Source organism: Polyangium sp. 15x6 (genome assembly GCF_029960785.1).
GTDB lineage: Bacteria > Myxococcota_A > Polyangia > Polyangiales > Polyangiaceae > Polyangium.
The window spans coordinates 1-48,785 of record NZ_JASBQE010000091.1 but is presented as its reverse complement, the minus strand read 5'-3'; the positions used below and the strand labels follow the sequence as shown (position 1 = coordinate 48,785).

General features: G+C 69.6%; 44 protein-coding genes. 10 read left to right on the top strand and 34 right to left on the bottom strand.

Annotated features, from left to right (window positions below):
- Positions 1 to 160: 160 nt before the first annotated feature.
- The 4 genes from QHF83_RS41380 to QHF83_RS41365 form a co-directional block, all read right to left on the bottom strand.
- A complete protein-coding gene (locus QHF83_RS41380; protein ID WP_282423614.1) occupies positions 161 to 817 on the bottom strand; it encodes a hypothetical protein in 657 nt (218 codons plus the stop codon).
- A gap of 11 nt (positions 818 to 828) precedes the next feature.
- Positions 829 to 1,218, bottom strand: a complete 390-nt coding sequence (locus tag QHF83_RS41375; protein ID WP_282423613.1) for a MerR family transcriptional regulator — start codon at positions 1,216 to 1,218, stop codon at positions 829 to 831.
- 5 nt (positions 1,219 to 1,223) lie between these two features.
- Positions 1,224 to 1,550, bottom strand: coding sequence for an integration host factor subunit alpha (locus tag QHF83_RS41370; protein ID WP_281313081.1), 327 nt, complete (start codon positions 1,548 to 1,550; stop codon positions 1,224 to 1,226).
- Positions 1,551 to 1,667: 117 nt separating this feature from the next.
- Positions 1,668 to 3,200 (bottom strand): cellulose synthase family protein, encoded by a 1,533-nt coding sequence (locus QHF83_RS41365; RefSeq protein WP_282423612.1) that lies wholly within the window; start codon positions 3,198 to 3,200, stop codon positions 1,668 to 1,670.
- A 245-nt stretch (positions 3,201 to 3,445) separates the two neighbouring features.
- On the opposite strand from QHF83_RS41365, the gene QHF83_RS41360 reads away from it, so the two are divergent.
- On the top strand, positions 3,446 to 4,528 hold the full coding sequence (locus tag QHF83_RS41360; RefSeq protein ID WP_282423611.1) for a hypothetical protein: 1,083 nt from the start codon (positions 3,446 to 3,448) through the stop codon (positions 4,526 to 4,528).
- Between the two features lie 12 nt (positions 4,529 to 4,540).
- Here QHF83_RS41360 and QHF83_RS41355 read toward each other — a convergent pair whose 3' ends face one another.
- The 14 genes from QHF83_RS41355 to QHF83_RS41290 all read right to left on the bottom strand — a co-directional run bounded on the left by QHF83_RS41355 (position 4,541) and on the right by QHF83_RS41290 (position 24,000).
- A complete protein-coding gene (locus tag QHF83_RS41355; RefSeq protein WP_282423610.1) occupies positions 4,541 to 7,810 on the bottom strand; it encodes a MopE-related protein in 3,270 nt (1,089 codons plus the stop codon).
- A gap of 213 nt (positions 7,811 to 8,023) precedes the next feature.
- Positions 8,024 to 8,389, bottom strand: a complete 366-nt coding sequence (locus QHF83_RS41350) for a response regulator (RefSeq protein ID WP_282423609.1) — start codon at positions 8,387 to 8,389, stop codon at positions 8,024 to 8,026.
- A gap of 152 nt (positions 8,390 to 8,541) precedes the next feature.
- Positions 8,542 to 9,300, bottom strand: coding sequence for an ABC transporter ATP-binding protein (locus QHF83_RS41345; protein WP_282423608.1), 759 nt, complete (start codon positions 9,298 to 9,300; stop codon positions 8,542 to 8,544).
- Positions 9,297 to 10,109: an ABC transporter ATP-binding protein gene (locus QHF83_RS41340; RefSeq protein WP_282423607.1), complete on the bottom strand. Its 813-nt coding sequence runs from the start codon at positions 10,107 to 10,109 to the stop codon at positions 9,297 to 9,299. The genes QHF83_RS41345 and QHF83_RS41340 overlap by 4 nt, the downstream gene beginning before the upstream one ends.
- Entirely contained in the window at positions 10,106 to 11,338 is a 1,233-nt protein-coding gene (locus QHF83_RS41335; protein WP_282423606.1) for a branched-chain amino acid ABC transporter permease, read from the bottom strand. The genes QHF83_RS41340 and QHF83_RS41335 overlap by 4 nt, the downstream gene beginning before the upstream one ends.
- A 58-nt stretch (positions 11,339 to 11,396) precedes the next feature.
- On the bottom strand, positions 11,397 to 12,059 hold the full coding sequence (locus tag QHF83_RS41330) for a ClpXP protease specificity-enhancing factor SspB (RefSeq protein ID WP_282423605.1): 663 nt from the start codon (positions 12,057 to 12,059) through the stop codon (positions 11,397 to 11,399).
- Between the two features lie 112 nt (positions 12,060 to 12,171).
- Positions 12,172 to 14,706: a glycosyltransferase gene (locus QHF83_RS41325; RefSeq protein ID WP_282423604.1), complete on the bottom strand. Its 2,535-nt coding sequence runs from the start codon at positions 14,704 to 14,706 to the stop codon at positions 12,172 to 12,174.
- Between the two features lie 75 nt (positions 14,707 to 14,781).
- Positions 14,782 to 15,735 carry a DMT family transporter gene (locus QHF83_RS41320; protein WP_282423603.1) on the bottom strand — a complete coding sequence of 318 codons (954 nt, stop codon included), beginning with the start codon at positions 15,733 to 15,735 and terminating at the stop codon, positions 14,782 to 14,784.
- Positions 15,732 to 16,733 carry an asparaginase gene (locus QHF83_RS41315; RefSeq protein ID WP_282423602.1) on the bottom strand — a complete coding sequence of 334 codons (1,002 nt, stop codon included), beginning with the start codon at positions 16,731 to 16,733 and terminating at the stop codon, positions 15,732 to 15,734. Before QHF83_RS41315 ends, QHF83_RS41320 begins: the two co-directional genes overlap by 4 nt.
- A gap of 33 nt (positions 16,734 to 16,766) precedes the next feature.
- The gene (locus QHF83_RS41310; RefSeq protein ID WP_282423601.1) at positions 16,767 to 17,975 is read right to left on the bottom strand and encodes an AgmX/PglI C-terminal domain-containing protein; all 1,209 of its coding nucleotides are present in this window, start codon (positions 17,973 to 17,975) and stop codon (positions 16,767 to 16,769) included.
- An 87-nt stretch (positions 17,976 to 18,062) separates the two neighbouring features.
- Complete coding sequence (locus QHF83_RS41305) at positions 18,063 to 18,227, bottom strand: hypothetical protein (protein ID WP_282423600.1); 165 nt, start codon at positions 18,225 to 18,227, stop codon at positions 18,063 to 18,065.
- Between the two features lie 213 nt (positions 18,228 to 18,440).
- Positions 18,441 to 20,066 (bottom strand): AgmX/PglI C-terminal domain-containing protein, encoded by a 1,626-nt coding sequence (locus QHF83_RS41300; RefSeq protein ID WP_282423599.1) that lies wholly within the window; start codon positions 20,064 to 20,066, stop codon positions 18,441 to 18,443.
- 238 nt (positions 20,067 to 20,304) lie between these two features.
- A complete protein-coding gene (locus QHF83_RS41295; RefSeq protein ID WP_282423598.1) occupies positions 20,305 to 22,044 on the bottom strand; it encodes a carbon starvation CstA family protein in 1,740 nt (579 codons plus the stop codon).
- Positions 22,045 to 22,083: 39 nt separating this feature from the next.
- A complete protein-coding gene (locus tag QHF83_RS41290) occupies positions 22,084 to 24,000 on the bottom strand; it encodes a hypothetical protein (RefSeq protein ID WP_282423597.1) in 1,917 nt (638 codons plus the stop codon).
- An 84-nt stretch (positions 24,001 to 24,084) separates the two neighbouring features.
- On the opposite strand from QHF83_RS41290, the gene QHF83_RS41285 reads away from it, so the two are divergent.
- Both QHF83_RS41285 and QHF83_RS41280 read left to right on the top strand, forming a co-directional pair.
- Positions 24,085 to 24,231 carry a hypothetical protein gene (locus QHF83_RS41285; RefSeq protein WP_282423596.1) on the top strand — a complete coding sequence of 49 codons (147 nt, stop codon included), beginning with the start codon at positions 24,085 to 24,087 and terminating at the stop codon, positions 24,229 to 24,231.
- 201 nt (positions 24,232 to 24,432) lie between these two features.
- Entirely contained in the window at positions 24,433 to 26,031 is a 1,599-nt protein-coding gene (locus QHF83_RS41280; protein ID WP_282423595.1) for a hypothetical protein, read from the top strand.
- On the opposite strand, the gene QHF83_RS41275 is transcribed toward QHF83_RS41280, so the two are convergent.
- Both QHF83_RS41275 and QHF83_RS41270 read right to left on the bottom strand, forming a co-directional pair.
- Entirely contained in the window at positions 26,026 to 27,234 is a 1,209-nt protein-coding gene (locus tag QHF83_RS41275; protein ID WP_282423594.1) for a 2-dehydropantoate 2-reductase, read from the bottom strand. The genes QHF83_RS41280 and QHF83_RS41275 overlap by 6 nt on opposite strands.
- A 63-nt stretch (positions 27,235 to 27,297) precedes the next feature.
- The gene (locus QHF83_RS41270; RefSeq protein ID WP_282423593.1) at positions 27,298 to 28,248 is read right to left on the bottom strand and encodes a diacylglycerol kinase family protein; all 951 of its coding nucleotides are present in this window, start codon (positions 28,246 to 28,248) and stop codon (positions 27,298 to 27,300) included.
- 145 nt (positions 28,249 to 28,393) lie between these two features.
- On the opposite strand from QHF83_RS41270, the gene lpxC reads away from it, so the two are divergent.
- Positions 28,394 to 29,227 carry a UDP-3-O-acyl-N-acetylglucosamine deacetylase gene (lpxC, locus tag QHF83_RS41265; RefSeq protein ID WP_282423592.1) on the top strand — a complete coding sequence of 278 codons (834 nt, stop codon included), beginning with the start codon at positions 28,394 to 28,396 and terminating at the stop codon, positions 29,225 to 29,227.
- Between the two features lie 81 nt (positions 29,228 to 29,308).
- Entirely contained in the window at positions 29,309 to 31,219 is a 1,911-nt protein-coding gene (ggt, locus tag QHF83_RS41260) for a gamma-glutamyltransferase (protein WP_282423591.1), read from the top strand.
- Between the two features lie 54 nt (positions 31,220 to 31,273).
- Here ggt and QHF83_RS41255 read toward each other — a convergent pair whose 3' ends face one another.
- From QHF83_RS41255 to QHF83_RS41230, 6 genes are all read right to left on the bottom strand, one after another.
- Entirely contained in the window at positions 31,274 to 31,930 is a 657-nt protein-coding gene (locus QHF83_RS41255) for a hypothetical protein (protein ID WP_282423590.1), read from the bottom strand.
- 20 nt (positions 31,931 to 31,950) lie between these two features.
- Positions 31,951 to 32,280 (bottom strand): hypothetical protein, encoded by a 330-nt coding sequence (locus tag QHF83_RS41250; protein WP_282423589.1) that lies wholly within the window; start codon positions 32,278 to 32,280, stop codon positions 31,951 to 31,953.
- Positions 32,281 to 32,357: 77 nt separating this feature from the next.
- Positions 32,358 to 33,167: a family 1 encapsulin nanocompartment shell protein gene (locus QHF83_RS41245; RefSeq protein ID WP_282423588.1), complete on the bottom strand. Its 810-nt coding sequence runs from the start codon at positions 33,165 to 33,167 to the stop codon at positions 32,358 to 32,360.
- A 3-nt stretch (positions 33,168 to 33,170) separates the two neighbouring features.
- Positions 33,171 to 33,575 (bottom strand): encapsulin-associated ferritin-like protein, encoded by a 405-nt coding sequence (locus tag QHF83_RS41240; RefSeq protein ID WP_282423587.1) that lies wholly within the window; start codon positions 33,573 to 33,575, stop codon positions 33,171 to 33,173.
- A gap of 77 nt (positions 33,576 to 33,652) precedes the next feature.
- Positions 33,653 to 34,000 (bottom strand): hypothetical protein, encoded by a 348-nt coding sequence (locus QHF83_RS41235; protein ID WP_282423586.1) that lies wholly within the window; start codon positions 33,998 to 34,000, stop codon positions 33,653 to 33,655.
- An 11-nt stretch (positions 34,001 to 34,011) separates the two neighbouring features.
- Complete coding sequence (locus tag QHF83_RS41230; protein WP_282423585.1) at positions 34,012 to 34,362, bottom strand: hypothetical protein; 351 nt, start codon at positions 34,360 to 34,362, stop codon at positions 34,012 to 34,014.
- 128 nt (positions 34,363 to 34,490) lie between these two features.
- Here QHF83_RS41230 and QHF83_RS41225 point away from each other — a divergent pair, with 128 nt between their 5' ends.
- The gene (locus tag QHF83_RS41225) at positions 34,491 to 35,360 is read left to right on the top strand and encodes a hypothetical protein (protein WP_282423584.1); all 870 of its coding nucleotides are present in this window, start codon (positions 34,491 to 34,493) and stop codon (positions 35,358 to 35,360) included.
- On the opposite strand, the gene QHF83_RS41220 is transcribed toward QHF83_RS41225, so the two are convergent.
- A complete protein-coding gene (locus tag QHF83_RS41220; RefSeq protein ID WP_282423583.1) occupies positions 35,293 to 37,647 on the bottom strand; it encodes a radical SAM protein in 2,355 nt (784 codons plus the stop codon). The two genes, QHF83_RS41225 and QHF83_RS41220, sit on opposite strands and share 68 nt — an antisense overlap.
- Before the next feature lie 30 nt (positions 37,648 to 37,677).
- Between QHF83_RS41220 and QHF83_RS41215 the strand changes: the two genes are divergently transcribed.
- On the top strand, positions 37,678 to 38,448 hold the full coding sequence (locus QHF83_RS41215) for a hypothetical protein (RefSeq protein ID WP_282423582.1): 771 nt from the start codon (positions 37,678 to 37,680) through the stop codon (positions 38,446 to 38,448).
- Between the two features lie 15 nt (positions 38,449 to 38,463).
- On the opposite strand, the gene QHF83_RS41210 is transcribed toward QHF83_RS41215, so the two are convergent.
- The 3 genes from QHF83_RS41210 to QHF83_RS41200 are packed head-to-tail and all read right to left on the bottom strand — an operon-like array spanning position 38,464 to position 41,428.
- A complete protein-coding gene (locus QHF83_RS41210) occupies positions 38,464 to 39,138 on the bottom strand; it encodes a DUF4272 domain-containing protein (RefSeq protein WP_282423581.1) in 675 nt (224 codons plus the stop codon).
- Positions 39,135 to 40,031 carry a peptide chain release factor N(5)-glutamine methyltransferase gene (gene prmC / locus QHF83_RS41205; RefSeq protein ID WP_282423580.1) on the bottom strand — a complete coding sequence of 299 codons (897 nt, stop codon included), beginning with the start codon at positions 40,029 to 40,031 and terminating at the stop codon, positions 39,135 to 39,137. The genes QHF83_RS41210 and prmC overlap by 4 nt, the downstream gene beginning before the upstream one ends.
- Positions 40,028 to 41,428, bottom strand: a complete 1,401-nt coding sequence (locus QHF83_RS41200) for a phosphomannomutase/phosphoglucomutase (RefSeq protein WP_282423579.1) — start codon at positions 41,426 to 41,428, stop codon at positions 40,028 to 40,030. The genes prmC and QHF83_RS41200 overlap by 4 nt, the downstream gene beginning before the upstream one ends.
- A gap of 134 nt (positions 41,429 to 41,562) precedes the next feature.
- Between QHF83_RS41200 and QHF83_RS41195 the strand changes: the two genes are divergently transcribed.
- A complete protein-coding gene (locus QHF83_RS41195) occupies positions 41,563 to 41,835 on the top strand; it encodes a hypothetical protein (RefSeq protein WP_282423578.1) in 273 nt (90 codons plus the stop codon).
- A gap of 12 nt (positions 41,836 to 41,847) precedes the next feature.
- Positions 41,848 to 42,414: a phage holin family protein gene (locus QHF83_RS41190; protein WP_282423577.1), complete on the top strand. Its 567-nt coding sequence runs from the start codon at positions 41,848 to 41,850 to the stop codon at positions 42,412 to 42,414.
- Here QHF83_RS41190 and QHF83_RS41185 read toward each other — a convergent pair.
- The 4 genes from QHF83_RS41185 to QHF83_RS41170 all read right to left on the bottom strand — a co-directional run bounded on the left by QHF83_RS41185 (position 42,411) and on the right by QHF83_RS41170 (position 46,689).
- Positions 42,411 to 43,109, bottom strand: coding sequence for a hypothetical protein (locus QHF83_RS41185; RefSeq protein WP_282423576.1), 699 nt, complete (start codon positions 43,107 to 43,109; stop codon positions 42,411 to 42,413). The genes QHF83_RS41190 and QHF83_RS41185 overlap by 4 nt on opposite strands.
- Before the next feature lie 13 nt (positions 43,110 to 43,122).
- Positions 43,123 to 43,431: a hypothetical protein gene (locus QHF83_RS41180; RefSeq protein WP_282423575.1), complete on the bottom strand. Its 309-nt coding sequence runs from the start codon at positions 43,429 to 43,431 to the stop codon at positions 43,123 to 43,125.
- A gap of 200 nt (positions 43,432 to 43,631) precedes the next feature.
- The gene (locus QHF83_RS41175) at positions 43,632 to 44,669 is read right to left on the bottom strand and encodes a hypothetical protein (protein ID WP_282423574.1); all 1,038 of its coding nucleotides are present in this window, start codon (positions 44,667 to 44,669) and stop codon (positions 43,632 to 43,634) included.
- Positions 44,670 to 44,673: 4 nt separating this feature from the next.
- On the bottom strand, positions 44,674 to 46,689 hold the full coding sequence (locus QHF83_RS41170; RefSeq protein ID WP_282423573.1) for an FG-GAP-like repeat-containing protein: 2,016 nt from the start codon (positions 46,687 to 46,689) through the stop codon (positions 44,674 to 44,676).
- Positions 46,690 to 47,254: 565 nt separating this feature from the next.
- Between QHF83_RS41170 and QHF83_RS41165 the strand changes: the two genes are divergently transcribed.
- On the top strand, positions 47,255 to 48,292 hold the full coding sequence (locus tag QHF83_RS41165; RefSeq protein ID WP_282423572.1) for an ATP-grasp domain-containing protein: 1,038 nt from the start codon (positions 47,255 to 47,257) through the stop codon (positions 48,290 to 48,292).
- The last annotated feature ends 493 nt before the right edge of the window (positions 48,293 to 48,785 follow it).

Below are 48,785 nucleotides of genomic sequence, written 5' to 3'. Positions count from 1 at the left end.
CGGCGGCTACGGTGGCGGTCGCAGCGGCGGTGGTGGTGGCGGCGGCGGCGGCGGCGGCGGCGGCGGTCGCGGCGGTGGCGGCGGCGGTCGTCCCGCGCCGGATCCCGGGCCCCCGCCGGATGATTTTGGCTACGACGGCGGCGACGACATCCCGTTCTGATCAAGGCGAAGGTCGCGGCCTTCGCGCGAGAAGCACCGCGACGAAGAGCACGCCGATCCCCAGGCCGAGCAAGGCCGCATCCCGCGGCCGCTCGGCAGCCATCAAGATCGTACGCACGAAGAGGCTCGGCGGCGGCGGCGGCACGAGCGACGCGAGCTCGGCGTTCGTCACGAGGTCGGCACAGCGCTCGCTCGCGCGTGGCTCCTCGCAGACGAACGTGCACAGCACCGCCTCGCTCGCGGCGCCCTCGAAGCCGAGCACGTGCCGGCCCCGGAGCACGACAGGCTTCTCGCCACGCGTGCCCTGCCCCGTGAGCGCCTGCTCGAAGCGGCCCTCGTGCCGCGTGATGCCCTCGGCATCCCATCGCTCGAGCGTGAGGCCGTCGGACACCGCGCCCCGCGCGATCGACGTCGCCATGCCGAGCACGATCTCCTCCACGCCCGGCGCGAAGCGGTCCGAGGGCGCCTCCACGCACGCGACGCGCAGCCTGAGGCCCGCCTCGTCCACGAAGCCACGCCGGAGGCCCACGCGCGCGCCTTTCAGGCTCGACACCACGATCTGTGGCAGCGCCTCGGCGCGCTCCTCCGTCGCGCCCACGGGCACGCCGAAGCGCACGATCGCTCCGCCGGAGAGCGCCTCCTCGCGCCGCTCGCTCATCGCGCGCCGCTCTAGCTCTTGCGCCCCGTGGCCTTGGGCTCGTCGAGCTCACGCATCATCGCGACGAGCTCGCTCCGGATGTCGAGCAGCGCCTCGCGCATCCTTCGCGCTTGCTCCACGCTCGGATCGTCCTCGCCGGGCGGCTCGATGCCGCCTTCGCGGAGCTTACGACGCGCGCCCGCGATCGTGAAGCGGTGCGCGTAGAGCAGGTCCTTCACCTTGAGCAGCGTCTCCACGTCGCGGCGCGAGTAGACACGCTGCCCTTTGGCGGACTTCTGCGGTCGGATGGAGCGGAACTCGCTCTCCCAGTAACGGAGCACGTGCGGCTCGACGCCGACGATCCCGGCGACCTCTCCGATGCGGTAGTAGAGCTTCGCAGGAAGCTCTCGACGCCCGGACAAGCCGCTCACTCCTCCGCGACGGCGGAAGCCGCGGCGCCGCTCGCCCCAGCGACGCGCGGGTTCAGCGCGTGCTTGAGGATCTGGCTCGCCTTGAAGGAGAGGACGCGGCGCTCGGTGATCACGATCGGATCGCCCGTCTGCGGATTTCGGCCCTGACGCTGGCGTTTGTCGCGCAGAACGAAATTGCCGAAGCCCGAGATCTTGATCTTCTCTCCGCGGCCGAGGGTCTCTTTCATCGTCTCGAAGACGAGATCCACGAGGTCCGCCGACTCCTTCTTCGAGAACCCCCCGAGCCGACCGTAGACGGCTTGTACGATTTCGGCCTTGGTCATAGACGAAGTCCCGCCCTTGCGACGCCGAGGATAAGAGCCCGGGCCAGGAATATCCAGGGGGGAGTGATGTGGAAAGGCGAGGAGGGGCGCCGCGGCGGCGCGTGAGGGGCGAGACGATCAGGCGGCGAGCTTGCCGACGGGCTGCTCGGCAGCCGTGGGCTCGCTGGGGCGCTCGCTCGGCGTGGCGAGGAGCATGGGCGCGGTCTCGCGGCGGCGCGCCGACTGCTCGTGCGCCACGAGCATCGCCACGTAGCCGTAGCCGATCGTGAAGAGCGCGGCGAACGGCGTGGCGAAGTAGTGGCCCGTCTGGATCGAGGCGACCGTCGAGCCGAACGAGAGCAGGCAGAGGCCCGTCTCGAGGAGCGGCAGGTCGGCGCGGGCGCGGTAGCGGCCCTTGTTCGTGCCGTGCTTCGGGGTCCGGACGAACTCACCGGCCATGTGGCGCATGCCCTCGAAGACCGCCTTCGAGAGGTGCGGCGCGAGGCCCGTGCCGAGGGCGATGAGCATCGGCAGCCGCGTGAGCACGTTCGCGCGGCTCCGGCCCTGGGCCGCCTCGGCGAACATGTAGAACGCCGCGAGCGAGCCCGTCGTGGCCACGCAGAGCGGCAGGTCCACGATGAGCATCGTGAGCGTGTCCGTGGCCGGCAGGAGCACGAGCGCGGGCAGGAGCAGCACGCTCAGGGTCACCATGAGCGGGTACGCGAAGTGCGGCGTGAGGTGGAAGAGCGCCTCGAGGCGCTGCGCGAAGCTGATGTTCGACGAGAGCACGCGCTTGAGGAGCTTGCGGGCCGTCTGCACAGTGCCCTTCGCCCAGCGGTACTGCTGCGCGCGGAGGGCCGAGACGTCCTCGGGCAGCTCCGACGGCGAGACCACGTCCTCGCGGTAGACGAACTTCCAGCCCGCGAGCTGCGCGCGGTAGGAGAGGTCGAGGTCCTCGGTGAGCGTGTCGTGCTGCCAGCCGCCGGCCTCGTGGATCGCGTTCTTGCGCCACATGCCGCCGGTGCCCGAGAAGTTGAAGAGCAGGCCGGCGCCGTACCGCGCGCGGTTCTCGACGAGGTGGTGGCCGTCGAGCATGAGCGCCTGCACCTTCGTGAGCACCGAGTGCTCGCGGTTCAGGTGGCCCCAGCGCGTCTGGACCATGCCGATCTTCGGGTCCGCGAAGTGACCGACGATGCTGCGCACGAACGAGGGCTGCGGGATGAAGTCCGCGTCGAAGATGGCGACGAGGTCGCCCTTCGCGACCTTGAGGCCCTCGTCGAGCGCGCCCGCCTTGTAGCCGACGCGGTTCGTCCGGTGCAGGTAGACGGCGTCGACGCCGCGCTCGCGCAGGCGGTCGACGTGCGCGCGGACGAGCGCTTGCGTCTCGTCGGTGGAGTCGTCGAGGACCTGGATCTCCAGCTTGTCCGCCGGGTAGTCCATGCGCGCGGTCGCCTCGAGCAGGCGAGCGGCCACGGTGGACTCGTTGAACAGCGGGAGCTGGATCGTCACGCGAGGCAGGTCTTCTTCGGCCACGTGGGGCATTTGCTTCGCGCGCTCGATCTCGCGGCGATGCCGCAAGCACAGGATCACGAGGTGCAGCCGGTGCAGACCGTACGCGCTGAGAGCGAGGAGGACGGCGAAGTACAGGACGACGAGCATCGTGTGGAGCATCGTGCGCGCCTCCCTCGGGCGCAAAAAAACTGCGGAACGACGAGGGAGTACCAGAGGCCGGCCGTCATAGTTGTCATGGACTTGTAAAACGTTGTCTCGGTTTGTCTCTGCTCGTCACGAGCTGCCGCGACTCCCCGGCCGCCCGTGACAAGTCCTGACGAACCTCGACACTTCGCGAAGCCTCGTGACGACCCGGAGACGGCCGCCGCCTCGCGCCGCCCATGCACGCGGGTTACCTTCCCATGGTGAACGACCGATCCGTGCAGACGACCCGCGCCGCGCTCGAGGACCTCAAAACGCGGCACATCGCCTTCCTGAAAGCGCGGCTCACCTCGCCCGCCGCGCGCGCCGAGTGGCAGAAGACCGTGGCCGACGTGCTCGACGAGCTCAGGTTCGCGCCGCTCGGTCGCCTCGTCGAGCCGAGCTCGCTCGCGCGGGCGCTCGATTCGGCGATCACGAAGCAGACCGTGGACGGCTCGCTCAGGCCCGCGATCGAGCGGCTCGCGCGCGAAGCGCACGCGCTGCTCGTGAAGGAGCGCGCGACCATCGGATCGTTCGTCCCGGAGCACGCGCAGAAGGACCTCGCCGCCCTCTTCGCGCGGCCCGACGTGCTGCCGCCGAAGCTCGTGCGCGAGATCGCCGAGAGCGAGGCCGCGCGCGAGGTGATGCGCGAGGTGATGCACGACGCGCTGAAGCAGTTCTCCGAGCGCGTGAACCCGTTCGTGGCGGAGTGGGGTTTGCCCTCGCTCATGAAGAAGCTCGGGCCGTTCGGCCTCGGCGGCGTGGGCAAGTCCATCGACGGGCTGCGCGTGGACTTCGAGAAGCGGCTCGATCCGGAGATCCGGAAGTTCTTGCTCGGCTTCTCGCAGAAGGCCGTGAAAAACGCGGCCGAGTCGATCCTCGCGCGGGCAGGGGAACCGCCGTTCGTGGCGCTGCGGCAGAGGCTCGCGGGGTTTCTCCTGGAGCAACGGTTCGCCGAGGTGCTGCTCGACGTCGGGGCGACGAAGCAAGGCACGCGGATCGGCGTCGACATCGCGGCGCACCTCGCGGCGAACGAGGAGCTCGCCGCGCGGCGGCGCGCGTTCGTGCTCGCGTGGGTGAAGGAGAACGAGGCGAAGCCGGTCTCCGAGGTCTTCGCGTCGCTCGGGCTGCCGGACAAACCTCCGCGCGAGATCGTCACCGCGCTCGCGGACGCGACGTTCCCCGCGCTCACGGCGACGATCGGCACGCCGGCCGCGCAAGCGTGGCTCGCGTCGATCGTGGCCGAGTTTTACGACGGGCTCGTGGCTTCGGATGAGCCCCCTCCCGCGGGCGCGGGAGAGGGCTAGAGAGGCGGGACTTCAGGCCGCGCGGCGGCGGCGCGTCGCGAAGAGGAGGCCCGCGACGAGCGTGAGCGTGAGGGGCAGCGCGCCGCCCTGCGCTGGCGCGGTGCGGCAGCCGCACCCCTCGGGAGTCGTCGGCTCGGGCTGGGTGTCCGGCGGCGGCTCGGCTTGGCACTGGCCCGCCGAGCCCGACGTCGACGTGCACACCTGACCGTCGGGGCAGCCGTTGCCGTCCACGCCGCGGCAGCCGGCGACGCAGCGCTGATCCTGGCAGATCTTGCCGCTCGACGCGTCGCCGCAGTCGGCGTCCGTCGTGCACTCGGGCTGCGTGAGGTCGTCGCCGGCGAAGAGCGGGTTCGTCTCGCCCGGGTCGATCACGCCGTTCAGGTTCGCGTCCTCGGCGCCGTCGAGCTTCGACCCGCCGTCCGTGTCCGCGACGAGCACGAACGTCTTCGTCGCGCCGTTGTCCGCGTCCGCAATGCACTTCTGCGCGGCCGGGTCCGTCCCCTCGCCGTCGCACGAGCGGCCCGCCTCCGTGCCGTCCGCGAGGCCGTCGTTGTCGGCGTCGGCGTCCTTCAGGTTGATGCCGCCGTCGCCGTCGGTGTCGTCGCTCGGGTTCGGCTCGGCGCCGTCGAGCAGGCCGTCGTCGTCCGAGTCCGCGTCGTTCACGCCCGTGCCGAGCGCCTTCTCCAGCGCGTCGCTCAGGCCGTCGCCGTCGGCGTCGATCACGTCCGCGTCGTCGGACCCGGCCCTCGGGTCGAGCTCGCCCGCGTTGACCACGCCGTTCAGGTTCCCGTCCTCGGCGCCGTCGCTCACGCCGCCGCCGTCGGTGTCGCGTGAGACGGGCGAGGTCTTCGTGCCGCCGAGATCGCCGTCGGCGCGGCAATGACCGGCCATGGCGTTCGTCGCCGGGTGCTGGCAGCCCTTGCCCGCCTCGGTGCCGTCGAAGAGCGCGTCGTTGTCGCTGTCGACGTCACGCACGTTGACGATCCCGTCGCCGTCCGTGTCGTCGCTCGGGTTCGACTCGTCGCCGTCGAGCAGGCCGTCGTCATCCGAGTCCGCGTCCTTCTCGTTCGTGCCGAGCGCCTTCTCCAGCTCGTCGCCGAGACCGTCGCCGTCGAAGTCCTTCGTCAGGTTCGCGTCGCCGGGGTTCTCGGGGTTGCCCTCGTTCATGTCGACGACGCCGTTCAGGTTCGGGTCCTCCGAGCCGTCGCTCTTGCCGTCGCCGTCGCTGTCGGGGTTCAGCGGATCGGTCCCCGTCTGACCCGAGTCGCCGTCGGCGCGGCAGTGACCGAACTGCTCCTCCGTCGCGGGGTCGTTGCAGTCCTTGCCGAGCTCGGTGCCGTCGAACAGGCCGTCGTCGTCGCTGTCGGGGTCGAGCGCGTTGATGAGCCCGTCGCCGTCGGAGTCCTCGTCCCAGAGCGGCTCCTCGCTGTCGATCACGCCGTCGTCATCGCTGTCTGCGTCGTCCGGGTTCGTGCCGACTTCCTCTTCGAGGCCGTCGTGCAGACCGTCGCCGTCCTGATCGCCGCAGCCGTTGTCGATCACGTCGTCGCAGTCGTTGTCCTTGCCGTCGCCGCAGACCTCGAACACCGGCGCGCCGGGCACCGCGGTGCAGGTCACGCCGCCCATGGCATCGCAGACCTTCACGCCGCTCGCCGTGCACTCGCCGAGGCCGTTCGTGCAGGCATCGCCGAGCCCGAAGTCCTCGTCGGCCACGCCGTCGCAGTCGTTGTCCGCGCCGTCGCACGCCTCCGTCATGGGGACGCTGGGGACGGCGTCGCACATCGTGCCGCCCGCCGCGTCGCAGATGAGCTTGCCGGCCGCCTCGCACACGCCGTTGCCCACGATGCACGCCGTGCCGAGGTTGAAGCCCTCGTCGGTCGTGCCGTCGCAATCGTCGTCGACCGCGTTGCAGGTCTCGGCGATGCTGCCGGGCGCGACGTCGGGGATGCACTCGAGCACGCCGGCGTTGCAGTTCGTCAGACCCGTGCCGCAGACCGGGGGAAGGTTCGTCGGGCAGACCGTGCCGGCCTCGGGGTTGTTGTCGTCGTTCGTGCCGTTGCAATCATCGTCGATGCCGTTGCAGATCTCGGGCATCGGATCCTTCGCCACGGCGGTGCATTCGACGTTCGGCCCGACGCACTGCTCGATGCCCGTACCCTGACAGGCGCCGATGCCGGTCGAGCAGGGTGTGCCGTACACGGCGCACTCGGGCACCGTGACGGTGAGCGTACAGTAGCCGCTGACGTTGAGCTGGTTCGTGTAGATGACCGCGAGGACGCGCGTGCCTTCCTCGCCGAGGCCCGGCGACCAGGTGAGGTTCGTCGTGAAGGGGCTCGGCTTGGTCGTGCCGGGGATCGGGTTCAGGACGCCGAACGAGCCGATCGACGTCATCTTGAGGAACGAGTTCGACGTGCCCGTGAAGCTCGTGTTGAACGTCTGCCCCATGTCGACGACGTAGTCGCCGGTGCCCGTGCACGTGGGGATCGGCGACTGCACGAGCTCGATGATGAAGTCGAGCGCGGCGCTGCTGATGTTGCCGTTGTTCGGATTCTGCGACTCCAGCATCACCTGGACCGCGTACCTCGATCCGGCCACGCCGCCGTTCGTGTCCCAGGTGAGCGTGCAGCCCGGGGGGGAGCTGCTCACCGCGAGCGTCGGGGCCGCCTGGGTCGACGCGATCTTGGGCGGATGGTGCGTCGTCGCATAGGTGGGGTTCGGGATCGCCTCGGGGATGGTCGAGAAGCGACAGGTGACCGGCGCCCCGTCGGGGTCGACGGCGGGGATCTGGATGGTCCGGATCCCGTTCACCTGCATCTGGATCATCGCGGGGACGACCGAGACAGGGTTGCCGGTGTTGCCGGGCGTGAGGTCGACCTTGGCCTCGACGCGGAAGTACTCGTCGTGCGCGTTGAGCAGCTCGGAGATGCGGCAGCAGTCGCTGAAGTACGCCGTGTACTGCCCGGGCGCGTTGTACGTGTGCGTCGCGGCGTAGCGATAGAAGTGGTACTCGTCGCCGGACGCGTCGTAGCCCGAGCCCACGAAGTTACCCTGCGTATTCGGGTTGAACCCGCCGTCACCGAAGTAGAGGGTCGTCGACCCGATGAACGACTCGACGTGCCACGCCATCGTGACCTCGAAGCGCACGGTGCGTGGGGCCGATACCGGATCGGGGACGCTCCACGTGACGTTGCCGTAGCGGAAATGGGTCGCCTCCGCGCGCCCTGCGAACACGAAGACGCAAAGCGCCGCAAGGACGGCGAGGAAGCCCTTGAATTTCGACATCGGTCCTCCGGGAAGGGCGCGAACGAGGCGAAGCCTCGGCGAGGGCGCGCCGGGGGGAAGGTGGGCGCGCCTCATCCCTTGGTCGGTCCTTCGACCAGGGGGGCGAATCGTCGCCTTTCCCGCTGCGCTGCGCAAGCGCGGCGCGCGGACACACCTACGTGTCCGTCGAGCCACGACGAACACGAGGGCCCTTCCGAGGATCGAGATGTCTGGTCAGGAAAAGTGCGCCGCAGCTTCGACGGCCGACTCGATGTGGCCCAAGCCGCGCGCGGGGCAGGCAGGAACGGCGGGGGCGAACGCCTCGACGTCGAGCAGAAGCTCCTGCCCCGCCTCCTCCGTCAGGAGCACGAGCGGCAGCCGGGGATACACCTTGCGCACCTCCTCGACCTCGGCGTGCGGATGATCCTTCGTCGCGAGCACGAGCACGTGCGGCCTGCGCGACGAGACCGCGCTCCGGGCCCCGTCCAGGGCAGAGCAGGTCGACACATCGTAATGATGCGCGGAGAGGAACGACGCGAGATCACCGGCGCTCCTGGGGTTCTCGTCGATGACCAGGACGCGTATCGATGCGTTATCCATGATGGTTCGCCCTTAGCAAAAGACGCGCCGATGGGCCCAAGAACCGGCGAACCCGCAGAACGTGGGTTCGGCGCGGCGCACGGGGCAGCGCGGTGCGATCGCGATTGCACATCACGTGCCGCGTCATTTCGCAGCGGGCGCGATCGGGAGCGCTAGCCGCCGAGGTACGCCGCGCGGACCTCTTCGTTCGCCGCGAGCGCCTTCGAGTCGCCGGTCATCGCGATCTCGCCGGTGCGGAGCACGTACGCACGCATGCTGTATTTCAGCGCCAGACGCGTGTTCTGCTCGACGAGCAGGATGGTCGTCCCGGCCTGCGCGACGCGGGCGATCGCCTCGAAGATGTCCGCGACGAGCCGCGGCGCGATGCCGAGCGAGGGCTCGTCGAGCAGGAGCATGGAAGGCCTGGCCATCAGCGCGCGGCCAATCGCGAGCATCTGCTGCTCACCACCGGAGAGCGTGCCGCCCTCCTGCTTCATGCGCTCGCCGAGGCGCGGGAAGAGGCGCACCACGTCCTCGAGCGTCTCGTCCATCGTCGACCGGTTCCTGTGGTTCCAGGCGCCGATCTCCAGGTTCTCGCGCACCGTGAGGTTCGGGAAGATCGCGCGGCCCTCGGGTACGAGCGAGATGCCGACGCCGACGATCTCCTCGGCCGGCACAGCCGCGAGGTCCTTGCCGTCGTAGACGACCTTGCCCGCGGCGATCGGCAAGAGGCGCACGATCGTCTTCAGCGTCGTCGTCTTGCCCGCGCCGTTCGCGCCAATCATCGCGACGATCTCGCCGCGGCGCACCTCCAGGCTCACGCCCTTCAGCGCCTTGATGCCGCCATACGAGACGGCGAGGTTCTCCACGACGAGCAGCGGCTTGCCCGTCTCGGCCGTCGGGGCCTTTCGCGTCGGGTGCGCGGTCTTCACGTCGCGGCCTCCTCCTGATCCGCGGCAGCGGACGCGGCCTCATCCGGGGTCTCTTCGCCGAGGTACGCGGCGAGGACCTTCGGGTTCTTGCGGATCTCCTCGGGCGTGCCGTGGGCGATCGTCTCGCCGTGGTCGAGCACGTGGATCTCTTCGCACACGCCCATGACGACCTGCATGTTGTGCTCGACGAGGATGACCGTCAGATCGAAGCGATCACGCAGCCAGCGGATCTGCTTCTTCAGGCCCTCGGCCTCGCCGTAGTTCATGCCCGCGGCCGGCTCGTCGAGCAGCAGGATCTTCGGCTCGAGCATCATCGCGCGGGCGATCTCGAGCCGCCGCTGGTTGCCGTAGGAGAGCGAGGTCGAGGTCTCGTCGGCGAGCTTGTCGAGGTCGAAGATCGCGAGCAGCTCGATCGCGCGGCGCTGCATCTCGGCCTCGTCCCGGAAGAACGAGGGCGAGCGGAGGAGCGCGGAGAAGAGGCCCGAGCGCCGGCGGTTCTCGCAGGCGACGAGCACGTTCTCGAGGACCGTGAGCTGGCCGAAGAGGCGGATGTTCTGGAACGTGCGGGCGACGCCGCGGCGCGCGATCTGCGCGGGCTTCAGCGCCGAGAGCTCCTCGCCGTCGAACCGGATCGACCCGGAGTCCGGCTTGTAGACGCCGGTCACGAGGTTGAAGACCGTCGTCTTGCCCGCGCCGTTCGGGCCGATGAGGCCGAAGATCGAGCGCTCGGGCACCTTGAAGGTCACGCCTCCGACGGCGCGCAGGCCGCCGAAGGTCTTGGTCACGCCCTGGAGCTCGAGCGCACTCACTTCTCCGCCTTTCCGGTGAGGGGCCCCGTCTCGTTCTCGGGATTCGCCTCCACGTCGGTGCGCGCCGGCAAAGGCTCGGGCGGGGCGTGGCTGACACGCTGGCGAGGCTTGCGCCGGAGGATCTCGCGCTCGCCGAAGATGCCCTCGGGGCGCAGGATCATGAGGCCGATCAGCACGGAGGCGTAGACGACCATGCGCAGCGCGTTGAGGTCGAGCGCGGGGTAGGCCGCCTGGAGCGCCTGCACCGACTCGAAGCGCTGGAGCTGCTCGATCATCTTCACGGTGAACGTGACGAACACGCCGCCCACGATCGCGCCCGACACGCTGCCCGAGCCGCCGAGGATCACCATCGTGATCGCGTCGAACGAGTAGGCGAAGGTGAACTGATCGGGCTGCACGGTGGGGTTGCCGTTGCGCATCGACGCGAGCATCGCGCCTGCGATGCCGGCCCCGGTCGCGGCGATGACGAACGAGGTCACCTTGTACCGCGTCGGATCGACGCCCACGCTCGCCGTCGCGATCTCGTCCTCGCGCAGCGCCCGGAGCGCGCGACCCCAGCCCGAGAACTTGAGCCGCCACGCGATGATCACCGCGACCACGGTCGCGCCGAAGATCCAGAACGGACCGGCATACTGAGGCACGCCGTTGCGATCGGGCCCCGCGTAACCGTTCTGCCCGCCGAGGTAGGCGAGGAACTGCGCGATCGGCCCCTCGACGTCGCCGCCCGTCTGCGCCGTCGCGATGACGAGCCGGAAGATCTCCGCGAAGCCGAGCGTGACGATCGCGAGGTAATCGCCGCGGAGCCGGAGGCTCGGAAGACCCACGACGAACCCGAAGATCGCGGCCACGCCGCCCGCCGCGAGGATCGCCGCGGGCATGACGATGAACGAGTTCGAGAAGAGGATGTCGTCGACGCCGAGGGCCTTGTGGATGTGCCCTGCGACGATCGCGGCCGTGTACGCGCCGATCCCGACGAAGCCCGCGTGGCCGATGGAGAACTGACCGGCCATCCCGTTGATGACGTTCAGCGAGAGGGCCACGACCACGTTGACCAGGGCGAACAGCACGAGCTGTTGCAGAGCCACGTCGGGCACGAGCGTGTCGAACGCGAACTCGAGCCCCACGACGGCGCCGAGGAGGGCCAGCGTGACCAGGATGCGGCGCAGGAGGGGGTTGGGCGACGCGGCTCGGCTCGTCCGAGCACCGTCTGCCAGCGTCGAGGGGGGCATGGGCGGGTGAAAACTCGCGCGACCGGCTCCCACGGTCAAGCAGGAGCGACGCGGGTTCTTACTTCACCACCCGCAGGTAGGGCGGCAGCTCGCGGCGCGGCTTGCGACCGGGCGCCGGCGCGGGCGCCGCCTCCGGACGCGGAGACTCCGTCGCTTCCACGGTCTTCGGCTCTTCGGCGCTGCTCGCCGCCGCCGCTTCGCCCGACGCACCTTCCTTCGCGGCGGACTCCTCGTCGGACTCGGCCTGCGCCGGCGCGGGCTCCTCGGCGAGCGGCTTGGACTCGGGCTCCTCTTGCGAAACGGAAACTGCGGTGAGCTTGGGGCGTGGCCTCTTCGCCGCCGGCCTTTGTGCTTCCTTCGCCTGCTGCGGCGGCGCCTGCATCTGCGCCACCACCTCGGGCGGGATGTCGGTCGGCCACATCATCCCCCGGCCGTCTTCGCCGACGAGCGCGTAGATCGCGTTCCAGGGCATGCGGCACCAGAAGGGGGCCCGATCGAACGAGAGCGTGCAGGTGATGCCCTCGTCGTCGACCTTGAGGTCGGGGATCGGGACGAACATGTTCATCCCGACTTGCAGGACGAGCTGCGGCTTGTCGAGGAAGCGCTTCGGCACCAGCACGCCCGAGCGTCGCGGGTCGAGGTGCACGAACATGCTGGGCCCCTCGAGCAGGGCGAGCGCGACCTCCTTCTTGGGCGGGAGCTTCTGGTGACCGTCGGACATCCCCTTTCCGATACCCTGTAAGCGCGCATCTCGCCAAGCCCGGAATGCGCGAGTGAAAGCCGCGCGCGCCCGCTCGGAGGCCGGCGCGCGGGCCTTTCGAGGGCAGAACGCCTCAAGCGAGGCGCAGGACCTCGGCGTACAGGGTCTCGTAGGCGGAGATCATCTTCCCCATGCCGTAGCGCGTTTCGACGAGCGCCCGGCCGGCTTGGCCCATGCCTGCGCGATCGGATCGCGCCCACAGGCTCCCGATCGCGTCCGCGAGCGCGGCGGGCTCTCCGGCGGGGACGAGCAGGCCGGTCTCGCCGTCCGCCACGATCTCGGGATTTCCGCCGACCCGCGTGGCCACGATCGGCAGGCCCGCGGCCGCGGCTTCGAGGAGCGTGAGGCTCGTGCCCTCCGTGCGCGACGCGAGCGCGAAGAGATCGAAGCCTGGCAGCAGCGTGGCCACGTCGTCGCGGTGGCCGAGGAGCTGCACCGCGCCGTGCAGGCCGAACTTCTGGACCAGCGCTTCGAGCGAAGCGCGCTCGGGCCCCTCGCCCACGAGCGTCAGCCGAGCTCCGGGGTGGCACGTGCGCACCCGCGCGAACGCCTGGATCAGCGTGGCGTGGTCCTTCTCGGCCGAGAGGCGCGCCACGCAGCCCACGTGGAGCACGTCCGCGGGCACGTCGAGCGCTCGCCTCGCCCGCTCGGCGTCGCCGGGCCTGTAGGCGCGCGTATCCACGCCGTTGCGGATCGTCACGAGCCGCCGGGCGCTGCCGTGCTCGACCTCGAGCGCCACGCGCCGCGCGTCGTCGCTCACGGCCACGATGCGGTCCGACAGCGCCGAGGCCATGCGGTTCGCGAGCACGCGCCCGAGGTCGCCCGGGTAGTTGCGCCCGTGCTTCGTGTGCACCACGCGCGGCCGCTTGCCCGTCACGCGCCGCGCGGCGAGGGCCGCGAGCGCGCCGTGCACGTGCGGACGAGGGTTGTGCGTGTGCACCAGATCGATCCCTTCACGACCGAACAGATCCGCGAGCTCGCCGATCACGGACGGATCGAACCCCTGCCCGCGCCGGAGCAGCCGCAGCGGCACGTCGATCGGCGCGAGGCGCGGCGCGAGCTCGCCCGGCTCGTCGAGCGCGATCACCATGGGATCGAAGCGCGAGCGGTCCATGCCTTGCACGAGATCGAGCACCACGCGCTCGAGGCCGCCTGCTCGAAGCCCGAGCACCACGTGCGCGACACGCGTGCGGGGCCTCGGCGCCGGGGCGCAGGCCGCGGGCTTGTCCCCGTTCGACTTCTTCATCGTCACGCTGCCGAGATCGACCGGCACCTCGGAGACCGTGACCCGATGTTTGCCCGCGGCGGTGAGCGGGATGTCGCGCACGATCTCCACCTTCAGCGGCGCGCTCTGGCCGAGCACGAGCCGCAGGCGCTCGTCGACGAGCTTCGTCACCTCGGGCCCGTAGCTCGGGCCCGGCACGATGCGCAGCGTCACGGTGCGATCGGCCCGCTGGTGGACCTGGTAGCGCTCGACCGGCAGGTCCTTGAACAGGAACGGGATCATCTCGCCGGCCACGATGCGGCTGTCCTCGCCGACCAGGAGATCGAGCACGCGGCCCTCCACCGACGCGAGCCGCGGCAGCCCTCGACCACACGCGCACGCGCCGGCCTTGGCGACGGCGACGTCGTCGTTGCGGTAGCGGATGAACGGCATCGCGCGGTTGTAGAGGTCGGTGAGGAGCACCTCGCCGGGCGTGCCAACGGCGACGGGGCGGCCTCCGCCGTAGAGCTCCACGAACACGCCCTCGGCGTGCAGGTGCAGGCCCTCGTGCCGCTCGCACTCGCCGCCGATCAGCATCACCTCGCGGCAGCCGTACCGATCGAAGACCGGCGCCCCGAACGCGCGCTCGATGACCTCGCGCTGCGCATCGAAGAGTTTTTCCGCTGCGGTGATGATGCCGCGGGGCGGCGGGATCTCGATGCCGTGCTCCAGCGCGGCGCGCGCGAGCAGGAAGAGCGGCGTCGTGTAACCGACCACCACGCGCGGCGCGTAGTCGACGATCTCGCGCACCGTCTCGGCGAGCCGATCGGCGCGCAGGTGGAACGTCGAGACGTACTTGCGCCGCCAGAGCGTCTCCTGCGCCGCGCGTTTCGTCGTGCCGAATCCCTTCTTCTCGCCGGGCGGACGACCCCAGACGTGCAGCTCCTTCTCGCCCATCTCGGCGCCGGCCCAGCCGTCGGCGCGCAGCGCGCCCGCGACGCGGCGCTCGTACGTCGGATGATCGTAGGCGAAGCGCATCGGCTCTCCGGTCGAGCCTCCGGTCGCGCTCGGGTGGAGCTTGCCCACGTGCGTCTCGGCGACGAGCTCGCTTCCATGCTTGCGCACGTCTTCCTTCGTGAGGATCGGGAAGGCGGCGAGGTCCTCGGGCGCCTTCACCTGGCTTGCGCGCACGCCGTACTCCGCGAAGCGACGACGGTAGAACGGCACGTTCGTCTCGGCGTGGTGGAGCGCTTCGAGGAGCCGTCGGAACGAGTCTTCGGCGACCTCTTCGGGCGTGCGCCACTGCGACTGTTCGAGCTCGGCGAGCGCGCGCAACGTGCCGCGCCTGCGGAGGTGGGTCTCGTACAGCGGGAAAAGCACGGACTGGAACAGGCTCGCGTACATCGCAGCGAGCGTCCTCTCCGAGAGGACTCTGTCAAGCGCGCGGATGTGCTGGATCCCGCGTGAAATCGGCCTCGATCACGCCCGGGTCGACCCGCGTGCGTCCGGGGCTTCCGCGGCGCGTGGCGCGTCCGTCCTGGGCTCAGGTCCGACGATCGCGACGAGCACGCCGGCGAGGATGATGGCCGCGCCGAGGAGCTCCATCCCCGTGGGTTTGGCGTCGAGGAACAGCGCGCCGATCACGAGCCCGCCGAGCGTCTCGCCCGGCGACACGAGCGCCACGATCGCGGGCGGGAGCGTGCGCGCCGCGGCCTGCACCGAGGTGTGTCCGATGATCGTGGGGACGACGGCGATCGCCGCGAGGGCGACGAACGACCTCGCGGGCAAGCTCGTCACGCCGTCGAGCGCGCCGAGCGGCGGCAGGACCACGAACGTCACGATCGCGGCGACGCCGTAGATCAACGAGCCCGCATGCCGCGCCGGGAGCGCATCTTTGATCGCGCGCGCGGCCGCCACGTAGAGCCCGTAGAGCGAGACCGCGCCGAGCACGAACAGATCCCCCGCGAGCTTGTGCTCGCCCGTTCCCGCCGCGCGACCGATCACCACGGCCCCCGCGGTCGCGAGCAGCACGCCGACCTGCTCGCGGCGCGTCGGACGCACGCCGTGCACGAGGAACGCGAAGACGACCACGCTGAGCGGCTCGAGCGAGACGAGCGAGACGGCCGCGGGCAGCGAGGTCGCGAAGAGGCCGACCTGGAAGAGCGCGAAGTGCGCGCCGAGCAGCGCCCCGCACGCGAGGATGCGCAGGCGCACCGCGGGCGGCAGCGCGAGCGCGTGGCGCACGACGCCCGCCGGATCGAACGCGAAAAGCAGGAGCGAGGCGAGGAGGACACGCCCGAACGCGAGGAACAGCGGATGCGCCGGCTTCGCCACCACGGCCATTGGCGCGCTCACGGCGAAGGACAGACTCGCGAGCGTGACGAACAGCGCGGCGCGACCGCGCCCCGTGGGCTTCGAGCTCGCGCCGCTCACAGGCTGATCTCGCCGGCCCACGACGCGGCGAACGCCGCGCGCGCCGCGGAGGTGCGGCCCTCGCTCACACCCTCGGCGCGACCGAGCACGATCATGAGCTTCGTCAGCGCGGCCTCGGTCGTCATGTCCCCGGCGCCGATCGCCCCTGCCCGCGCGGCCGCGACGCCGCCGTGATACCGCGTCAGATCCACGGCCCCGCGCGTCGACTGGCTGACGATCACCACGGGCACGTCCGCCGCGCGCGCCGCCTCGATCACGGGCACGAGCGAGTTCTCGAGGCGCGGCACGTTCCCCGCGCCGAACGCCTCGATCACCATGCCCTTCACGCCCGCCGCGAGCGCTCCGTGGAGCAGCCGCGGATCGAGCCCCGGGAACGTGCGCACCGCGAGCACGTGCGGTTCGAGCCGACCATCGAACGACGCCCAAGGCCGTGGCGAAAGCACGTGCGGCGCGTGGTTCACGCCGAGGCCGAGCTCCGCGAGCGGCGGGCACGCGGGCGAGCCGAAGGCCTTCATCCCCCACGCGTCGAGCTTCGTCGCGCGGCAGCCGCGGAGCAACTCCGAGTGGAACGCGATGCCCACCTCGGGGATACGCGTCGTCGCCAGATGACATGCGTCGACGAGGTTCGTCCGCGCGTCGGTGCGCACGTCCGCGAGCGGCTTCTGCGCGCCCGTGAGGATCACCGGACGATCGAGCCCGGGGAGCAGGAACGCGAGCGCGCTCGCGGTGTAGGCCATCGTGTCGGTGCCGTGCACGATGACGAAGCCGTCGTACCGATCGAGCGAGCCGTGGACGGTCTCGGCGAGCTCGACCCAGTGGTGCGGCTGGAAGTCGGCCGAGTCGAGGTTGTAGAGAATCTTCGTCTCGATCTCGGCGAGCTTGCGAAGGACGGGCAGCTCCGCGACGAGGTCGCGTGTGTACACGTCGGGTTCGAGCGGCGTCGGATCGCCGCCGCGCATCATGAGCGTCCCCCCCGTGTGGATCAGCAAAAGACGCACGGGCGCGAGACTAGCAAAGGTTCGGCGTTTGGCTCATCCGCCCGGCGAGAACATGATGGGGTAGACCACCGTCACGATCCCGCCCTCGGGCCTCGGAAAGCTCAGGCCTTGGAAGGAGCGCACGATGCATGACACGACGCCGCCGTCGGGCATGTCCGACCCGCCGTTGCCGACGTTCGACACCGCGCCGTCGGCGCCGATCACGAACCGCACGGCGACGCGCCCCTGCAAGTTCGGGTTGTTCCGCAGGCCGTTCTCGTAACAGAGCCGGAAGCGCCCGAAGTTTTGCCGGATGATCCGGCGCACCACCTCCGGCGGTAGCCGGCCGCTCAAAGCCATGGCGCCCGGGCGCGTCTGCGTCGCCGCGTCGCGCGCCTTGGCTTGCAAGTATTCGTTGTAGGAAACCGGCGCCGCGGTCGGGGCCGGCTTCGGAGGGCGATCGTAGAGCAGGCCGATCAAGCCGGTGTCGTGGGCGTCCTCGGGCTCACCGGCGCGGGCGCGCGCGAACTCTTCCGCGCTCCAGCGCTCGCCCGCGGCCTGGAGCGAGCGCATCCACGCCGCTTCGAGGTCCATCTCCGCGCGGTCCTTGCGTTGCCGCCGCCGCGCTCTGTACTCGAGGCCCGCGATCTCGTCGGCGTAAAGCCCCTCCATCTCCCGCTCGTCGCTGCGGCGGAGCATCTGCTGGATGAAGAACTTCTGATCGTCCGTGACGCCGTCGAAGTCGTCGTCCTCGAAGGGCCGGAACCGCGAGGCAAGGGCCGCGAAGACGAGCAGATGGAGCAGCACCGACGCGAGGTGCGAGAGCCCGGTGCGACGCTCCAGCACGGACTCGCGTGGTGCGCGCGGAGCACCTTCGCTGCCGGTGATCTCGATCGTGATCGGCCCCATGCGCACGGCGATCGTCCTGCCGGACCCGAGCGGGATCTCCGCCGCGTCGCGGTACGCGCGCGAGCTCTCCGCAAGGCCACGCGCCACGGCGCGCGCGGGCGTCATCGGTTTGCGCTCGCCGTCGAACACGACACGCGCGCCCTTCGGCACGACGGCGCGCACGTCGCCGTCCCAGCGCGCGAGCAGCACGGGCACGCGCGAGGCCCCCGTGATCTCCGCGGGCAACACGACGTCGCAGCCTTCTTCCTCGCCCACGAAGAACGGACGCGGCGGCGAGAGCTCGCGGGCGGCGAGCACGCAATCGTCTCCCCACCGCACGATGACGTCGACGGCGCGCGCCGAGGCTGCGCTCACCCTTGCACCCAGAACCGGCGGATCGGAGGCCACGGACACACCGACCACGTCACCCTCCCGATCGTTCCAGCCGGACCTTCCAAGAGGCTACATGAGGCCCGGCACCGCGGGAAGCGGATCCCACACGTGCACGACGACGCTCCCGTCCTCGAACGCGCGTGCACACACGTGACACCCGACGACGGAGACCTCCGCGCCCACCTGCCACGTGTGGAGATCCTCCGAGGAGCTCGGCGATGGCGAGTGACGCACGTGGTACTCGCCCCCGCAGCTCGGTGAAGGCGAGTGACACACGTGGCACGCGCACCGGCAGCTCGGCGAAGGCGAGTGACACACGTGGCATGCGCCCCGGCCGCTCGGCGCTGACGACGCTCGCACGTGACACCCACAAAACGAAATCGCCGAGGCCACCTTCCACATGGGGGAGGTGGCCCCGGCGCTCCGTTCACCGCAGTTCGTTCGGGATCAGCTGCCGGGCTGGAACATGATCGGGTACGTCACGGTGACGATCCCGTCCTCCGGCGCCGGGAAGCTCATCCCGTAGAACGAGCGGACCACGCAGGAGACCGCGTTCTGGTCGGGCAGATCCGACCCGCCGTTCGACACCTGCGAGACGCTGCCGTCGCGACCGATCACGAACCGCACGGCCACGCGGCCCTGGAGGTTCGGGTTCGTCCGCAGGCCCTGCTCGTAGCAGAACCGGAAGCGACCGAAGTTCTGCCGCACGGTCCGCTGGATGATCTCGGCCGGGAGACGACCACTCGACGAGACGCCCTGCGGACGCATGATCGGCGCGCTCGTCTTGTGGCCCTTCGGCTTGAGCTGACGGTTGAAGCCGCCAGGCCCGCCGAGGTTCACGCCGATCGTGTTGATGCGATCGAGCCCGATGCCCTCACCCTTGCCACCACCACCCTCCTCGTTCGCCGTCAGACCGAGCCCACCCGAACCCGCGGCGTCGTCGATCGACGAGCCCCACATGTTACCGAGGGCGCTCCGATCGTCGCTGCCGAACGAGGTGTCGCCGCCCCACTTCGCCGTGACGGCGTTCGGGTCGCCGCCGTTCATCACGTTGAGCAGCCCGATCATGCCGAAGTTGCGCGCCTCGTCGACCGCGGCGTGCCGCGCGATCTGCGGGTCCGTGTTGTTCTTGTCCCCGGCGAGCGCAAACCGACCGTCGCTCTTCCGGCTCGTCGTGCTGCCCATCTTGCCCTCGCTGTCCTGCGCACGCGCGCCGGAGCTGCCGCCGGGGGCCTTCTCGGTGTTCTCGGCGAGCTCGGGCGTCTCCTTCTTCTCCTCGTCGCGCTCCGCGTTCACGTCGAGCGCGTGCTGAATGAAGTACCGGTCCTCGTCCGAGATCTCGCCCTCGTCCGTCACGCCGAGGGGCGGGAGGAAGAACGCGGCCGCCGCGAGCAAACCCGCGTGCACCGCGAGGGAGACGCCGTGCCAGGAAAGACCCTTGCCCTGCATCGCCACCGCGCCGCCCTTGACCTTGCGGCCCGCCTTCACGCTCGCGACCTGCATCGTGAGCCCGCCGATCTCCACCTTCACCCGCGCGCCGAGCGAGAGCGCGACCTCGACGCTGCCCGCGAGCTCCGCACACGGCATCGCGTTCGTCGCGTCGACCAACGCGCGCCGGCCCTCGGTCTCGATCGAGGCCTTCGCCGTCGCAGGCACCACCACGCGCGCCTTGCCATCCGCGCCCACGAGCACGACCGGGAGCCGCGAAGCGCCGAGCGTGCCGGCCGGGATCACGAAGTCCGCGTTCTCCTCGCCGACGTGGAACGGACGAACCGGCGAGAGGTGCGCGACGTGGAGGATCGAGTCGCCCCAGAGGATCATGATCTCGATCGCCTCGTCCGCGCGCTCGCACTCCTCGGCCGGGACCTCGGGGCCGCTCTTGAGGAGCGCGTACGTGTACGAACCCTCGGGCGCGTCAGCAGCCACGGTCTCGGGCTCGCTCGCCTTGTCGGCGAAGAGAGCGCGGGGATCGAAGGGGCGCGCCTGGGTCGCGCCGAAAAGATCCACGGGCGCCTTGGCGACGAACGGGTTGTTCGAGTCGAGTGCCGGCTTCTTCTCGTTGCGATGATCCATGACAAACCTCTCCTGATTTCCTCCGCGCATCGGCGGGGATTGCTCTTGCCGTGTTTCCGGTGAAGCTCTGCTACGCGGGCGACTCGTCGGGCGCCCTCTCCAGGGCAACCGCGCGTCTCATCCGGCGTTCAGCATCGCGTCCACGTACCTAACGACAGCAAGATCGGGGGCGGGTTCCAGAAAAGCGACATGACCCCGAAACAGCGGGGATCGCAGGGGAATCGGGGCGCCCGGGGGCTCAACCGGCGCGCGTCTCGGCCGGAACCGGGGCACGGCCGAGGAGGGCTCTTCCCGACTCGACGAGGAGCGCGATCGCGAGGCCGACGAGCAGGACGCCGACGATGCCGTTCATCGTCGCCGTGTTCAGGGTGAAGCCGCCCTGGCGGAAGGAGCCGAAGGCGTGGCGGATCTGGGCGATGAGCGCCCAGAGGGTCACGGTCATGACGAAGACCATGGGCACGGCCGTGTACCAGATGCGGCGCTTCTCGCGGTGGAGCCAGACGGTGACGGCGAGGAGCGTGAGCGCGGCAAGGAGCTGGTTGCTCGTGCCGAAGAGCGTCCAGAAATCGAGGTAGGCGGGCCGCACGCCGGGCGCGGGCGGGCGCGCCGTCGCGACGAAGTACGCGGGCGGGACCAAGGTGAGCGCCGTGGCGATCGCGCCCGCCTTGCGCTTCTTGCTCCAGCCGAAGAGCTCCTCGAGGACGTAACGGCCGAGGCGCGTGGAGACGTCGAGCGTGTCGAAGACGAAGGTGGAGAAGGCCATCGCGCCGAACGTGGCCGCGAAGAGGAAGTGCTCCTTGCCGAGGATGACGGTCATGAAGCGACCGACGCCGTCGCCGTAGATCTTGCCGGGGCCGGGGAGCTTTCCTTCGGGCGCGAGCGTGATGACCGTGGTCAGCGCGATGATGGCGACGAAGGCTTCGAGCAGCATCGCGCCGTAGCCGACGGGGTGCGTGTGCGACTCCTTGGCGATCTGCTTCGAGGTCGTGCCCGAGCAGACGAGGCCATGGAAGCCCGAGCAGGCGCCACACGCGATGGTCACGAAGAGGAACGGGAAGAGCCCGCCGAAGGGGCCGCCGGCGTCGAAGGTCTTGAAGGCCGGCATGCGGATGTCGAACTCGCCGGGATAACGCAGGCCGCCGAAGAAGAGGCCGATCGTGCCGACGGCGAGCGCGAGGTAGAGGACGAATCCGCCGAGGTAGCCACGCGGCTGAAGGAGCAGCCACACGGGCAGGAGCGAGGCGACGAAGCAGTAGACGAGGATGCCGAGGCCCCACGCGCGCTGCGGGTTCTCGAAGGGGAGCACGAACGAGGTGGAGATCTTGGTGCCGAGCCAGACGACGCCGAGCGTCGCGGGCACGAAGATGATCGTGGTGAGCCAGAGCGGGGGCTTCAAGCGCCGGTCGATGAGGCCCATCAGGACCGAGAGGCCGAGGTACATCGTGCTCGCGGCGGCGACAGCGCCGCCCGGGTTGAAGCTGTACTTGCCGCCCTCGAACTCCTCGGTCTTGCCGACGAACGTGCTCGCCGTGATGTCGGCGAAGGCCACGATCACGTAGATGAGCGCGAGCCAGATGAACGTGAGGATGAGCAGCCAGGCGCGACGGCCGAGCTGCCGCCGGACGATCTCGGCCACGCTCTCGCCCTCGTGGCGCACGCTCGCCACGAGGGCGGAAAAATCGTGCACGGCGCCGATGAAGATCACGCCGAAGCCGATCCAGAGCACGCACGGCACCCAGCCGAACATCTGCGCCGCGAGGATCGGGCCCGCGATGGGGCCGGCCGCGGCGATCGCGCTGAAGTGCTGGCCGAGCAAGTAGAAGGGCTTCGTCGGCACGAAGTCCTCGCCGTCCGCGCGGCGCACCGCAGGCGTCTCGGTGCTGTCGTCGAGCGCGTAGTTCCGCGCGATGAGGCGGCCGTAGGAGAAGTAGCCGACGGTGAGGACGACGATGACGCCGAGCGCGAGCAGGGGCAGCACGCGGCGAGTATAAGGCCACGCCGCGTTCGTCGAAGCGCGTTACGAGCTCCGCGCGAGGCTCGCGAGCGCTCGCTCCGCACCACGCCTGCGCGCATCGGCCTCGTCCCGGAGCCTGCGCATCTCCGTCTCCATCGGGCCGATGCGCTGCTGCATGGCGTCGAGCTCGCTCACGTACCGCGCGCGCAGCGCCCCCTCCGGCCCCGCGTCGCGCAGCACGGCGAGCTGCTCGGCGATCTTTCCGTGCCGGGTGTAGACCTCGACGAGGTCACGATCGAGGCGCATCCGCTCGGCCTCGAACCGCGTCGCTTCCTCGACGTTGCGGGAAAGCTCGGAGAGCACGTCGAGCCGCGAAACGTCGACCCGCCCGGAGGCGCGCCAGGTCTCGATCTGCCCGGGCTCGATCGACTCGTAGGCGAGGCGCGTCGACTCGGTCCACACCTCGCGCACCTCGATCGTCGCCTCGCCGCGCGGCGGGACCTCGACGCGGAAGCGCGTGACGCGCGGCGTCTCGGCGAGGGGCGTGAGGCCCTCGGCCGTGAGGGTGCGGCCTTCCTTGCGCGGGATCTCGATCACGACATCCACGGCAGTCGAGTGATCGCTGCGCACGCCGTAGGCGTGGCGCTCCTCGACGCGCCGCTGCTCGAGGAGGCCGCCCGCCTCGAAGGCGAGGCCCGCGAAGGTCGTGTCCTTGCGGCTCGTGCGGTGGCAACGAACGCGCGGGTCCTTCGTGAAGGAGACACGCACGAGCGCGCCGCGCGTAGCAGCCCCGATCGCGGATTCGCCGACGTAACGGCCCTCGTCGTAGACGGCGCACCGGCCCTCGTCGAGGCGCACGCCGGTGTCGTTGTCGAAGCAGAGCACGAGGTCGGGGCTCGGCCCCGCGCCCTCGCGGAAGATGCGCTCCCTGCGCACGCGGACGCCCGCGGCGAGCACGGGGATCATCGCGGCGCCGCGGCGCGGGATGGAGACCGGGCCCTCGGCGGCCCACTCCCTCGGCTCGGCGGCGGCGACGGCGGCGAGCTCGGCCGCGGCCTGCTCGGTGTCCATCGTGTCGGCTTCGTCGATGCGGTCCGGCGCGCGCCCGGCGAGCGCGACGAGCGTTCCGAGCGGCGCCGCGGCGCGAATCGTGGCCGGCTGGCCGTGCGCCCTGCGCGTGCGCTCGAGCTTCGTCGCGTTCTCGATCTCGTCGTCGCTCCGTCGATCGCCGCGCCCGTACGAGTCGCTCGACGCCGCGGCCGCCTGCGCGCTCGACAGCACGAGCTCCACGTCTTCGAGGTCCTCGTCGAGCGGGTTCTGCACGAGCGCGAACGCGAAGAGCCGCGCCTCCGCGCCCGCGAGCGCGAGCCTGTACGAGAGCTGAAACGGAGCGGCGGGCACGACGTAGAGCACGCGCACGTCCTCCACACGACCCGCGAGGCCCACGCGCACCGCGCGACCGTCTCCGCCTGCGGAGGCGCGCCCGCGACTCACGAGCACGTCGAGGCTCCCTTGCAGCGCGGGATCGGCGAGCTCGATCTGCCGCACGGACGCCATGTCGACGACCTCGATCTGCCCGGCTCCCGTGCGCAGGAGCAGCCACCTGCGTGGCCCTTGCCCGCCCGTCGACTCTTCGAAGCCGAGGACCTCGCCCTCGATGGGCCCGTCGCCGCCGGAGACCCGCACGCGCCGACCCCGCGCCGCGTGCACGATGCCGCGCAGCGTCGTCCCTGGCTCGAAGCGCAACTTTCGCTCGGCGAGCGCGGCGTCCGGGTCTTCGGGCGCGTCGAAGGCGAGCGCCGTCGTTCGGCCCTCGCCGCGCTCCACCCAGACGACGAGCGATCGGAGAACCTCGCCGAGCTCGGCGCGACCGAAGGGGAGCTCGAAGCTGCCGTCCGCGCTGCCGCGTCGCTCGACGTGGGCGAGGCCTTCCTTGGAGAGGACCACGCGGCGGATGCGGGGCCCGAGGTTTCGTCCCATGCGCAACGCAGGCTATCGCCGAAGCGCACCCCGAGAAAAGCGCGGGCGCTTGACCTGCCGCATCGGCTCGGAAACGATGCGGGCATGCGCCACTTCCTCCTCGCTCTCGTCGCGCTCTCGGCCCTCGTCGCAGGCTGCTCCTCGCAGCGGGCACGGCCTCCCGCAGCCGATCCGGGCTGCGGCTGCGCGGCGCGGCAAAACAATCAGCAGCCGTCGCAGTGGTCGCGTTAATGACCGAGAGATGAACGCGCCGCGGCGTCGCCCATTTTGACGCGCGGCGAAAACACGGCCGGGACGAATGCCGCGCCAGGTGGTCGGGGACCATTACGAGGAGGCGAGCTCGATCGGGCCGGAGTGCGAGGCCGAGATCCAGCACGCGAGGATGGACCTCGCCAAGGCCTCTTGCTCCGACTACATCTCCCCGCCGGAGCCATGCACATCCTGCCCGACGTTTCGGCGCGCCTCGCGCGCTTCGTACCCACGCCCATCGACGCCGACCTCGACGCGCTCGCGCCGGACGAGCGCGAGGTCCTCCTGCACCTCGTCCGCGCGTCCCTGCCGATCGACGCGATCTTCCTGCGGCAATCGTTCGCGAAGGCGCCGGAGATGCGCGCGGAGCTCACGAAGGAGTCGTCGCCGCTCGCGAAGGACGCGCTCTCGTATTTCGACCTCTCGGCCGGGCCCTGGGATCGGCTCGATCAGGAGCCGTTCGTGGGTGGAATGCTCCGGCCGCCGGGCGCGGGGTATTACCCGGTCGACATGACGAAGGACGAGTTCGAGGCGTGGATCGCCGCGCATCCGGCCGAGGCCGACGCGCTCCGGAGCCTCTACACGCTCGTCCGGCGCGGAGAAAAAGGGCTCGTCACGATCCCGTATTCGACGGCGTTCCGGTCGCTTCTCGAGCCCGTGGTCGCGGAGCTCGGAAAGGCCGCGGCGGCGACGAAGGACGCGGGGCTCGCGCGGTATCTCGGCGCCGTGGTGAAGGCGCTCGGGGCGGACGAGTATTACGAGAGTGACCTCGCCTGGATGGACATGGAGAGCCGCGTGGAGGTCACGATCGGCCCGTACGAGACCTACGAAGATCGGCTCTTCGGGTACAAGGCCGCGTTCACCTCGTTCGTGACCGTGATCGATCCGTCGGCGAGCAGCACGCTCGCGCGATTGAAGTCGGAGCTTCCGGCGATGGAGCAAAACCTCCCGATCCCGGACGAGCACAAGAACCCGAACCGCGGCACCGATTCGCCGATTCGCGTGGCCGACCTCGTGTATTCGGCCGGCGATACGAGGGCGGGCGTGCAGACGCTCGCGTTCAACCTGCCCAACGACGAGCGGGTGCGCGAGGCGAAGGGCAGCAAGAACGTTTTGCTCCGCAACGTGATGAAGGCCAAATTCGAGGGGATCCTGAAGCCGATCGCGGCGCGGGTCCTCGCGGCCGAGGAGCTCGCGCGCCTCTCGGCGGACGCGTTCTTCCATCACACGCTTTTGCACGAGCTGTCGCACGGCCTCGGGCCGGGCCGGATCGTCGTGGACGGGACAAAGGCCGAGGTGCGGCTGCGGCTCGAGGAGCTGCATTCGCCGTTCGAGGAGGCGAAGGCGGACGTGATGGGGATCTACAACATCCTCTTTTTGATGGATCGCGGGGTCCTGGCCGCGGAGGGGCGCTCCGCGCTCTTCTCCACGTTCCTCGCCGGCATGTTCCGCGCGACGCGCTTCGGCATCGAGGAGGCACACGGCAAAGGGACGGCGCTGCAGCTCCACTGGCTGATGGAGAAAGGCGTGATCCGCGAAGATACGTCGAGCGGGCCCTTCTCGATCGATCACGAAAAGATGCCCGGCGCGATCCGGGCGCTGCTCGGCGAGATCCTCCTCGTGCAGGCCCGCGGCGACAAGGAAGGCGCGCGGGCGATGCTGTCGAAATACGGCGTGATGAGCGAGCCGCTCGCGCGCGCGCTCGGCAAGCTCGGGGATATCCCCGTGGATATCCGTCCGATCTATCCGGCCGCCGAGCGTCTGCTCGGCGTCACGTCATAGTTCGAGCGACGAGGAAGAGATACGAGACGCCGTCGCCTTGCGGGGCGGCGGCGGGATCTCCGGGTCGAGCGCGGCCGGATCCGCCTCCGCGGGGGGCGGCGGGATCGAGAACGGCGCATTCACGAGCGAACGCGTCCGCTCGTAAAGCGCGCGGCAAAGCCCGAGCGACGGCGGCGTCTTGTTCGCGGCGAGCGCGTGCACCTCGGCCTGGATGGCCGCATTGATGGGCGTCGCGATGCCGAGCGAGAGGCCGCGGCTCGTGATTTCACCGTTCAAGAAATCCACGGCGGGCGGCCGGCCGCGCTCGATCGCGGCGAGCATCGACGAGCGCATCTTGCGGAAGCGCGTGCCCACCGCGAGCAAAATGGCGTGCTTCGCGAAGAGCGAGGGCGAGGCGACGGCCATCCGATCGGCGTCGGAGAGCGCGATCCAGTCGAGATCGAGCGTGCCCGAGACCTTTTGCAGCTTCACGCCCGAGGCGCGCGCCACGAGCACGACCTCGGTCATGATTTCCAGCGTGAGCCGCCGGATGAAGCGATGGCGCAAGAGCGCGCCGAGCCTGTCGCCGCCGAGCGCGCCGAGCGAGCTGATCGCGCAGTTGATCGCGAGCTTCGACCAGCGCGCGCCGGCGAGGTTGTCCGTGATGATCGTCTCGCCGATGGAGGAGAGCGCCTTCGCCAGCGGATACAGCCTGTCGTCCGGCTGCCCGTCCATGCGTCCGAGGACGAATCCCCCGGGCGACGTGCGTTCGTACACGCCGGGCTCGACCATCGACGCGCCCCACGCGACGACGCCGCCGAGCACGCGGTCCGGGCCCGCGATCCGCGCGAGGCGTGGCTCGCAGAGGCCGTTCTGGAACGTCACCATCGCGCCCGTCTCCGCGAGGAACGGCAATACGCCACGAGCGGCTTCTTCCACCTGTGGCGGCTGCGTGGCGAGCAGGATGTAATCGTACGGCTCGGTGCCCGACGAAAGCTCCGTGAGCGCCCGCCCGCGCACCGTGCCGGGGCTGTTCTCGCCGAGGACGCGCAGGCCTTTCGTATTGATCGCGTCCGCGATCCGTGTATTCGTGGTCAGCGCCGTGACGTCGTGCCCACCTGCGAACAGGTGCGCGGCCACGAGGCCACCGATACCGCCGCATCCAACGACCAGAAAGCGCGGTCCAGAGGAGCGCGCGCCGCTCGAGACGCCGTCTTGGCTCATGGGACGTTCGATTCTACATCGAATGGCGGGCGACGCGAGCCCATTCCGCAATGCCGCAGCGCATTATTGTTTCGGGACGAGGACCTCGATGGCGCCGGGCACCATCTCGATCTCCAAAGGCAAGCGACCGAGCGGCTCGCCGTCGACGTCGAGCAGGAAGCGATCGGCGACGTCCTCGTTCAAAAGTTCCAATTGGATGCGCTCGCAGCGGTAGTGCTTCACGTCGAGCGAGTGCACGTGCGTGCCGGTGTACATGCGCGACGAGACCATGAAAAAACGCAGCCGCGAGGCGGCGCCGAGGTCGACGATGTCGAAGAGCCCGTCGTCCGGGTGCGCCATCGGCGCGACCTGCATGCCGCTGCCGAAGTACCGGCCGTTGCAGATCGCCATGCAGCGGGTCTCGATCGTCTCCTCGCGCGAGCCGTCCTCCCGCCATATCGTGCATTTGACGCGGCCCACGACGCTCCGCGCGAGGCCTTTCACCGAGGACGTGAAATACGCCATCGTGCCGCCGAGCGTGCGCGTCGACTCGGCCACGAGCTGATCGACGAGCCCGCTCATGCCGACGGAGAGGATGTTCACGAAGAAAGAACTTTTCCGCTCGCCCGTGTGCGTCGCGTAGGAGAATCGTCCGATGTCCACCGCGCGCGTCTTGCCCTCGGCGATGGCCTCGCAATAACGATCGAGGCGGTTCTCGAAGCCGAGCGTGCGCCGGTAGTCGCCGCCGGTGCCGGCGCCGATGATGCCGAACTTCGGGAGCTTCTTGCCCGCGTCGCGCGCCTCCATGAGCCCGCAGACGACCTCGTGGATCGAGCCGTCGCCGCCGACGGAGACCACCATCTCCCGCCCCTCGTTCGCCGCCTCTCGCGCGATGTCGACCGCGTGCCGGGAACGTTCGGTGAACACGACGTCGACGTTCCCGAGGTGACGCTCGATCGGACCGCGCATCTTCTCGAAGAGCGCGCCCGTCTTTCCTCCCGCCGACTGGGGGTTCACGATGAGAAGCGGCTTCATCGACCTAACCCTTGCCACGACATGACCGCGCGCCACAAGATCGAACCGGCCTCGTTCTCCACTCTCGGGCGCGCCGCGAAATGTTTTTCGCGCCTCCCGCCGGTGGACGATGACGCGCCGAAGACACGAGCCCCACGAACGAACAATGGTCGAAAAGCGAAAAACCGTCGCCGAGGATGTCGTGCTCGCGGGGCGAGGCCTGCACACGGGCGAGCACGTGGAAGCGCGAATCCGCCCCGTCGCGGCGGGCGAAGGGCGCTTCTTCGTGCGGAAGGATCTGCCAGGCGAGCCCGTGATCCGCGCCCGCGCGGCGTTCGTCGTCGATACGACACGCTCGACGACGCTCGCGAATGGCGAGGCGCAGGTACGCACGCCGGAGCATTTGCTGGCCGCGCTCGCGGGGATGGGCGTGGACGACGCGTGTATCGAGCTCACGGGGCCCGAGGTGCCGATCCTCGACGGTTCGGCGCTGCCGTGGGCCGAGGCGATCGCGCGCGTCGGGCTCTCGGCGGCGTACGCGCCGCGGCTGCAAACGGTGCTGGAAGCGCCGATCTGGGTGCCTTCGAGCGGCGACGCGTTCGTCGCGGCGATCCCTTCCTCGGAATTACGTTTTTCCTGTGGAATCGCGTTCGACGCGGCGCCGATCGGCGAGCAATGGGCCTCGTTCGTGGCCTCGCCCGAGCGATTCCTCACGCAGGTGGCGCCGGCGCGGACGTTCGGGGTGGTCTCCGACGTCGAGGCGATGCGGGCGCGGGGCCTGCTCGCGGGGGCGAGCCTCGATGCGGGCATCGTCTGCGACGAGGCCAAATGGCTGAACGGGCCGCTGCGCTTCCACGATGAGCCCGCGCGCCACAAGCTCCTGGATTTCATCGGAGATCTTTCGCTCCTGGATCCGCTGCCGCGAGCGCATTACCTCGCGTTCAAGGCGGGGCACGCGCTCCACGTGCGGCTGGCGAGCCGGCTCTCCGAAGGGGCGTGACCGAACCTCGCGTCCTGGACGGCGCGCCAATTCGTCATTTCCCGATGGATTCGTCGTCGCGGCCGTGTTCTCCTCGACGCCATGCGTCACACGAATCTCGCTCTTCTCCTTGCGGCCACGCTCCTCGGCTGCTCGCTCGATTCGCAGCCGACCCCTCCCACCACGAATCCGGACGCGGGCGGCGGCGGCGGCGGAAACGACGCCGGGCCCGAGCCGATGGACGCGGGGCCCGACGCGGAGCCTCCGCCCGATCCGGTGCCGCCCACGATGTTCGCGCCGACCGCCGTCGGAAAGGGCGGCGCCGCGGCGACGGTGGACCATCGCGGGACGTGGGCCGCGCTCGAGGCGCTGAAAGCCGGCGGCAATGCGGTCGACGCGGCGGTCGCCGCGGCCGCGATGCTCGGCGTGACCGATCCATTCTCGTGCGGCATCGGCGGCGGCGGGTTCATGCTCGTGTGGCTGGCCGACAAGAAGCAGGCCGTGGTGATCGACCACCGCGAGACGACGCCGCAAGGAATGAAGCACACGGCGTATTACGAGAACGGCGCGCCGATTGCATTCAACGACCTGCTCACGAGTGGCCTCTCGGTCGGCGTGCCGGGGACGCTGCGCGGCTGGGACGAGGCGCTGCGTCGATATGGAAAACGCCCGCTCGCCGACGCGCTCGAGCTCGCCATTTTCGTGGCCAAGAAGGGTTTCGACGTCGACGCGACGTTCTTCGATCAGACGACGCGCAACATCGACCGGTTCCGGCAGATCCAGAGCACGCGCGCGCTCTTCTTGAACGCGGCCGGTGATCCCTTCCCCGTCGGAGCGATCTTCACGAACCCGGACCTCGCCGCGACGTACGAGCTCATCGCGAAGAGTGGTCCGGCGGTGTTTTACGACGGCGACATCGGCAAGGACATCGTCACGACCGTGACGAACCCGCCGTTCACGGGCGACGCGACGATCGTCTCTCGCCCGGGCTTCATGGCCCTGTCGGATCTCTCGGCGTACGAGGCGCGCGTGCGCCCCGCGGTGCAAACGACCTATCGCGGGCTCACGATCCTCGGGGTCGGATTGCCTTCGAGCGGCGGGCTCACCACGGGCATGACGCTGAACCTGCTCGAGGGATTCGATCCGGCCTCGATGAGCAAAGCGGACTTTTTGCATCTGTGGCTCGAAGCTTCCCGCCTCACGTATGCGGATCGAAATGCCTTCATGGGCGATCCCGAGTACGTGAACGTGCCCGTGGAAGGGATGCTGTCGGCGGCGTACACGGCCGAGCGGCGGGCGCTCATCGACGCGACGACGGCCTCCATCGACGCCAAGCCCGCGGGCAATCCGTTCGCGCACCAGGCGGATCCGAGCGGCGCGAAGGCGAAGCCGCCGGCCTGGGTTCACGCCGGGGAATCACCCGCCGATCTCGATCCGGAGACGACGCACATCACGGTGGCGGATTCGTTCGGGAACTGGGTTTCGTACACCTGCACGATCGAATACGAGGGTGGCAATGGCATGGTCGTGCCGGGGCGCGGGTTCCTGCTGAACAACGAGCTCACCGATTTCAACATCCCGGCCACGCCGGACACGCCGCACCCGAACGTGCTCGAGCCGGGCAAGCGGCCGCGCAGCAGCATGAGCCCGATGATCGTGCTCTCGAACGGCGCGCCCGTGCTCGCGCTCGGCTCGCCCGGCGGCGCGACGATCATCACGACGGTGATGCAGATCCTCGTGAATCACCTCGATTTCAAGATGCCGATCGACGAGGCGCTGGCCGCGCCGCGCGTGTCGCAACGAAACGCGCCGAACGCCACGAGCAACGCCGAGCCGCTGTTCATGAGCTCGCCCGAGGCGACGGCGCTAGAGGCCAAGGGGCACGCGTTTTCGGATGCGGGCCTCATCGGCGCGGCGACGGCCATTCGTTCGAACGACGATGGCACGATGACCGCCGTGGCGGAGCCGGCGCGCCGCAATGGCGGGAGCGCGATGGTGGTGGAGGCGAAATAGGAAAAACCGCTCATCCCTGCCCCTCTCCCGTCCTGCGGGAGAGGGGTATGGGAATCAGGCTTCGGGATCCCGCAAGAGATACCCCGCCATTTCGTCGATCAGCGGGATCGCGTCCGGCTCGTGCGACTCGGCGACCTTGCGGGCCGCTTCGAGCGCGCGTTTCGCCGTCTTCACGTCGTCCGTCGCCACGCAGAGCTGCGTCGTCGCGAGCAGGACGGGCAGGAGCGCGGCCGGATCCTCGGCCTGCTCGGCGGCCAAGCGGGCGCGCGGCAGGAGTTCGCGCGCGCCTTCGACGTCGCCCACGGCGAGCGCCGCGACGATCTTGTTCGAATAAAGCACGGCGCGCTGGGCCGGATCCTCGGTTTGTCGGTCCAGATCGTCGGCCGACATCGCCGCGAGCTGCTCCATCTCGAACGCCTGCGCGAGCCCGGCCCGCAGCCGCCCGAGGCCATCGACGTGCGCGGGCAGGTTCGCCGCCTCGGCGTCCTTCTGCGCCTGATCCAGCACCGCGAGCGCCTCCTCCCCGCGCCCGAGGCTCGCGAGGGCCCGCGCTTCGAGCGCGCGCGCGGGCGCGAGCAGGTCGGGTATGGCCGAAAGCGACGGCTGGAGCGCCTTCACGCGCGAGAGAGCCTCCTCGAATTGCCCCGCGCCGAGCTCGTTCGCGGCGAGCGACAGGACGCTCCGCGGATCGTCGATCCCTTCCTCGGACATGACAAACCTTTCTCGCGCCTTCAGCGCTCTTCCTTGGGCCGCTTTTCCGGCGGCAGGTAATGGGCCCCGAATCCCTTTTTTTCGAGCCAGGCCGCGAGCAGCTCGCGCCGCTTCGGCTCTTCGAGCTCCGACTCTTCGAGGCCGAGATCGACGGCGATGCTCGCCACGAGCGAGCAACGATGCTCCCCGGGCGAGAGCTTCGCCTTCTCCGTCTCTTCCTTGCATAGCCGGAACACCGCCTCGTACTTTTCGAGCGTCCCCTTGGCCTTCGCTTCCTTCGAGCACCCGAGGGCGAGCATGGGCAAGGCGAAGACGAGCGCGGCGAGGACGCGCAAGGAGGGGTTTTTCATGAGGGCCGGTGGTCCTGCCGTTCGAGCGGCAGCGCACCGTACACGAGGGCGAGGGCAAACGGAAGGGCCGGCGGGATCTAGCCGCGGCGGAGGACCACGGCCGCCTGCGGTTCGAGCACGCGGAACGTGAACGACTCGGTCAGGAAGAGCTCGACCTTCTGTTTATCGTGGTACGTGTATCCGATCGAGAGGTCCTGCCCGACCGTGAGCTCGAAATCGCCGCCGCGCACGGAGAGCAGCACCGCGCCGGAGAGCGCAGGCGCCCACACGACGGCGTGGTCGATGATCTGCCGCTCGATGCGCTTCAAGATCGGATACCCGTCGTCCGAGCCCGCCGCGAGCTCGTCGTATTCACGCGAGCCCGCCACGAGCACGTACGGACCCGTGACGCCGGCCGATCGGAGGACCTCCTGCGCCTGCACGACCGCGGCCGGGAACGCCGTGACCGTCGGAATACGCACGGGCGGGTACGGGCTCTTCTGCACGATGCCGTGGATGTCGCCCTCGGCATAACCATGAAAAATGGCGCCGTCCTCGACGCGCGCGATCCGCTCGGCCGCCTCCACGACCGGAGACATGTCGAGGTCGACCGCGCCGCGCGACGCGGCGTCGAGGTCCGCGAGGTCGAACACGATGGGCGTGCGCGCCTCGAGGAGCGGCTGTGACAGGCGCTGTCCGATGGACACGCCGGACACGGGGCCCTCGCCGAGCGGGCGGAGCCGGCCCGAATTGACCGAGGCATACCCCCAGCCGAACGGCCCGCGGAAATCGACGAGCTTGCGCGCCGCGAGGCTCAACTGGAGCACGCGCCGCGCCTCGGCGTCGATGAGCGCGAACGCCTCGGGCAGGATCGGAGCGAGGTCACGACGGAGCAGATCCAAGGCCACGATTCACCTCCCCCTCAAGCTGCCAATGCCGAGCCCACGACCCGAGCCACCTCGCTCGGGCGGCGACGAACCCGCACCCTCGCTTTCGCCTCCGCCCCCTTCTTTTTCTTCCTCGCGCGCCTCGATCTCGGTGATCGGCACGTCCTTCAACAAATAGGTGCGGATATTCTTGTCAAATAACGAATCCTGCCGGCGGATCCATTCGAGGTTCATCATCGCGTGCTCGATCTCCTCGGCACGGTTGTGCAAAAGGACGGCCCGAAGCTCCGCGTCGTTCGTGACCTCGGCGCGTTGCGCGTACCAATCGATGGCCTCGAGTTCCTCGATGAGGGACCAGATCGCTCGGTGCATGTCGCGAGCCGCAGGCGACAGGACGTCGTATGGCTCGTGGTAGGTCTCGCTGCCCATGCCCTTCGGATGCCGGAGCCGGGCGCGAGTTGCGGAGCGTCGGGGGTGAAGGCCACGCAGGCAGGCGCGGCCGGAGATCAGTAGTGAATGCGCGGCCCCTGTGCCTGGATCTGCCCGGCCCCCTGCTTCACCGCGTTCGCGAGCAGGAAGATCGAGACCGGCAGGAGCACCGCCGCGAGGACTTGCATCCCCGTCGTGAGGACCTGCGTGAGCGTGAACATCGTCCCGACCCTCATGCCGGCGAAGCTCAACGCGAAGCTCAAGAGCTGCCGCAAGATCGAGGCGACCGTCATGAGCCCCCCCGCGCCCGCGAGGCAGAACCCCGCGAGGTCATGCACCTTCTTCACGGTGCCGAGCCCCACGGCGACGAGGGCGACCCCGAGCAGCGTGAGCACGCCCGCGCTCGCGAGGCTGAGCAGGCTCATCCCGAGTCCGCTCATCCCGCCCATGCCCCGCCGCCCTTCTGCTGCCGCGTTTCCGCGAGCTTGTACGACCCGAACGCGATCCCGCCGAAGAAGACCGTGCCCGTGCCGAGCCAGATCACGGTGCCGATGACGTGCAAGGTCATGATCGAATCGGCCTTCACCGTCATCGCGTCGAGGATGAAGTCGAGCACGAGGCCAAAGAGCCGCACGCCCCCGGCGCCCGCGAAGACGAGCCCCGCGTTCTGGTTCACGGGACGCACGAGGACGAGCCCCAGCACGAGCACCGCGATGGCCACGAGGACATGCACCCCCGTGGCGAGGCCCCCGATCATTGTCAAAAGACCGCGTTCTGCCGGGTCCATCCCATCCTCCCTCACGCCGTGTGGCGCTCCTTCGACGAACGGGCCCGACAGTACACTTGTCCGGGACACACCGCGAGGGAAGAAGGCTCTCGACCGGACCGGCCCGAATTCATGCTACGACGCGCGCCGTGTCCCTCCCCGCCGGGCTCGTCGTCCTCGCGCTCGCCGTCCTGCTCGGCGGCATCGCCGCGATCTGGCGCGACCACGGGCAGCGCGTCATGCCCGGGCTCGGGACGTTCGCGATGGTCGGCTCGGCCGCGATCGCGCTCCTGCACCTCCTGCCCGAGGCCATCGCCGAGGTCGGCTGGCTGGCCCTGGGCGCGGCGGCGGCCGGCTTCCTCGTGCCGTTCCTGATCGAACGGCTCACGCCGCAACGGAACGCGCACGCGCACGCGCACGCGGACGGTCCCACGCTCGTGATGGGGTACGTCGCGGTGCTCCTGCACCAGGCCGGCGAGGGGACGGCCGTCGCGTCGCTCGCGCGCGCGGCGGAGCTCCACCCGACGATCGTGCTCGCGATCGCGGGGCACACGGTGCCGCTCGCGATGGTGGTGGCGATCCAGGCGCTCGACCACGTGACGGGGCCGAGGAGCAAGGTCATCGCGGCGCTCTCGCTCGCCGGCTGCGCGCTCGCGACCGTGGGCGGCGCGCTCTCGCTCGACCTCGTGGGCGAGGCGCGGATCACCTCGATCCGGCCTTGGCTCGTCGCCGCGGTGGCGGGGCTGCTCCTGCACGCGCTCTCGCACACGCCGAAGAAGACGGGCGAGGAGACCACGCGGAGCCGGGTGACGGAGGTCGTGGCGGGGCTCGTGGGGCTCTCGCTCGCGCTCCTCAGCCTGGAGCACGACGGCTGGGTGCTCTACCTCGACTGGCCGCTCCGGGTCCTCGGCGTCGTGGTGCTCGTCGCGGCCGTGGTCGCGAAGGGGCTCTTCAGTGGCGCGCGAACGGTCGCGGAACATCCGCTGCGATCGGACGGACGAGATCCTCGGGCTGGATGAGCCACGTCGGCTCGGGGACGTCCTCGAGCTCGTAGAAGCCGCCGCAAAAGACCTCGTGCGGGCACGTCGCGCAGACGGGCTTTTTCACGCGCCGCTCGCGCAGGTACTCGAAGAGGTTCACCTCCTCGTTGTTCACGAAGAGCATGTGCCGCTCGAGCTTGAGCATGTCGCCGAGGAGGAACTCCTCGTAGCCGGGCATGAAGCAGAAGGGCAGGTTGATGACCTGGATCTTCATGCGGTCGCGGAAGTCGTCGATGACGCGCATCGTCTCCTTCGCCGCGATGCTCGTGTCCGGACAGACCGAGCTCGTGGCGCGGCCGAAGGGCGTGAGGAACTGGATGTTGAACCAGCGCAGGCCGAGATCGAAGACGAGCGCGGCGACGTCGTGGAGCTTCTTGTGGTTCGACTTCGTGAGCGTGATGTTCGCGCCGAGCTCGACGCCGGGCGGCGCGAGGCGGACGAAGTTTTTCACGCCGAGGATGGTCTGATCGAAGGCCTCGGCGACGCCCACGTTCTGCGCGTGTGTCTGCGCGTCGGGGCCGTGGATGCTCGTCAGGATCGAGGTGACGCCGGAGTGGACGAGCTTCTTCGCGAACTCCTCGTAGCTCGACATGCGCGCGTTCGTGGTGACGTTGACGCGCTCGTAGCCGATGCGGCGGGCGAACCCGACGAGGCGGACGAGGTTCGGGTTCAGCGTGGGCTCGCCGCCGTCGAAGTCGAGCAGCGTGACGCCGAGCTTCCTGTATTTCACGAGCAGCTCGCGTTGCCGATCGAGGTCGCCGTCGAACTGCGTGCGCGTGCCGGTCGCGCAGAAGGTGCAGCGGTTATTGCACTTGTAGGTGACGTTCATGATCACCTTCTTCGGCCCCTGCGAGGCGCCGATGCGCTGATCGAACGTCCACTTGAAGCGGCGGAGGTCCTCCGCGGTGAAGGCGTCGGTCTCGATCGTCGGCGCTTGCTGGAAGCGCGGTCCCCAGTCGTTCACGACGGGCAACGCGCGGCCCTTCTTCCGGGCCTCGGCGCCGAGGCGCGTGCCGGGCAGGGGCGTGGCGAACTGGACGCTCGGGAACGCGCCCGTCTCCTCGAAGAGGTCGAGCGCGAAGGCGAGCGTGCCGTTGATGTCGCGCTTCGTCTCCCCGGGCAAACCGATCATGAAGTGCACGAGCATCGGGAGCGAGGCCTCGTGCGCGAGCTTCGCCGCTTCCTTGATGGCGTCGAGGTCGAGCTGCTTGTCCACGACCTCGTCGACGACGCGCTGCACGCCGCTCTCGGCGCTCACGCTGAGCGTGGTCATCCGGCCCTTCATGGCCTCGACGTGGCGCGAAAGGACGTAGTCGGCGCGCACGCCGTTCGGGATCTCGAAGCGCAGATCGTGCTTCTCGAGGAGGTCGAGCACGGCGTCGAAGTGCCGCTCGTTCACGTTCACGAGCTCGTCGAGCAGGTGGACGCGACGCACCCCGCGCGCGGCGAGGTCCCCGAGGAGGCGATCGAGGTAGGCGGGGCCGTACCGGCGCTGGGTCTTCGGCGCGACGAGCTCGCCGTCCTTGCGGGCCGTGGGGTTCGAGGAGCAGTGCACGCAGCGGTAGGGGCAGCCGCGGCTCGTGAGGATCGGCGCGCTCCTCTCGTCGATCGGGAAGGCCCAGTGGGGCCGGCCGAGGCCGCGGATCGTGGCCTCGTGGAAGGCGAAGTAGGCGGGCAGATCGACGAGGTCCCACGCGGGCAAGGGCAGGTCGTCGAGGCGCGGCGGGTCCTCGGGGACCAGGGCGAACGGCTCTTCGGGTCGGCCTCGTCGTACGAGATCGGAAAATACCCGTGCGAGCACGCCTTCGGCCTCGTACCGGATCAGGGCGGAGACCTCGGGATAGGCGGCGAGGATCTCGCTCGACGGGACGTCGACGACGTGCTGGCCGCTCTGATAGAGGTCTGCCAAGACAAGGGGACGATCCGGACGATGCGCGGCGAGACCAGCGAGGAGCTTCCCAAGCAGATCGTCGCGCGAGGGCGGCCTGTGAAACGGCGTGTACGCGACGAGGACGGCGTCGCTCTCGTCAGAGACACGCGCGAGGACCCTGTCGAGCGGCGCGCCGAGCCGCACGTAGCCCGGGTCGTCGTCGTGGCTCGCGAGCGTCGCGCCCTCCATCGCGAGCGCGTCGACGAGGTCGACCTCGAAGCCCGACGCGCGCAAGACAGCGGCAGCCTGGAGGGCGCCGAGGTCGGCGAAGTACGGGTAGTCGATGAAGTCGCGCGAGACGCGGATCGGGGCGAAGACGATCGCGATGCGGGACATCGGCCGTATCGTATAAGGGAAGGGCTCCGCATGGCGAAGGTTGTTTCCCCGAAAAAAGTGGCCGCTCTGTCCATCGCCCTCACCGCGGCGATCACGTCGTGGACCTCGCCTTCGAGCGCGCAGCAAGGCCCACGCGGCGGCCGGAGCACGACGGACGCGGCGGCCGAGGCGAAGAAGGAAGAGGCCGGCGTGCGGACGCTCGGAACGAGCGGCCTCGAAGATCCGAACGACCCGACCCTACGCGTGGTGACGGCGGAGCGGCGGAGCAGCTTTACGTTTGGTCTCGCGATCGGCGCGTCGCTCGGCAGCGCGGCGGGGTTCCCGAACGATCCGACGAAGATCGGCCTGCTCCGGTACTACACGGACACGGGGATCGGCGCGGGCTTCGGCGCGCGCGCGTGGGCGGGCGTGGCGCTCAGGGACTTCTTGACGTTTGGCCTGACGTTCGGGTCGCTCGGGATCGACGCGGGCGAGACGGTGATGTTCAGCGGGATGGTCGGGTTTCACACGGAGATCTTTCCGCTCTACTCGCTCGGCGGGGCGATGCGCGATCTCGGGCTGATGGTGGAGACGGGCGTGGGGACGGCGATCGTGACGCCGGCCGACGATCAGGACACGCTGCTCGTCGACGGAGGTTTGACCTCGGCGCTCGGGGCCGGGGTGTTTTTCGAGGGGATCCGGCTCGGGTCGAAGGTCGGGATGGGGCCGTATCTCTCGTACGATTACATGTACGGCAATTCGATCCGCGGCGGGGCCTTCGTGCTCGGGTGGCGGACGGCGCTTTATCCGCGGCACAAGTGAGGCGCGCCGGCAGATTCAAACCCCGACGAACACCTCGTCCCACTCCTCCTCGCCGAGCAGCCATTCGAGTGCCTTGCGGCGCTCCAGAATGACGTTCGGCTGGACCTTGCCCGGCAAGCTCATTCGTTTGCGCGCGGCGATCTCGAGGCCGCGGTGCAAGCAGCGGGCGAGGTCGCAAGCGGCGAGGATTTCCTCGTGGCGGCGCAATCGGCTGCGCTTGCGCAAGGCGCGCACGTCGCGGGCGTCGTCGAGCTCGCCGAAGATCATCGCGAGCTCGGGGCCGCAGATGCGCGAATAATCGAGGGCCCGGAAGAGCGAGGCCGCCCAGCCGAGCGCCCAGAGCGCCTCCATGCGGTCGAGCAGGCCCGCGGGCACGTCCTCGGCGCGACCTTCGAGCACGCGCGCCTCCGAGGGCGAAAGCGCGCCCGTGACGCCGATCTCGGAGACCCAATCCAAGGCGGTCTCTGGCGGCATGCCGGAGGCGCAGGCGATCACCGCGTCGAGCGCGAGCATGCGATCGACGACCTCGTCCTTGTCCCGTAAACCCCCGCGGTCCGTGATCAGCGGCAAGCTCACGTCGACCGGGTAGCCGAGCCGCCGCGCCATGAAGAGCGAGCGCTGGCGGATCATACGCAGCGCCTCGCCATCCACGGGCGAATCCCCCGGCGCGCGTCCCCCAGGCGCTCTCATGGTCTTTCTCTCCAGACCCCGGAAACGATCCGATCGTGCCCGCCGAGGTCTTTTTGCGTTTCGATATCGGTAAAACCCTGCGCGGCGAAAAGCTCGCCCACGTCATGCGCCTGGCCGGACATCACCTCGACCGCGATCACGCCGCCCGGGGCGAGGTAACGCGGCGCCTCCGCGGCGATGCGCCGGAAGAGCACGAGCCCGTCCGCCCCGCCCGAGAGCGCGAGGTGCGGCTCGAAGGCGCGGATGTCCACCGCGAGCGTGTCGATCTCGGCCTCCGGGATGTACGGCGGGTTCGCCGTGATGAGGTCGAACACGACGCCGCGGCCTTCGAGCGCGGAGAAGAGGTCCGAGACGCCGATCGCGCAGTTCGTGGCGCCGAGGCGCACGACGTTCTCCCGCGCGACGGTAGCCGCGTCCGGCGAGAGGTCGAGGCCGACGACGCACGTGGTCGGGCGCTCGCGCGCGAGCGAGATCGCGACGCAGCCGGAGCCCGTGCAGAGGTCGAGGACGCGCGCCGCGAGGTCGAGGTGCTTCGTGCGCGCGAGCGCGACCTCGACGAGCGTCTCGGTGTCGGGGCGCGGGATGAGGACACGCCGATCGACGCGGAAAGGCCTGCCGTAGAACTCGCGCACGCCGAGCAGGTACGCGATCGGCTCGCCGGCGCGGCGGCGCTGGTAGAGCTCGCGGTACCTGCCGAGCTCGGCCTTGTCGAGGGGGCGCTCGGCGTCGACGATGAGCTTGATGCGGTCGATGCGGAGGACGTGACAGAGCAAGAGCTCGGCATCGAGGCGCGCCGAGGAGAAACCTCGCTTCTTGAGGTCGTCCACCGCCCACGCGAGCACGCGACGGATCGTCCACGTCTCGCCCGGCGCCTCGGCGCGCGTCGTCGTCACGGGCGGCCGCCTGCCTCGGTCGCGCGGCGGATCGCGTCTGCGACCACGCCCTCGACCTCCGCCCGGATCTCGTCGCGCCGCTCGGGCGTGGCCGCCTCGAAGCGCAGCACGAGCACGGGCTGCGTGTTCGACGCGCGGCAGAGGCCCCATCCGCCCTCGCCGAAATCGAAGCGCCCGCCGTCGATGTCGAGCACGGGCCGCTTGCCGCGGTAGTGCGCGACGACGGCGGCGACGACGTCGAACTTGAGCGCGTCGGGGCAATCGACGCGGATCTCCGGCGTGGCGAACGTCGGCGGGACGCCTTCGAGCAGCTCGCGCAGCGTCTTGCCCTCGGACGCGACGATCTCCACGAGGCGCTCTGTCGCGTAGATCGCGTCGTCGAAGCCCGGCCAGCGGTCCGCGAAGAACATGTGGCCGCTCATCTCGCCCGCGAGGAGCGCGTGTTCTTCCTTCATCTTCGTCTTGATCAGCGAATGCCCCGTCTTCCACACGATCGGCCGCCCGCCGTGCTTGGCGATGTCGGCGTAGAGCGTCTCGGAGCACTTCACCTCGCCGAGGATGGTGGCGCCGGGATGTTCACGGAGCAGGGCGCGGGCGTAGAGCAGGAGCAGTTTGTCCCCCCAGACGACCTCGCCCGTCTCGTCGATCGCGCCGATGCGATCGCCGTCGCCGTCCCACGCGACGCCGAACGTGGCGCCCGTGGCGAGCACGCGCTCGCGCAGCGCGGCGAGGTTCGCAGGGACCGTGGGGTCGGGGTGATGGTTCGGGAAGCGCCCGTCGATGTCGCAATAGAGCGCCTCCGGCGAGAGCCCGAGGGCGGAGAGGGTCGCGACGCCGAGCGGCCCGGCCGCGCCGTTGCCAGCGTCGACGACGAAACGAACGTCGGTGCGGGCGAGGCGGCTCGATCGGCGGACGGACGCGATGTACGCATCCTGGACGCTGGTCTCCGTGAGCTTGCCGCGCGCGGCGGGCGGAGCGGCGAGCGCGGCCTCTTGCTCGATGAGGTCGGCGAGGGCCTGGATGTCCTTGCCGTAGAACGAGCCCTTGCCGCGCATCATCTTGAAGCCGTTGTCGGGCGCGGGGTTGTGGCTCGCGGTGATCATCACCGCGCCGTGCGTCTCGAGGTGATGCGCGGCGAAGTAGAGCATCGGCGTCGGTCCCACGCCGACGTAGATCACGTCCGCGCCGCCCGCGAGTAGGCCCTCGGTGAGCGCCGCGAAGAGGCGATCGCTCGACAGGCGGCCGTCACGCGCGACGGCGACGCGCGGCGTCTCCACGTCCTGGCGAAGTACGAGCGCGTAGGCGCGGCCGAGCTCGCGGGCGAGGTCGTCTTCGATGTCGCGCTCGGCGACGCCGCGGATGTCGTACTCGCGGAAGATATGGCGCGGGATCTTCATGAGGATGCCTACTCGCCGGCCGATTTGGCACGTCGGGCGAGGGAACGAAACCCCAAAGTTCGCCTGTGGTCGGGGCCGCTCGCTGCGCACAGGTGCCGCACGTGTGGGGAACGCGGCTTGCACGTTCGCCGGGCGTGAACCGTCTCAGCGACCAGGATCTGAGGGCGTCGGGCACGACGATGGTGCCCGTGGATCAACAGCGGCGAGCGCTCGAGCATAGGCTGGAGCTGGCGAAGGAACGCCTCGTCGCGGATCTCAGTCGTGTCTCGTCGATGCTGAAATCGAGCGCCGGCTCGATGCGCAAGAACATCGTGCGCGCCGCCGTCACGATCGGAGGGCTCTTGCTCCTCGGGATCGTGACGGCCGTGGTGCGTCGGCGTCGGCGCCTCGCGTGGCGCTCGCTGTGAAGGGAGCGAGCGATGAAGCAGGATCGACCATCGAACGGGAACGGGCACGCGCTCGTGCGCGGCCCTTCGAGGATGCCGCCCGGCATCATGGAGCGTGAGCTGCCGCCGATCGCGCGGCCGCCGGCCGGCGTGGGGATGTCGACCGGAGAGGCGATCGCCGCCGTCGCGCGCGACACGATCGACGTGGCGACGGAGCTCGTGCGGGACGGCATCGCGCTCGGGAAGCTCGAAGCGCAGCGCGCCGTGAGCGAGGCCGTGCCGCGCGTGGTGTGGGGCCTCGTGGCCTTCGTGTGCGGGGCCGCGGCGGCCGTGGTGGCGATCGTCGCGGTGATGATCGGGCTCGGGGCGATCATCCCCTCGGTGGCGGGAAGGCTCGCGATCCTCGCGGGTGTGCTGTTCGTGGTCGCCTTCTTCGGCGCGGTGCGCGCGATGCGCTCGGGGCGGGCGAGCGTGGCCGTGCCGATCAACGCGACGGAGTCGCCGGTCGAGGAGGGCGTCCACAAGGCGGAGCTGCCAGGCGTGACGCTCCCGGGCGTGCCGGCCCGATCAAGGCCGATGGTGGGACCGCAAGGGGGCTAGTCGATGTCGTTGTACCCGACGGGCGGCTCGGCGAGTTTCGCGACCTTCGCGGCTCCACGAAACACGTAATCCGAGTAGCTGTAGGGCCCGTCCGACCAAACGAAAAAATCCTCTCGAAGCTCGCCGCCCGGGGCGCCGTCGAGGAGCTCCGGCGCGGCGAGGATCGGGCCTTCCTGGAAGACGGGCGCGGAGGCGTCGACCTCCTCGCCCGCTTCTTCCATCGCCTCGAGCGCGCCGCGATGCCGATCGGCGTCGAGCTCGTCGACGGGGAAGAGCTCCCAGTCGAGCAGGATGAGCTCGGGGTGCGGGGGTTCATCCGCGGAGGCGTCGAAGGGCTCGTGCGTCGCGGGGGGCAGGCCCGTCTCGGCGAGCGCTGCGCGCAGGGCTTGTTTGTAGCGCTCGGCGGTCTCGCCCGGCGTCCAGAAGGCGCGGAAGACGGCGCAGATCTCGTCCGCGGTGGCCGAGCGCCAGAGGGAGGGATCACGCGATGCGATCTCGAGCCCCTTCTCGCGGCTCCGGCGCGCGGCGAAGGCCTGGGCGTGCGGGGCGAAGGCGGGGAGATCGGCGAGGGCGCGATCGACGGTCCAGTGGATGCGATGATCGACCTCGCGGACGTAGCGGTGTTTGCCGAGGGCGCGGAGGAGGCGCTCGATCTCTTCGAGCGTGCGCGCGGAGAAGGACCAGGCAAGCATCATGGGAGCCTCTGCTTCAGTCGTTGCACGAGCTGCGCGCGCCGATCTTCGTCGCGCCGACGTCGACGGTGCAGCGCGTGATGCACGCGTCGATCATGGGGGACTTCGTGTCGACGCACATCTTCTGGCAGGCGTCGCGGAGCGCGGCCTTCATGACCGGCCCCTTCTCGCCCTCGCCGCGGGCCGTGCCCTTGAACGTCCCCGCGCCGGCGGTGATCTCGGTCGTGCACTCGACGCCGCGCTTGCAGCCGGCGAGGAGCGAGAGGACGAGCGGGAGCGCGAGGAGGACGAGGCGTGGGTGGGTCTCGAAGGCCTTCCGGGTCACGGCGCGACGATAGCGCAGGACGCGGAGAGGAAGCGAGCCGGTGGCAGGCGCGTGAGCACGGACGGGTACGTGGAGGGTGGCGGTAACGACGAACGTCCTCGCCTCTCCCCCCACAGCATACGAGCCATGGCCACGGCGAGAGCGCGACAGTGGCACCAACGGCTCGCTCGACGCGTGCAGAGCTCGAAATCGTACCGGCCTTACGAGGAGCCCCGGCGGGGCATACAGAGGCGCTCGGTGAACCCGAGGTAAGCCTTGGCCAGGAGCGGCTCGTCGGGCCGCAAGACGAGCTTGATGCCCACGGTACCCAGGATTCGACTCGGCCAGCGGTGATGCGGCAGGGCGACGACCGCTTCGGCAGGCCAGCGCAGGAGGGCCTCGGCTTTTTCAGGTAAACAGGCGCCCTGCGTGCAGAGCTCGCCGAGCACTGGCTCCCATCGCGAATCCCCGGGCGCGTGGTAGATCTCCAGGCCGAGGACGGGCTCCACGCGGGCCGTCACGTCGAGGTGGCAGGAGACGTGGCCTGTGCGCGGGAAGAGGGACGCGAGCAGGTCTTCGAGGCGCGGCCTCGCGCCGGGCCAGGCAATGGCGTCGAGGTAACCCGGCAGCGCGTCCACGGGCAGGGTCGAGACGACGCGGACGGCGTCGAGTCCGCGCGTCGCGAGCGGCGCGACATGCAGCGCGCGCCCCTCTGAAGGCAAACGCTCGATGCAGCGGGTCATCTCGCGCTCCGTCACCGCGGAGAGCGGACGCCCGAGCAGGAGCGTGGCGGCCTCGCGGATCACCTGCAGGCAGACGGCCCGCGTGGCGCTGTCCTGCGGCCCCGGGGGCAGCGCGTCGAGCAGGTGCCGATCGACGCAGGGAAAGGGCAATGGCGAGGGCAGGGCGTCTTCCCCCTCGACGTCGAATTCGAGCCAGAGCACCGGCACCCAGGTTTGCAGGGAGGAGCCCTCGCAGCTCCAGGCTTCGCAGAAGCTCCGTACGGCTTGCCAGGCTGGATCGTTCTCCCCGGCCGGCCGGCGCAGCATGGCCCGAGGACCGCCCTCCTTGGCGAGCAGGTACATCAGGAGGTCCACGCGCGGGTCTTTGCCGAGGCGGCACTCGACGGCGCCGCCCGAGGCCACGGGCGGCAGCGCGCCCGTCAAGCGCACGAGCGCGCGCTGCGTGTCGGGCGGGACGAGCGCCGGGGGAAAGAGCGACGCAGCCAGCTTCAGGGTGTCGTCGATGGCGAGGATCATGGGTTCACCTCTTCACGAGGAATTCGATGTCTCGCACCTCGAAGGGTTTTCCCTGTTGGTCGAGCACGTGAACGCGGTACCGCCCCGTGGGGATGTCCCTGCCCAGGTGAAACGTCACGTCGACGCTCGATTGCAGGGCCTTGGGGTTCTTCACGACCGAGGTTTTCCCGGGGATCTTCGTATTCCCCGACTGGAGCTCCCAGGCGCGGAATGCTTCCGGGAAGAAGGCGCCGTAGAAGGTCACGGTGACGGCATTTCCTCTGCGCCCTTCCGCGATTCTCGGCGCGGTGGTCCGCGTTTCGGGGGGGATCCATGGCGTGGGCTGAATCATGAGCCCCGTCCTCGGCTCCCCGGTGCATGTCTGGAGCCATTCCTCATCATCGAAGAAAAAGCCGTTGGAATTCGCCTCGCTGGAGAGCGCCAGGGGAGACGCCACGGTCTCCGGATCCTCCAGGAATTGCCGCCGCAGATCCGGATCGTCCTCCAGGCGGCGGACGAGCTCGCGCAGGCCATCCTCGTTCAACGCTTTCGCCGTTCCGAGGTCCGTCGCAGCCGGGTTCCGGTAAAAGACGTGGTTCGGCGCGTAGGTATTCGTGACGATGATGTCGGGCTGGCTCGAATGGGCGTACCTGACACGCACGACATCTCCTGGCTGGAGCCGCTCCGCAAACGATATCCAGTTGCCACCGGGCACGGAGATCCATTCGCGGGGACCGAGCGTGCGCCCGTTGCGCTCCACCTCCAGGATCGCCTCGGTGGTCTGACGCGAGAGGGTGACCACGGCGCGGGGGCGCTGGATCAGGAACATCTCCCGGGCCTCCCTCCAGTGGCTGCGATCCAGGTCGGCGACCAGGATCGTCTCGCCGATGGTGCAGGTGTCGGATGTCCACGCGGGGTTCGTCTGGAACCCCCGCCCGGCGCCCAGATACATTTCGAGGGGCGCGCCCATGCCATGGTACGCCGGGCCCCAGCGGGTCGCGAGCAGATCCAGCGCGCCGTCACCACTCACATCGGCCAGCCGCACACCGGAGCCCCAGCCGACGGTGTCGGAGATCCAGACGGGGTCCCTCCCCGCGAGAGGCGCAAACGCCATGATGGGGGACGCGCCACTCACGCCCCTCGCGCAGCTCCCGGGCGGCGGGGGCTCGACGGGATAGCTCGCGTAAGCGTGATGGGCGTAGTCGAGCGTCCGTGGTGGTAGGTCGTGGTCCAGGTGGTCACGGGGCACGTCGATGTAATCGTTGTACGAAGCGATCACCGTGGTGGATGCCCCGATCTGGCCCACGTCGATGAAGTAAGGAAAGCCGAACTCCGCGCGTGCCGTCCACCATGGCCTTCTCGGGAACCGGACGGCCCCACACGCGTCGAGGCGGCCGCGATAGATGGGCAATGACCTCGCCGCCACGACGAGGTCCAGAAGACCGTCCCTGTCGACGTCGGCGAACTTCGCTCCGGTGGCGTGCAGGTAGTCTTCGGAGTACCACGAAGCAAACGACGAGAGCACGCCGGCGTCGTTGTCGAATATGCCCAAGGAGCTCGGCGAGATGCCCCCTCCCTCGACGTCAACCATGGAGCGATCGACTGCCACAGGGACAGCCAGATCCAGGTCACCATCGCCGTCGTAATCCCCGAGCGCGCTTCCGAAGATTGACTCAAAATACATGTTATTGCGGTAACTCGGCAGGAACTCGAGGGTTCCATTGCGGTTGAAATAGACCTTGATGCTCCCCTCCTCCTCCGGGTTCTCGACCTTGGGACCGACGGTGGCCACCACGTCGATCCATCCGTCTCCATTGATATCCCCCACCGCGATCCCCGTATGGTAATCGAGATCTGCGGAAGACCAGCTCGGATCGAGCGGGAAATGCCCCCGCCCATCATTGTAGGAAACGGTCACCGCGCGCTTCTCCAGGTCGTTCCCGTTCGCCACGATCAGATCCGAAAAACCATCCCCATTGATGTCCGCGAGCGCCGCGCCCAGCGAATGCGCCAGCGGGTCGCGAGAAGCCAGGACGGGCATCCGGGAATAGGGAAGGCTCGCTCCGTCCGCCGCGCGGAGCGCCCCTTCTGCCCCGCTGCTCGCCCCCCCGTCCGCATCCGGATGCTCCCCGCAGCCGAACACAGCGGCACAGAGTGCCCCGCCAAGCGCAGTGCGCCCCACCGAACCCCACACCAACCATCCTCCCTCGTTCCTTTGCTGCTTCATGATTCCCCCGTGCCCTCGGCAGACCTCGGCGCGAAGAAGCTCGCCTGGCGGCTCGAGAGCTCCAGACGGACGCTCGAGCAGGCACCCCTTGCCCGGCGCGGAGGTCAAGCAGGCGGCGTACCACCGCACGGTCAGGTTCGTCTCAACCCGTAGTGGGAGCGGGAGCGGAGGCGGATCGAGCGGGTTACGCCGTGCGGGGGATGGAACCGACCACCGAGGTCATCTTCGAGCTTCGTGCCGACCTGCGAACCGACTTCGAGGTCGATGGCAAGGAGAGCAAGGAGGAGGATGAGCATCGGAGGTCCACGTCACGTTCAGGCCAGAGAAGCAAAGACATCCACCGACTCGACGCGTACCTTCGCGCCCCGGATCGGACTTCATGGACCTCGCCCTCTGCATCTCGCTCACCCCGAAAGACACCTCGCACCTCGGAGACGAAGACCTCGCCGAGCTCGACAGCCCGGAGCTCGAGGCCGCAGTCGTCCGGGCACTCGAACGCCTCGGCACCGTGCGCGTGTGGGATACGACGACCCTTTCGCCCCAGGAGATCGCCGCGCAGCGCCGCCCCGACCTGATCTTCAACCTGGCCGAGGGCATGTATGGCACCGGCCGCGAAGCCCAGGCCCCCGCCCTCTTCGAATGGCTGCAATGGCCGTACGTGGGCAGCGATCCGGTGACGCTGGGGATCACGCACGACAAATGGTACACGAAATGCATTCTCGATCGCGCAGGCATTCCCACGCCCCGCGCCGAGGTGGTGCATCACCCGCTGCGCCGCGCGCTCGGGCTCGCGTTTCCGGTGATCGCGAAGCCCGTGGCGGAAGGGGCAGGCAAAGGGATTTACGATGCGAACGTGGTCGACGACGACGCGGCGCTCGCGGACATCGTGCGCGCATACCTCGATCGATATCGCCAGCCGCTGCTCGTCGAGGAGTTCTTGCCGGGCCGCGAGTTCACGGCGGCGGTGATCGGCAATAGAGGCTCGTTCGAGGTGCTGCCGCTCGTGGAGATCGATTTCACGGCGATTCCCCGGAGCCCGCGGCGCGTGTATGGCTACGAGGCCAAGTTCACGTGGCACAGCACGAAGCACATGCTCTGTCCGGCGCAGGTCGACAGCGGGCTCGAGCGTGACCTCGCGTCCCTGGCGATCCGCACGTGCGAGGTGCTCGGGATCCGCGATTGGGCGCGGGTGGATCTGCGCCTCGACGGCGCGGGAAAACCGTACGTGCTGGAGGTCAACCCGCTGCCGGGGATCTACCCGGAGCTCGATTACATTTCGTGCTTCACGAAATCGGCGTACGCCGCGGGGATGACGTTCGAGGGGCTTTTGGAGCGGCTCGTGCGGACGGCGATGGAGCGGTATCGGTCGGATTGGTTCTTACCGCACAAGGTGGGGAGACGGCAGCAGGGCGTGTGATGCGCTGTTCCCGGCACGCCAGCACGTGAAGGTCCGAACCGACCTCCCGCCGGCCACGTGAGAAGCCGTCGCGCTGCTCTTCAATGGGTACCGGCAGCTCGCCGTAGACCTGGGTGGAGAGCCCGATCCCGAGATGGCGCGGCGGTCAGCGGGCCGCCACGCAGTGCCAGCCGCCGGCACGGGTTCTCGCATGCGGCCGGGACCGCCATGGCATGGCAGACTGGCCGCCGGTGGCACGGGCCTTGCGCGGTCGACCCGGCCGGCGACGAGGCGCCGGCAAAGCTGCTGTGGCGCGGAGGAGCTTCCCTACCGCTTCGTGCGCGGTTCGCGCGGGTTACGCCGGGTCAGGGGAGGTTACCTTCGAGGTCCGCGCCGAGCTCCGAACCGACCTCCGAGGTTACCTTCGAGCTCCGCGCCGAGCTCCGAACCGACCTCCGAGGTTACCTTCGAGCTCCGCGCCGAGCTCCGAACCGACCTCCGAGGTTACCTTCGA

Excerpts from the sequence above, each read along its gene's own strand:
- QHF83_RS41170 (WP_282423573.1), bottom strand. The coding sequence starts at position 46,689 with ATGCCCGTCCTGGCTTCTCGCGACCCGCTGGCGCATTCGCTGGGCGCG.
- QHF83_RS41270 (WP_282423593.1), bottom strand. The coding sequence starts at position 28,248 with ATGAAGCCGCTTCTCATCGTGAACCCCCAGTCGGCGGGAGGAAAGACG.
- QHF83_RS41355 (WP_282423610.1), bottom strand. The coding sequence starts at position 7,810 with ATGTCGAAATTCAAGGGCTTCCTCGCCGTCCTTGCGGCGCTTTGCGTC.
- QHF83_RS41380 (WP_282423614.1), bottom strand. The coding sequence starts at position 817 with ATGAGCGAGCGGCGCGAGGAGGCGCTCTCCGGCGGAGCGATCGTGCGC.
- QHF83_RS41200 (WP_282423579.1), bottom strand. The coding sequence starts at position 41,428 with ATGAAGATCCCGCGCCATATCTTCCGCGAGTACGACATCCGCGGCGTC.
- lpxC (WP_282423592.1), top strand. The coding sequence starts at position 28,394 with ATGGTCGAAAAGCGAAAAACCGTCGCCGAGGATGTCGTGCTCGCGGGG.
- QHF83_RS41240 (WP_282423587.1), bottom strand. The coding sequence starts at position 33,575 with ATGGGCAGCGAGACCTACCACGAGCCATACGACGTCCTGTCGCCTGCG.
- QHF83_RS41275 (WP_282423594.1), bottom strand. The coding sequence starts at position 27,234 with ATGAGCCAAGACGGCGTCTCGAGCGGCGCGCGCTCCTCTGGACCGCGC.
- QHF83_RS41190 (WP_282423577.1), top strand. The coding sequence starts at position 41,848 with ATGAAGCAGGATCGACCATCGAACGGGAACGGGCACGCGCTCGTGCGC.
- QHF83_RS41300 (WP_282423599.1), bottom strand. The coding sequence starts at position 20,066 with ATGGATCATCGCAACGAGAAGAAGCCGGCACTCGACTCGAACAACCCG.
- QHF83_RS41365 (WP_282423612.1), bottom strand. The coding sequence starts at position 3,200 with ATGCTCCACACGATGCTCGTCGTCCTGTACTTCGCCGTCCTCCTCGCT.
- QHF83_RS41210 (WP_282423581.1), bottom strand. The coding sequence starts at position 39,138 with ATGAGAGCGCCTGGGGGACGCGCGCCGGGGGATTCGCCCGTGGATGGC.
- QHF83_RS41215 (WP_282423582.1), top strand. The coding sequence starts at position 37,678 with ATGGCGAAGGTTGTTTCCCCGAAAAAAGTGGCCGCTCTGTCCATCGCC.
- QHF83_RS41165 (WP_282423572.1), top strand. The coding sequence starts at position 47,255 with ATGGACCTCGCCCTCTGCATCTCGCTCACCCCGAAAGACACCTCGCAC.
- QHF83_RS41185 (WP_282423576.1), bottom strand. The coding sequence starts at position 43,109 with ATGATGCTTGCCTGGTCCTTCTCCGCGCGCACGCTCGAAGAGATCGAG.
- QHF83_RS41370 (WP_281313081.1), bottom strand. The coding sequence starts at position 1,550 with ATGACCAAGGCCGAAATCGTACAAGCCGTCTACGGTCGGCTCGGGGGG.
- QHF83_RS41235 (WP_282423586.1), bottom strand. The coding sequence starts at position 34,000 with ATGAGCCTGCTCAGCCTCGCGAGCGCGGGCGTGCTCACGCTGCTCGGG.
- QHF83_RS41220 (WP_282423583.1), bottom strand. The coding sequence starts at position 37,647 with ATGTCCCGCATCGCGATCGTCTTCGCCCCGATCCGCGTCTCGCGCGAC.
- QHF83_RS41325 (WP_282423604.1), bottom strand. The coding sequence starts at position 14,706 with ATGTACGCGAGCCTGTTCCAGTCCGTGCTTTTCCCGCTGTACGAGACC.
- QHF83_RS41335 (WP_282423606.1), bottom strand. The coding sequence starts at position 11,338 with ATGCCCCCCTCGACGCTGGCAGACGGTGCTCGGACGAGCCGAGCCGCG.
- QHF83_RS41255 (WP_282423590.1), bottom strand. The coding sequence starts at position 31,930 with ATGTCCGAGGAAGGGATCGACGATCCGCGGAGCGTCCTGTCGCTCGCC.
- ggt (WP_282423591.1), top strand. The coding sequence starts at position 29,309 with ATGCGTCACACGAATCTCGCTCTTCTCCTTGCGGCCACGCTCCTCGGC.
- QHF83_RS41250 (WP_282423589.1), bottom strand. The coding sequence starts at position 32,280 with ATGAAAAACCCCTCCTTGCGCGTCCTCGCCGCGCTCGTCTTCGCCTTG.
- QHF83_RS41330 (WP_282423605.1), bottom strand. The coding sequence starts at position 12,059 with ATGTCCGACGGTCACCAGAAGCTCCCGCCCAAGAAGGAGGTCGCGCTC.
- QHF83_RS41280 (WP_282423595.1), top strand. The coding sequence starts at position 24,433 with ATGCACATCCTGCCCGACGTTTCGGCGCGCCTCGCGCGCTTCGTACCC.
- QHF83_RS41290 (WP_282423597.1), bottom strand. The coding sequence starts at position 24,000 with ATGGGACGAAACCTCGGGCCCCGCATCCGCCGCGTGGTCCTCTCCAAG.
- QHF83_RS41230 (WP_282423585.1), bottom strand. The coding sequence starts at position 34,362 with ATGGACCCGGCAGAACGCGGTCTTTTGACAATGATCGGGGGCCTCGCC.
- QHF83_RS41350 (WP_282423609.1), bottom strand. The coding sequence starts at position 8,389 with ATGGATAACGCATCGATACGCGTCCTGGTCATCGACGAGAACCCCAGG.
- QHF83_RS41285 (WP_282423596.1), top strand. The coding sequence starts at position 24,085 with ATGCGCCACTTCCTCCTCGCTCTCGTCGCGCTCTCGGCCCTCGTCGCA.
- QHF83_RS41175 (WP_282423574.1), bottom strand. The coding sequence starts at position 44,669 with ATGATCCTCGCCATCGACGACACCCTGAAGCTGGCTGCGTCGCTCTTT.